This window comes from Limnobaculum parvum (assembly GCF_003096015.2).
In the GTDB taxonomy this organism is placed as follows: Bacteria; Pseudomonadota; Gammaproteobacteria; order Enterobacterales; family Enterobacteriaceae; genus Limnobaculum; species Limnobaculum parvum.
Genome location: NZ_CP029185.2, coordinates 1,899,544 through 1,957,214 on the forward strand (window position 1 = coordinate 1,899,544; position 57,671 = coordinate 1,957,214).

Consider the following 57,671-nt stretch of genomic DNA (forward strand, 5'->3'; position numbering starts at 1 on the left):
ACAAGGCATCACCAGTGATTATTTAGTGATAACCTTGCGGCCACGGTAGTAACCGTCAGCGGTGATGTGGTGACGCAGGTGGGTTTCACCTGAGACTTTATCCACAGATACTGCAGCTGTAGTCAATGCATCATGTGAACGACGCATGCCACGTCTTGAACGGGTACTTTTGTTCTGTTGTACGGCCATCGACCTTACTCCTCGGTTACTTTTGCTTTAAACTGGCTAATACGGCAAATGGATTTGGTTTTTCCGCCTCTGGCGGTAGTTCACCAAAACTCATGTCCGCTTCGGACACTTCACAGTGTTCATATTCATGAACCGGCGCTATCGGTAATGAAAGAATAAGTTCATCTTCAATCACTGCCAGCAAATTGATTTCGCCAAACTCATCGACTTCAATCGGCTCGTAGCCTGCCGGTAATGCTTCTGCCTGCTCATCATTCTTGATCGGGCTGAAACAATACGTTGCGTGAATAGTGTAAGGGAAATTGCCATTACAACGCTGACACATCAAGGTTACGGGAACCGTGGCCTGCCCTGTAATCACAACTAACCGCTGATTATCAATATTAAATGATACTTCAGCTTCAACATCACCATCCACACTTACTACTGACTCTGCTAACCGCAGGGCTTGAGTGCCTGAATAAATACCTGAGTAATCCAGACTTTTCTGAGCCGTACGGAGCGGATCAATAGTTAAGGGTAATTTTACCTTTTGCATAGGGCGCGCATATTAACGTTGTCATGGCTGATAGTCAAAGGAAATGCACGTAAATAACGCGCTTTTAACGATCTCAGCTTTTTAGAATGGGCATAGTTTAAAGCAGCTAGGGCCGTTTCGCTATTGTTTTAATAAAAATTTTATACATCAGATAAATGAATTATTCATTAATTTATAAAAGAAAACAGGTTCTATTATCACCATGTAATAAATTGATAAGCTTTGTCGGTAGGTTAAATTATTTTAATAACCAATAAACAGTGATTAATTAACCGCCATATCCTATTGAAAATAAATCTTCGCCCTATCCTATTATGACGAAGGGATGAATTACCTTTATTATGTTCGTTTCAACACTATCAATGCCTTTATACGATAAATAATATGACAAAACTCATTTTGGCCTCAACATCACCCTATCGTCAGGCTTTATTGGAAAAGCTGGGTATTCCTTTTACCTGCATCGCACCTGAAGTAGATGAAACGCCTAATGCAGGTGAATCTGCTGAATCACTGGTTATCCGGCTAGCCATCAGCAAAGCTGAAGCTGTGGCTAAACATAATCCGGGCTGTTTAGTTATTGGTTCCGATCAGGTATGTGTTTTAGGCCACCAAATCACCGGAAAACCGCTTAATAGAGAAAATGCGATTGCCCAGCTAACTCAAGCCAGTGGACAATCAATTATCTTCTACACCGGACTTTGTTTATATAACAGCCATAATCAAAAGACTGAAGTCATATGCGAGCCTTTTACTGTCTTTTTTCGTCATCTTAGTCAGGAAGAAATCGAAGCCTATGTTGACCAAGAGCAGCCATGGTATTGCGCAGGTAGTTTTAAATCGGAAGGATTAGGTATTACGTTGTTTGAACGATTAGAGGGACGAGATCCCAACAGCCTGATTGGGCTTCCACTCATTGCCCTCAATCATATGCTGATAAAAAACGGATTAAACCCATTAACCAGAAGTAAAGATGCATAGATTATTGAATGATTCGTGACAGCGTCACGAATCATTCAATAATAACAAAATTAGTATTCGCACTTTTGCTGTTTAATATGAATAAAACTCAGACAAAAGTGCGAAATGGCAAGAAGCTTAAGATTTTTGAGCGCGTAATACGGTTAAACAGCGATGAAGCGTTTTATCCATCGGCGCTTCAACTCTCATCGTTTCTCCCGTAGAGGGATGTTCAAAACGCAAGCTAGCCGCATGAAGAAACAGACGATTCAAACCGGTATGCTCAAGCTGCCGATCAAATTCCCGATCGCCATAGCGATCGTCAAAAGCAATAGGATGGCCAGCATGAAGAGTATGAACGCGAATTTGATGGGTTCTTCCAGTGACCGGACTGGCCTTAACCAGTGTGGAAAACTCAAATCGCTCTTCTACTTTAAAGCGGGTTTCTGAAGGTTTTCCTTCGGCATCAACCCGGACTATCCGTTCACCACTTTGCAATACGTTCTTTAATAAAGGTGCCTGTACCACTTTACAATGGGACTGCCACTGACCACGAACCAGCGCTAGATAATCTTTTTGCATGGTTTTCAAACGTAATTGTTCATGCAATACACGCAATGCTGAGCGCTTTTTCGCTACCAGTAAAATTCCGGATGTTTCACGATCTAAACGATGCACCAATTCAAGAAATTTAGCGTCTGGTCGAAGTGCCCTTAAACCTTCGATCACACCAAAACTCAAACCGCTTCCACCGTGAACCGCAGTTCCTGAAGGCTTATTCATGACCAAAATATGATCGTCTTCATACAGAATACAGTGTTCCAGTGCGGCAACTTTATCTAATTTGGCTGAAACGGTGGATTCTTCCCGCTCAGCAACTCGAACAGGTGGAATTCGAATAATATCGCCGTCTTCCAGCTTATATTCAGGCTTGATACGTTTTTTATTTACGCGAACCTCACCTTTACGCAGCACACGATAAATCATGCTTTTTGGCACGCCTTTCAGCATGGTTCTCAAAAAGTTATCAATGCGCTGCCCTGCCGTATCGGCAGTAATGGTGACAGTTTGTACAGTTGGTTGATTTGTTTTCATAACGCTGATTCTACCACGATCATTTTTTGCTAAATATGCCTTATTAACCGGTTTTAATGACTACACTTATCAATAGTGCTATTTGAGCTGAAAAATAAATAAGACACGTGTTGCAAATATGCCTTCATCTTCCGGCATGCAAGCCTCTGTCGGCGTTAACTTTAACACGTTTTTTACATTATTACGTATCTGAGTAAAAGTCACCTTGCCATAATGCGGTTGGCAGTTGATAATGTGGCTGATTTTCTACCCTGACTCGCTTTGAAGTGAGATAACAGGGAAAAATGAAATTTGCAGATAGCTCAAGTAGTGCAGCAATGGCGTAAGACGCATTGAGTATCAGGCAATTAGCGAGCTACAGGTAGTGGCCTGGACAGTATTAAGGGACCCGATTTCCACAGATGTTAGGAACGGCTTTCCCCGATAAAAAGCGCTGTTTTCACAAAGAAAAACAGGCTTACCGAGATAATGCGCCCCTGTGCAGGCGACAACCGTGAGGTTGACGATTTTGCGATTAGACTCGGGGCCGTCGGTTAACACTGTCCATCAGTTCCTCTATGTGTAGACTCAATTGACAATGTAAAAAAATGAGTATTTTTTAATGAAAAGAATGTTGATTAACGCAACTCAACAGGAAGAGTTGCGTGTAGCCTTAGTTGACGGGCAACGTCTGTATGATTTAGATATTGAAAGTCCAGGGCATGAGCAAAAAAAGGCAAATATATATAAAGGTAAGATTACCCGCGTTGAACAAAGCCTTGAAGCCGCATTTGTTGACTACGGTGCAGAACGACACGGTTTCCTCCCTTTTAAAGAAATTTCCCGCGAGTATTTCTCATCTAATTCCGCTTCTCAGGGTCGTCCTAACATTAAGGATGCACTGCATGTCGGGCAGGAAGTGATTGTTCAGGTCGATAAAGAAGAACGTGGAAATAAAGGCGCAGCACTGACAACGTTTATCAGTCTGGCCGGTAGTTATTTAGTTCTGATGCCCAATAACCCACGCGCTGGTGGTATTTCTCGCCGCATTGAGGGTGACGACCGTCAGGAATTGAAAGAAGCACTGGACTCATTAGAAATCCCTAACGGTATGGGTTTAATTGTCCGTACTGCCGGCGTAGGTAAATCAGCCGAAGCGTTACAGTGGGACCTGTCTTTCCGTTTAAAACACTGGGAAGCAATTAAAAAAGCGGCAGAAAGCCGCCCTGCGCCATTCCTGATCCATCAGGAGAGTAATGTTATTGTTCGTGCTTTCCGTGACTATTTACGTCCGGATATTGGTGAGATTCTGATCGACAACATCAAGATCCTCGATCTGGCTAAAGAACATATCGCCGCGTTAGGCCGTCCAGACTTCAGCAGCAAAATCAAACCTTACACCGGTGAAATTCCGCTGTTTAGTCACTATCAAATTGAATCGCAGATTGAATCTGCATTCCAACGCGAAGTACGCCTTCCATCTGGTGGTTCGATCGTTATTGATACCACTGAGGCGTTAACCGCTATCGATATCAACTCCGCCCGTTCTACTCGCGGTGGCGATATTGAAGAAACTGCATTTAATACCAATCTAGAAGCAGCCGATGAAATTGCCCGTCAATTACGTCTACGCGACTTAGGTGGTTTAATCGTTATCGACTTTATTGATATGACCCCGATTCGCCATCAGCGCGAAGTAGAGAATCGCTTACGCGACGCCGTCCGTCAGGACCGTGCCCGTATTCAGATTGGTCGTATCTCGCGTTTTGGCCTGCTGGAAATGTCCCGTCAGCGCCTGAGTCCTTCACTGGGTGAATCCAGCCACCATGTCTGCCCTCGTTGTAACGGTACGGGCACCGTGCGTGATAATGAATCCTTATCTCTGTCTATTCTTCGTCTGATTGAAGAAGAAGCACTGAAAGACAATACCAAAGAAGTTGACGCTATTGTTCCCGTGCAAATTGCCTCTTATCTGTTAAACGAAAAACGTGAATCAGTTAATGCCATTGAACGCCGTTCTGGTGGCAAGGTTCGCGTGGTGGTGGTTCCAAACGATCGAATGGAAACGCCACATTATGAAGTGATTCGTAAGAAACCTGGCGAAGAGAGCAATGTACTGAGTTACATGCTGCCACAGTTACATGAAACCGTAACTGAATCAGAAGAAGAGACCGTACTCGAGCGCAAAATGCCAGAGCAGCCAGCCTTAACCAGCTTCTCTATGCCGACAGAATCTGCTCCGGTTGAAGAGGTAAAAGCACCTGTTGTCGCTACGCCTGTCGCCAGCCAACCCGCAGGCCCGGGTCTGTTCTCTCGTTTTGTTAGCGGATTAAAAAGTCTGTTAGCTCCGGCAGAAACCGTTGCAGCTCCGGTTGAAAAAGCATCGGCTGAAAAATCATCCGGCAACCAACAAGATCGCCGCAACAATCGCCGTAACAACAATCGTAAAGATCGCACTAACGACCGTAGCGACCGTAGCGACCGTAGCGACCGTAATAACGATCGTCAAAACCGTGATAACAGTCAAGAATCACGTCGTAATAACCGTCAAGCTGCGGTAGCACCACAAGAGAATGTTCAGGAAGCGGCTACCGCAACCACCGTAGTTCGTGATGAGAATCGTCGTGAAACTCGTGCAGAACGTCAACGTCGTCGTAATGAAGACAAGCGTCAACAACAGCAACAAGCTGTACAAGCTGTACAAGCAGAGCAGCAGGTTGAAGCCGTTATAGAAAATGATGTTTCTGTAGAGATAGAGGAAGAAAAACCGACTCAGGCGCCAGCACAGCGTCGTCAACGTCGTCAAATGAACCAAAAGGTTCGCGTTGCGACTCAAAACGATCAAGCAGATGAAAATATTGTGCCAGTGGCTGCGGTGAAAACTCATGTTGCTCCGGTAGAAGAAATTAAATTACTACCTCAGCCAGCAGATATCAGTGAAAACTTCGTGGCTCCAGCGCCACTGGCTGATGAAACTGATGGAGATAAAAACGGTTATAACAACGCAACCGATAATAACGGTATGCCGCGTCGTTCTCGCCGTTCCCCTCGTCACCTGCGAGTGAGTGGCCAACGTCGTCGTCGCTATCGTGATGAGAAATATCCAACGGTTTCTCCGATGCCATTAACATTCGCAATGGCTTCACCAGAGATGGCATCAGGTAAAGTTTGTATTAATTATGCAGCGCTGGTAACAGAACAGGTGAAGGTTTTTGAGTCGGTTGAAGCACTGGAAGCTGCTAACTCTCAGCAAACTGCTACAGCATCAGCGGTTACTGCGGTGGTTGAAGCACCAATAGAACCTCAAGTGGTTACATCAGCGCCAATAATTGAAACATTATCGTCTGTTGAGCCGGTGATTGCAGTCGCCTACGTTGCTGAACGTGATGAACAACCTACTCCGGTCACAGAACTGGTTGTCACTCCATCAGTAGAAACCGTATGGCATGTTGAAGCGCCATCACCGATGAATATTGCGCCAATTGAAGCACCAAAACCATTGCAAAGTGAATCAGCACCGGCACCTGAAGCGATTTCAGTGGGTAGTTCATCGGCTCCGGCTGCTTCTCCTGCATTCAGTGCTGAGCCTGAAGCTATCGTTAAAGAAGTGATTCAAGCGGTAGTTGAAGCGCCAGCGGTTGAAGTTATCAATACTGAGCCGGCTGAAAAGAAAGCGGCGAGCGTAGCCAGCTCCCCTGCCTTTAAACCGGTTATGCCTGAATTAGACATCGTTGAAGCAGAGGAAACCCCTTTGATTCCACAAGCTAAATTTGAAGAAGTGCCCGTAGTTCCAGTCGCTAAAGAAATGGCGGCCAAGACTTCAGCAGGTGGTCACGCGGCCACTAACTATGCCAGCGCTCCTGCCGCAAGACCGGCTCCAGTTGATGATTAATCGATTGTAATATAGCGAAAACAAAAAGCCCGCAAAATGCGGGCTTTTTTACCACTTCAAAAAACTAATAGATTTTTGTCATCAAATTAATCGTCAGCGACTCGATTTTACCTTTGGCGAATTGACCAAAGGAGACAAAATGAGACGAATTATTGTGAATATCCAATATTTCTTGTGATGCCCAGCGCTCTACAAATACATAAACCTGTGAATTCTGATTGTCCTGATGCAAATCATATTGCAGACATCCCGCTTCATCTCTGCTGCTATCTACCAGTTTTTTTAGCGCATCCAGTAAGGGAGCCTGAAAATCTGCTTTAATAGTCAATGTTGCAACAATAGTTATTTCGCTCATTTAAGATCCTTAGCCTTTTTTCATGTCATAACAATAAAATTATTTAATTAACCATACCCGACAATTTTTGCCTTTAATTTTTCCATTACGCAACTGTTCGAGGGCAAATCTGGCTTGCTGGCGACGAATAGCCACATAAGCCTGTGTATCAAAGATTGCTATTTTTCCAACATCAGCCGCAGTTAGCCCAGCATCTCCAGTCAATGCGCCGAGTATATCTCCTGGACGAACTTTTGCTTTTCGCCCACCGTCAATGCTCAACGTCAGCATATTCGATACCACTGGCTGAATATCACTATGATTAAAGCGCTCCGACGGTTTCCACTCTAATCGTTCAGAAAGATAGTCTTCAATAGCGTGGGCACGCTGTAGCTCATTCACCGTGCAAAAACTGATGGCCATTCCCTCAGCTCCGGCCCTGCCGGTTCGTCCGATACGGTGAACATAAACCTCTGGATCAAAAGGTAACTCAAAGTTAACCACTAATGGAAGATCCTTAATATCCAATCCTCTGGCAGCCACATCGGTTGCCACCAATACGCGGCAGCTTTGATTGGAGAACTGAACCAGTACACGCTCACGATCCCGCTGTTCTAGATCACCGTGCAGAGCCAATACGCTGCTACCGGTGGCGCTTAATATTTCAGCGATCTCTTGGCAATCCCGTTTAGTGTTAGTAAACACAACGCATGATTCAGGCTGAATGCTGGAAAGAATACTCTGTAGCAGATTAATACGCTGTTGTGCAGGAACTTCAATAAACTGCTGTTCGATATGAATCCGGTCATCTGCCGATTCAATAATAATTCGCTGAGGTGAACGTTGAACTCGCGCACTCATTTTTTCAATATCGACAGGATAAGTAGCAGAAAACAGCAGCGTCTGGCGTTGAGATGGCGTATGGCTAATGATGTCATTCACTTCATCAGAAAAACCCATATCCAGCATTCTATCGGCTTCATCCAGCACCAGAATATTCAGGTCGTTCAGCGTCAGAGTCCCTTTGCGTAAATGGTCCTGAATTCGTCCTGGTGTCCCTACAATTATGTGGGCGGGATGGGCCAGTGAATCGACTTGTGCCCCCATTGGTTGACCACCACACAGCGTCAACACTTTAATATTGGCAATAGCCCGAGCCAAGCGTCGAAGCTCTTTACTGACCTGATCGGCAAGTTCTCGGGTGGGGCAAAGTATTAATGCCTGAGTACGGTAAGCATCAACCTGAATGGCAGATAGCAACCCAATACCAAATGCAGCCGTCTTCCCGCTACCGGTTTTTGCCTGTGCCACCACATCCTTTCCCTGCAAAATAACAGGCAGCGCTGCGGCTTGAATAGGGGTCATTTGTGCATAACCCAGCTCATGAAGGTTATCAATCAGCGCTTTATCCAGCGGCAATTCAGAAAAGGATAGTGTTGTACTCACAGGAGACTCTTTAGCAGAAAGTGAACGGGCTGGTATAGGCCAGACGAGTCGCTGATATTAGCAGATTTTTTGCCTTATTGATGCTTATAACTTTTCCCGGATAAGGCACCTTTAAATGCGGCCTTAAGCTCCCCGGTTTTAAGTCACTCAGAACAATTTTAATTTTTCTTGGGCAATGCAGTTGACACCTTCGAAAAAAACCAGTTTACTAGTACATGAGTTCAATCAATTTATACGGACAACCATCATGATGATATACCCCATTGTACTAACAGGTTGGTGGCGAGACTTCCCTTAGCGGGCGGCTTACTTGCACCATATTGTCATCTGATAAAGCAAATAACCCTAAAGCCCGCAAAATGCGGGCTTTTTTATTGCCTGACCATTGATAGATAACCAACAGAAACTAACTCATACTGGCGTACATCATGCAAACACAGAAACCAACATTGCAATTATTCACCGCAGAGACGCCGTATCGTGACGATCCTACGGCTATTTTCACCCAACTTTGTCATCATCGCCCTTCTACTTTGTTACTGGAATCAGCCGAAGTTGACAGTAAACAAAATTTGAAAAGCCTGTTAGTCATTGATAGCGCATTACGTATTACGGCTAAAGGCCGTCAGGTAACACTCCGAGCGCTGACAGAAAATGGTAATGCACTGTTAGCCTTGCTGGACCAACAGCTACCAAAAGAGGTGAATAACCTTATTAGCCCCGGACAACGAGATCTGGTTTACCCTCTTATTGATGCGATACAGGATGAAGATGCCCGATTGAAGTCCATCTCTGTCTTTGATTCATTACGCCAGTTACTTACTTTGGTTAATGTCCCTCAGGATCAGCGAGAAGCTATGTTCCTTGGCGGCCTGTTTGCCTACGATCTGGTGGCTGGTTTTGAAGATCTCCCTGCGCTGGAAAGCGATCGCCGCTGTCCCGATTTCTGTTTTTATCTGGCAGAAACCCTACTGATTCTCGATCATCAAAATGGCGGTTCTCGTCTTCAGGCTAGCCTGTTTACGCCAAATGAGGTTGAACAACAGCGGCTAAAATCACGTCTGACCGAAATTCAACAACAATTGCGCGCACCGGCTTCACCAGTAACAGCCCCGTCACTCGGCCATATGCAATTAAATTGCGATCGCAGTGATGAAGAGTATGGCGATATTGTCCGTGAGCTACAGCAATCTATTCGCCGCGGTGATATTTTTCAGGTGGTGCCTTCACGTCGTTTCACGCTACCTTGCCCTTCTCCACTGGCGGCTTATCAAACCCTGAAAGAGAACAACCCTAGTCCTTATATGTTTTTTATGCAGGATGAGGCATTCTCGCTATTTGGCGCATCGCCAGAGAGTGCACTGAAGTATGACGCTGACAGTCGCCAAATTGAAATCTATCCTATTGCCGGTACTCGCCCGCGGGGCCGCCGGCCTGATGGCTCGTTGGATAAGGATCTGGATAGTCGCTTTGAACTGGATATGCGTACCGATCATAAAGAACTGGCGGAGCACATCATGTTAGTGGATTTAGCCCGTAACGATCTGGCGCGCATTTGTGAAGCCGGTAGTCGTTATGTGGCCGACTTAACCAAAGTTGACCGTTATTCTTTTGTCATGCATTTAGTTTCGCGGGTGGTTGGGACACTGAGAGGGGATCTCGATGCTCTGCACGCCTATCAAGCCTGTATGAACATGGGCACCTTAAGCGGCGCACCGAAAGTTCGGGCGATGCAGTTGATAGCCCAATACGAAGGTGTTCGTCGCGGCAGCTATGGTGGCGCGGTTGGGTATTTTACCGCCCATGGGGATCTGGATACGTGTATCGTTATTCGTTCCGCCTATGTTGAAGACGGCATTGCTACAATTCAGGCGGGAGCCGGCGTCGTTCTAGATTCGAATCCACAGTCTGAAGCAGATGAAACCCGCAATAAAGCCAGAGCCGTACTACGGGCTATTGCCAGTGCCCATCAGGTTAAGGAGATTTTCTAATGGCTGATATCTTATTGCTCGATAATATTGACTCTTTTACCTACAACTTGGTCGATCAACTTCGGGCCAGCGGTCATCAGGTAACCATTTATCGTAATCAATTGCCTGCCGATCTGATTATTCGACAAATTGAACGAATGAACAATCCGGTACTGATGCTATCGCCAGGCCCGGGCAAACCATCAGAAGCGGGATGTATGCCAGAATTACTTTCCGCACTGCTCGGTAAGTTACCCATTATTGGCATCTGCCTAGGTCATCAAGCCATCGTTGAGGCTTATGGAGGCACCGTTGGTCAAGCCGGCGAAATCCTACATGGCAAATCATCACCCGTTACCCATGACGGCATGGCTATGTTTGAAGGATTACCTTCTCCTTTACCCGTTGCCCGTTACCATTCGCTGGTGGGTACGGACATTCCCCCAGCGCTCACCGTTAACGCACATTTTAATCAGATGGTGATGGCGGTTCGTCACGATCGGCATCGCGTATGTGGTTTTCAGTTCCATCCTGAATCTATTTTAACTGCTCAGGGAGCACGACTGTTAGACCAAACGTTGGCATGGGCCCTATCCTGAAAAATTAACCATATGAAAAACAAAATTAATTTACTCTCTCTTTTGGCAGGGAAAACCGAGTGACTAAGAAAATAAAAATATCTTTTGTTTTCTATATTAAAAATATTGACAGCAATACATAAAACTAGTTTACTAGTACATAGATGCAGTCAATAACTAACACAACTCCATAAAGGTAATATCATGATGACATTAAATGTTTTAGTAAATCGTTGGTGGCGATTCTTCCCTTAGCGGGCGGTTTACTTGCACCAATTTGTCATCTGATAAAGCAAATAGCCAAAAGCCCGCAAAATGCGGGCTTTTTTATGGACGCTTTTCACCACAGATAGGCATCCTGGCAAAGAAACAAATACTCATAAAAACGGCGTACACGAAAATGCAAACACAAGACATGATGCAATCGATTCTTAATAAATTATTCCGTGCCGAATCATTAACTCAGCAGGAAAGCCAGATGCTTTTCAGTAGCATTGCACATGGAGAATTAGAGCCTTCACAATTGGCCGCCGCGCTGATCAGCATGAAAATTCGTGGGGAGACACCGGATGAAATCGCTGGCGCGGCAAACGCATTTTTAGCTGACGCCATGCCCTTCCCGCGTCCAGACTACGATTTTGCCGATATCGTCGGTACCGGTGGTGATGGCACTAACAGCATCAATATTTCAACCGCCAGCGCTTTTGTTGCCGCTTCTTGCGGTATAAAAATCGCCAAGCACGGTAACCGGAGCGTTTCCAGCCGTTCTGGTTCTTCTGACCTGCTGGCCGCACTGGGCATTAAACTGGACTTACCCGCTGACGTTTCTCGTCAGGCGCTAGATGAATTGGGCGTCTGCTTTCTGTTTGCGCCGCAGTATCACTCTGGCTTTCGCCACGCGATGCCGGTACGCCAGCAGTTAAAAACCCGTACGCTGTTTAACGTATTAGGCCCGTTAATTAATCCAGCCCGTCCGAAAAAAGCACTGATTGGTGTTTACAGCCCTGAACTGGTACTCCCTATTGCAAAAACGCTAAAAGCGCTTGGCTATCAACGGGCTGCCGTTGTTCACGGTGGCGGTATGGATGAGGTCGCCGTACATGCGCCAACGCAGGTTGCCGAGCTACGCGATGGTGAAATCGAATGCTATCAGTTAACCAATCAGGACTTTGGCCTGAACCAATATGCACTGTCTGACCTTGAAGGGGGTACCCCAGAAGAAAACCGTGACATTTTGTCTCGCTTGTTACAAGGTAAAGGTGAAATTGCCCATGCGTCTGCTGTAGCGGCGAATGTGGCAGTATTAATGAGATTATTTGGACAAGAAAATCTGCGTATCAACGCGCAACAGGCAATGGATGCAATTAATAGTGGTGCCGCCTTCGATAGAGTGCAGGCACTCGCGGCAAGAGGATAAATGATGCAAGAAACCGTATTAACGCGCATTGTTCGTGATAAGCAGGTCTGGGTCGCAGAACGTCGTCAAAAACAGCCACTGGAAAACTTTCGTCATAAAATTATTCCCAGTGAACGTAGCTTCTACCAGGCGTTAACCCGTGATAACAGCGTTTTTATTCTGGAGTGTAAAAAAGCATCCCCATCAAAAGGGGTGATTCGTCAGAATTTTAATCCGCGAGCTATCGCTGAAAGTTACCGTAATTTTGCCTCCGTGATTTCCGTATTAACCGATGAAAAATATTTTCAGGGCAACTTTGATTATCTGACGCTGGTTAGCAATCAGGTCCATCAGCCGGTGTTGTGCAAAGATTTTATCATTGATGAATATCAGATCTATCTGGCCCGCTTCTACCATGCCGATGCCGTTCTACTGATGCTTTCGGTACTGGATGATGAGCAATATATCGAGCTAGCCGCGGTTGCTCATTCACTCAACATGGGCGTGTTGACGGAAGTTAGCAATGAAAGCGAACTGCAACGTGCCATTGCATTACAAGCCCGTGTCGTAGGTATCAACAATCGGGATTTACGCGATCTCTCTATCGATCTGAATCGCACCCGTACTATGGCACCACAATTACCTGAATCCACCATCGTTATTAGCGAATCGGGGATTAATAACTACCAGCAAGTACGTGAACTCAGCCAGTATGCCGATGGTTTTCTTATCGGTAGCGCACTGATGTCAGAAGAGAATCTGGATCTGGCGATACGCCGTGTTCTTTTTGGTGCCAACAAGGTATGTGGGTTAACTCGTCCAGAAGACGCCGCTGCCGCTTATCATGCCGGTGCGGTATACGGTGGTTTAATCTTTGTTGGTAAATCACCGCGCTATATTGATTTAGTTCAGGCTCAAAAAGTCGCCGCTGCGGCTCCGCTAAAATGGGTTGGCGTTTTTAGTAATGCCAAGGCCGACACCATTTGTCTGGCCGTTGAACGCATTAATCTCTCCGCCGTTCAACTCCACGGTAACGAAAATAGCGACTATATTCATGACTTACGTTCACGTTTGCCAGCCAATTGCCAGATCTGGAAAGCGCAGAGTGTCGATGGTCAGCTACCCGAACTGAATAATCCACAGGTTGATTACTATCTGCTGGATAACGGTGCTGGCGGCACCGGACAATCTTTCGACTGGCAAGTATTACAAGGTCAGGAACTGGGTAATGTGATGGTAGCCGGTGGATTAAGCCCGGGAAATACCGCCACAGCAGCCAGCCTTGGCTGCCAAGGGTTGGATTTTAATTCCGGAGTGGAAAGCCAGCCAGGCCATAAAGACATTACCAAAATTAACGCGGTATTTAACATACTACGCAACTATTAATAATGATAAAAGTGGAAGACTAAGGGATATAACATGACATTACTTAACCCCTATTTCGGCGAGTTTGGCGGGATGTATGTACCTCAAATCCTGATGCCCGCATTACAACAGCTGGAAGAGGCTTTCGTCAGTGCTCAACGAGATCCAGCATTCCATGCTGAATTTCAGGACTTACTGAGAAACTATGCGGGTCGCCCAACGCCGTTAACCTTATGCCGTAATCTGACGGCGGGTAGCAAAACCAAACTGTATCTGAAACGCGAAGATTTACTGCACGGTGGCGCGCATAAAACCAACCAAGTATTAGGCCAGGCGCTGTTAGCAAAACGCATGGGTAAAACCGAAATTATCGCCGAAACTGGCGCAGGTCAGCATGGGGTGGCTGCCGCATTAGCCAGTGCCTTACTGGGCTTAAAATGCCGGGTGTACATGGGGGCTAAAGACGTTGAGCGTCAGTCACCTAACGTTTTCAGAATGCGTCTGATGGGGGCTGAAGTCATTCCGGTTCACAGCGGTTCTTCCACCCTGAAAGATGCTTGCAATGAAGCGCTGCGCGACTGGTCCGGTAATTATGATACCGCTCACTACCTGCTGGGTACGGCGGCGGGTCCTCATCCATTCCCAACTATCGTTCGTGAGTTCCAGAGGATGATTGGCGAAGAAACCAAAGGGCAAATGAAAGAGCGTGAAAATTGCCTGCCGGATGCGGTTATTGCCTGTATTGGTGGGGGTTCTAACGCCATTGGTATGTTTGCCGATTTCATTGAAGAATCCAGCGTCAGACTGATAGGCGTAGAACCTGCCGGGCTGGGTATAGAATCGGGTCAGCACGGTGCGCCATTAAAGCACGGCCGTGTGGGTATCTATTTCGGTATGAAGTCACCCATGATGCAAACCCGTGAAGGCCAGATTGAAGAGTCTTACTCTATTTCTGCCGGTCTCGACTTCCCTTCCGTTGGGCCACAGCATGCTCACCTGAACAGTATTGGTCGTGCAGAATATGTATCGATTACGGATGATGAAGCACTGGATGCCTTTAAGCAGTTATCCCGTCATGAGGGAATTATCCCCGCGTTGGAGTCTTCTCACGCCCTAGCTTATGCCTTGAAGATGGTTGCCGCAGAACCCGAAAAAGAACAAATCCTGGTGGTCAACCTGTCCGGTCGTGGTGATAAAGACATTTTTACAGTTCATGATATTTTAAAAGCGCGGGGAGAAATGTGATGGATCGTTATCAACAATTATTTGAACGTTTGGCAGCCAACAATCAGGGCGCTTTTGTTCCTTTTGTTACGCTGGGGGATCCGAACCCGGAACTCTCTCTGGAAATTATCGATACGCTAATTGCAGCCGGTGCTGATGCTTTAGAGCTGGGTATTCCTTTCTCCGATCCACTGGCTGATGGGCCAACCATCCAAAGCGCTACTTTACGTGCTTTCGCCTCAGGCGTGACGCCGTCTCTTTGCTTTGAATTATTAGCTAAAGTTCGGGCAAAACACCCTGATGTACCCATTGGTTTACTGATGTATGCCAACCTCGTTTTTAGTCGCGGTATTGATGAGTTTTATGCACTGTGTGAAAAAGTGGGCGTAGATTCCGTACTGGTTGCCGATGTTCCACTGGAAGAATCACTGCCATTCCGACTGGCCGCTCAGCGCCATAACATCGCCCCCATTTTTATCTGTCCACCGAATGCGGATGATGAGTTACTGCGCCAAATTGCTACTCATGGACGTGGTTACACCTACCTGCTCTCCCGTGCTGGCGTTACTGGCGCAGAGAACAAAGCCCATCTCCCGCTGGACCATCTGGTTGCAAAACTGAAAGAGTACAACGCGGCACCGCTGATTCAAGGCTTCGGCATATCAGAGCCTTCACAGGTAAAAGCCGCACTCACCAGTGGTGCCTCAGGCGCTATCTCAGGTTCGGCCATTGTGAAGATTATCGAACAAAGCCATCAACAGCCGAAAATTATGCTGGAAAAACTGGCCGAGTTTGTTAAGGGGATGAAAGCGGCGACTAAACGATAAAATAAGATGCCGTATTTTTTCATAGGCCTGTTTTAACAGGCCTATGAAACAAAAATTAATCGTCGCGAGGAGCGGGTGTTGAGGTCGACTTGGCGTGAGCCAACGACAAACAGGTGAAACCTGTTTGAACAGCGCTTGCGCTGGCCCGAAGGGTGAAATACCGCAAGGTGTTTCATCACTGCCCCTAACCCGGCCAAGCCCGACGCATTCCGATGCCGAATACAAACGCCCTTCCGTCCGAGCACCCATGCCAATATAGGTATATAGCTTTTACGGACGGAAAATCCTCTGAAGCTCATTTAAACGCCAAAACAACTACTGTTCCACCACCAGTTTTTCCGGTAACACAAACCTAAACTCACTCCCCCCCCCAACTGACTTTCAATACTCAACTGAGAATGATGGTGATTTAACACATGTTTAACTATCGCCAGCCCCAGACCACTGCCCCCTGTCTGACTGGAACGCGATGGGTCTACACGATAAAAACGTTCCGTTAAATGGGCGATATGCTGTGGTTCAATGCCGGAACCATTATCCTTCACGCTAAACTGTGCTCCACGTGGGGTTAATTTCCAACTGACATAGATATCCGTTCCCGATGGCGTATGAATGATGGCGTTATACACCAAATTAGATATCGCGCTATAAAGCTGTTCCTGATTACCTAACACTTGCAGCTTGGCATCAACATCAAAATAGAGTTGATGTTCGCCGTTACTCAAAATATTGGCTTCACGAGCAAGGTTATCCAACAATACTGGAACATTAATCTTTTCATTTAATGCATAGCGAGGAGCGGCTTCGATGCGTGATAGCGTCAGTAATTGATTCACCAGACTGCTCATGCGTTCGGTTTGTCCCTTCATGCTGGTCAAAGCCTTATGACGAATATCGGGCCTAGTGTCATCATCCCCCAACATTTCGATATAACCCTGTAAAACGGTAAGCGGCGTTTTCAACTCATGGCTCACGTTGGTGAAGAATTTACGGCGAACTTCTTCCAACTGCTTTATTTGTGATACATCACGGGCGGAGATCAGCATATGACCTTCATCGTAGGACATCACCCGAAACTCAATATAACTATCATGATTGAATTGTAGGGTTAGCGGCTCAGCAAATTGTTTGCGTTTAATAAACTCAGCAAATTGCGGATAGCGAATCAAATTGAGAATGTGCTGACCATTGTCTTCCGGCCAGCGAAACCCCAGCATTTGTTGAGCCAGTTTGTTACACCAAAAGATATGCCCACTTTCCGTACTCAGCACCACCGCATCAGGTAGCGATTCGGCACCGCTACGAAATCGTTTAATCAGGGAGGCCAACTCTCGGCGGCGTTGACGATTACGATGCTGCATTTGATACAGGCCGTAGAATAACGGCTCCCAGCTTCCCCGGCCTGACGGAGGCATAATACTGCGATCCAGCCATAACCAGTGAGACAGTTTCAGCAGGTTATAAAAATGCCACAGTAAGGCACAAAGCGCCGAAATCAGCAGTAACTGTGTCAAATGACCAATAAAAATGCTTAACAGCAATGCCGGAAGGCAAAACAGCAACAGCTCAATGACGATTCTCTTCCACGATAGGCGTTCTAGCACAATCGAATCCCTAACCAGTTAACTTAAAAGCGAGTTGAAAAACGATAGCCTGAACCGCGCACAGTTTGTAGCATCTTGTCATAACCGCTGTCCTCAAGGGTTTTCCGCAAGCGACGAATAAATACGTCAACGGTACGATCTTCAACATACACATTCGTTCCCCATACCTGATTAAGTAGCTGTTCGCGACTATAAACACGTTCAGGATGGCTCATAAAGAAATGCAGCAGCTTATATTCTGTTGGCCCCATATCCAGCGGTTTATCGTCTGCCATTACCCGATGCGATGAGGGATCTAACGTTAAGCCATCAAAGACCAAAGCTTCATGCTCGGTCATGGGAGAAGTTCGACGCATCACCGCTTTAATTCGCGCCAGCAGTTCTTTAGGGGAAAACGGCTTGGTCACATAATCATCCGCCCCAGACTCCAGCCCTTGAACCCGATCTTCCTCTTCACCACGGGCGGTTAGCATCACCACCGGAATCGCCTTCATCAGAGGATCGCGCTTCAGATATTTAAGCAATTGAATACCGGAGCCGCCCGGTAGCATCCAGTCCAGTAAGATCAGATCAGGAAAAGGTTCGATAAGTAAAGATTGTGCTGTAGTAAAATCCAGCGCTTCAATGGCCAGATAGCCATGTTGTTCAAGAACAAGAGAAATCATTTCCCGGATAGGTGCTTCATCCTCAACCACCAATATGCGTTTTATCATGCGGGCTCTGCTCTTTGTTGTTTTTTCTCAACACAATGCGAGTTGAATGATTATATACCCTAATAATTTGAGTTGCAGAAACGTCAATAACTTAGTCAATCTCTCAGCAACCCAAAGTACGATAGATTATAGTGCGTTAGCATTATGCTACAGATATATGACACTTTTATTACGTTAACAACGCTTTCTGTTAATTGATGCGTCCACTAAGGTAGTCCTGACCCTCTCTGCTGCGTATAATCCCTAATGACCATAGCGCACCACATGGCTATTTTTTGACTGAGAGGATTCATGCGCATAATTCACACTTCTGACTGGCATCTTGGACAATACTTTTTTACCAAAAGCCGTGCGGCTGAACATGTAGAATTTTTGCGCTGGTTAACTGACAAAGTCACCGAACACCAAGTTGATGCGATTATTGTCGCGGGTGATGTTTTCGATACCACCTCTCCTCCCAGCTATGCCCGTGAATTATATAATCAATTTATTGTAGGATTGCAGCCAACCGGTTGCCAACTGGTGGTATTAGGGGGAAATCATGACTCGGTTGCCATGCTGAATGAATCCAGAGAACTGCTGACCTATCTTAATACTCAGGTGATAGCCAGTGTAGCTCAACAGCCTGAACAACAGCTTATCGTTCTGAATAACTCACAGGGTGAGCCTGGTGCATTGGTGTGCGCTATTCCGTTTATTCGTGCCAAGGATGTTCTGTCCAGCCAAGCGGGTCAGTCAGGGAGCGAAAAACAGCAAGCCTTGTTGGAGGCTATCAGTCAGCACTATCAACAGATATACCAACTGGCAAAGGAAAAGCAGCAACAGTACGCCAAACCTTTACCGATTATTGTTACCGGACACTTAACTACGGTTGGCGCATCCACCTCCGACTCCGTTCGTGATATCTATATCGGTACGCTAGATGCTTTCCCGGCGCAGGCATTTCCCCCTGCCGACTACATTGCTTTAGGCCATATTCACCGACCACAAAAAGTAGCCAAATCAGAATATATTCGCTATTCAGGTTCCCCCATCCCCTTGAGTTTTGATGAAACCGGTCAAGAAAAAAGTGTGGTGCTGGTAGAGTTTACCGCTCAGACAGCGCCGCAGATTACATTACTTACCGTGCCGCAATTTCAGCCAATGCGCTTAATTAAAGGTGATATTGAGGAAATAAAATCTGCGTTGGAAGGTTTTCGACATCATCAGGAACAGAAAACCATCTGGCTAGATATTGAGGTGGATTCCCGTCTTTACCTGAATGATATTCAACGACAAATACAGCAAATAGCCGAGCAATTGCCGGTTGAGGTGATATTACTGCGCCGCAGTAAAGCCCTAACTCAGCAGGCCATTCAACGTCAGGAAAAAGAGACGCTGTCAGAACTTACGGTAACCGAAGTCTTCGAACGCAGGCTGGTGCTCGATGACGACGATGATCAACGTACCCATCAGCAACATCAACGAGTACGTCAGTTATTCCATACATTGGTAGAAGAAATGGCCGAACAATCTGAGCACCCGGTTGATAAAGGAGCCGTCTGATGCGTATTCTTAGCCTGCGGCTTAAAAACATTAACTCGCTGAAAGACGAGTGGAAAATCGATTTCACTCAAGAACCCTTTTGCGATAATGGTCTGTTTGCCATTACTGGCGCGACCGGTGCCGGTAAAACCACCCTGTTGGATGCTATTTGCCTAGCGCTTTACCATAAAACACCGCGCCTAATCGTGACGCCAACCCAGAATGAACTGATGACTCACCACACCGCTGAATCGCTGGCTGAAGTTGAGTTTGAAGTTCAGGGGGTTGGCTATCGCGCTTTCTGGAGCCAGCGCCGGGCGAAAGACGCGCCGGATGGCAACCTGCAATCCCCTAAAGTTGAGCTGGCCTATATTCACGATGGCAAAATTATTACCGATAAAATACGCGATAAGCTCGAACTTACGGCCCAGATCACCGGTTTAGACTTTAGCCGTTTCACCAAATCCATGATGCTATCGCAGGGCGAGTTCGCCGCATTCCTTAATGCAGACCCCAATGAGCGTGCAGAACTACTGGAAGAGCTTACCGGTACTGAGATTTATGGTCATATTTCTGAACAAGTTTTCCTGTCCCATAAAGAGGCGAAAAACCAGCTGGATACCCTGCATACCCTATTGGGTAGCGTACAATTGCTGTCCGAAGAACAAACTCAAGTGCTAAACCAACAGTCACAGCAACTGCAATTGCAGGAAAAATTGCAGACTCAGCAAACTGAGCGCCTGCTGGCGGATAAGCAATGGTTGGAAAAACGAGAAGAATACCAGCGCCAAGAATCACAGTGCCAGCACCAGTTCAATCTGGCCCAACAGAATTGGCAACAGCAACAACCTCAACTGGAAAAATTACAGCGTAGCGAACCGGCAGAGAAGCTGCGTCCTCTACATAGCAACCTGATACGTTTGCATCAGGAGCGTCAAGATAACCAGCAGGAAATAACCCGCATCACTCAGGCCGAAATCGAACTCAAGCAGCAGCTATCCGTTGCCTTGAGAACGCGTGAACAGGCGGAACAACAGCACGAATCACAGCTGAAACAGCATGAGTTAACCCGCACCCTGATTAACGCTCAAGTCATACCGCTGGATTTACAGATTGGAAATAGAACCAGCCAATTAACTCAGTTGGAATCAACGCGAACCCATCTCATCCTGCAACGGCAACAACAGCAAACCGAGCATGGAGCCAACCTCCAACAACAACGCCAACTACTCAGCCGTCAGCAGGCCCTGAATGACTATTTTCAACATCATCCACACCATCAATACTGGGGAGAGAACCTTCTCCTGTGGCAACAGCAATTAAGCCAGCTAACCCGCATTAATAACGATTTACAGAACGCACAACAATTAGCAGATCTTAAGCAAAAAGAGATTGATGAACTCAATCAACAGTTAAATGAAGTGACATTGTCACAAGAGCGTCATCTTAAGCAACTACAACAATTACAGCAAAGCTTTGACAAGAATGATGGGGCCTTCCAGCAACTGCGAACTCAGCACGATCTGAATGGGTTAAAACAACAGCAGCATAACCTTGCCCAAACCAGAGATCGGCAGCAGTCGCTCACCCTGCTGTTTCATCGCTATCAGCAGGTCACTAAACAGTATCAGGTACGGTCAACTCAACTAAATGAACTCTCGGTGGTCATTAAACAGCTCGATGAGGAGCGATTAACCAAACGTCAGCAGTATAGTGATAAAAAAATACATCTGGCTGACTTAGAAAAACGGGCTGAACAAGAGCTGATCATTCTCCGATTTGAACAGGAACGCGCCCTGTTACACCCCGGTTCTCCCTGCCCGTTGTGTGGTTCGACTCAGCATCCATTAGTGGGTGAGAATACCTCATTGAATACATCGGATACCCAACAGCGCCTGACCCAATTAAAAATCGAATTCCAGCAGTTACACGATGCCGGTATTGAGTTAAAAAGTAAGGTTGCACTACACGGCGAGCAACAAAACCAGCTCACTAAAGAGATGAATAACCTGAGCCTTGAGCAAGACGATATCAATCAGCAGTGGCAGCAACACGGTAAAGGGCTGGATGTCACGCTCTCCCTTACTGAGAAAAAACAGTTCGATGATTATCTGGAAAGCGTGCGCCAACAAGAGCAACAGTTACAACAACAGATAAACCTACTTGAGCAAGCCGAGCAGCAATGGCTACAAGAAAAAGATCTACTCAATAAACAGCAGAATGCGACTCAGGAAGCCCAACAACGGGTGACACTACTGGCACAAAACCTGTTAAACAAAACTCAGCAACAGCAACAGTCTGAGCAGGGCCGATTGTCACTACAGCAAGATTATCAAATGCAGTCAGAGCAGTTGCAAACTGCCTTGGCCCACTATGAACTGATGCTACCACCACCAGAGCAGTATGACAGTTGGTATAGCACACGTAAAAGTGAATGGCAGCAGTGGCAAAACCACCTCAACGACCAAAAAGTATTGGAACAGCAATTAATCACCCTGAATACCCCGATAGCCGCTCTAGCGGCTCGAATAGAGAGTCTGAATTCACAGGCGGCAGAAAATCAAACTCAACTTACCGCTTGCCAACAGGAGTTAGAGCAGCTCAAGCAGCAGCGTCATCAACTATTCGGCGATCGGCAAACGGATGCGACAATGTTGCAACTTCAGCAACAGCAGCACACTTTAGAACTGGCGGTAACCGACAGCAGAAACACTTGGCAACAGCTTAACGATCGACTAACGGCCCTCAATGGTCAGCTTTCCACCCTGCTATCTCAACAGCAGCAGCTAGAGCAAAAAACCGACAGTGCGGAACACCAATTTACCGCCGCGTTACAGCAAAGTGCTTTCCACCATCAAGCTGAGTTTCTTGACGCCCTGTTATCTCCGGAATTGCACCTCCAGCTCAGTGAACTTAAAGAGATGCTCTCCAACGCGCTGCATCAGGCACAAGCTCTGTTTAATGAAGCCAATAAACAACGACAACGGCATGTGGCCCAGCGGCCAGAATCGCTAACCGAAGAGAGTAATATTCCGCACCTCAGCTTACAGCTCGCTCAATTAACTGAAGAGAGTAAAGCTAACGGTATTCGTCAGGGCGAAATTCGCCAACAGTTAGAAAACGACCGACAAAACCGCACCAATCAGCAGTCAGTGGTGGAGCGTATTGCACTGCATCAACAGCAGGTTGATGATTGGGCCTATCTCAATAATCTGATCGGCTCCAGCGATGGTGCAAAGTTCCGTAAATTTGCTCAGGGCCTCACGCTGGATCATTTAGTCTACTTGGCCAATCAACAGCTAAATCGGCTACATGGCCGTTATCTGCTACAGCGTAAAGAGAGCGGTGCTCTTGAACTACAGGTTGTCGATACCTGGCAGGCAGATAACCTGCGGGATACCCGAACACTATCCGGTGGGGAAAGTTTTCTGGTCAGCTTGGCATTGGCGCTGGCGTTATCCGATTTGGTCAGCCATAAAACCAGCATTGACTCTTTGTTTCTTGATGAGGGTTTCGGCACTTTAGACGCCGAAACGCTGGATATCGCCCTCGACGCACTCGATAACCTAAACGCCAGTGGAAAAATCATTGGGGTTATCAGCCATATCGATGCCATGAAAGAACGAATCCCGGTGCAAATTCGAGTCCGTAAAGTGAATGGATTGGGTATCAGTAAATTGGATGATCGGTTCAAGAAATAGCATTATCCAATTATTTCATAAGTTTCGTTAGCCAAAATCACAGCAAGACACTTTGCGATTGGTTATGATGACGGCTATGTTTATACAGAGCTTTGCTCTTTTTAATGGAAATAACTATGTTGTGGTTTAAGAATTTAATGATTTATCGCCTCAGTCGCGAAACCCATCTATCTGCCGATGAGATGGAAAAGCAGCTGAAGCCATTAACATTTACCCCTTGTGGCAGTCAGGATATGGCAAAAACAGGCTGGGTTTCTCCTCTAGGGCCAAGCAGTGATGCCTTAGTTCATGCGTCAGATAATCAGATTCTGATTGTTGCCCGCAAGGAAGAGAAAATTCTACCCTCTCCAGTGATTAAGCAGGCCTTACAGGCAAAAATTGAACAGTTGGAAGCCGAACAACATAGAAAACTAAAAAAGACTGAAAAAGATGCGTTAAAAGACGAGGTGCTGCACAGTCTGTTACCCCGTGCGTTTAGCCGCTTTAATCAAACCAGTCTGTGGATTGATACGGTCAACGGTTTAGTTATTGTTGACGCCGCCAGTGCTAAACGCGCTGAAGACACGCTGGCTCTGCTGCGTAAAAGTTTAGGTTCATTGCCGGTAGTACCTTTAACGCTGGAAAGCCCAATTGAACTTACACTCACCGAGTGGGTTCGTTCTGGTAATGCCCCCGCAGGATTTGTACTGCAAGATGAAGCTGAACTGAAAGCTATTCTTGAGGGGGGCGGCGTCATTCGTTGCAAGGCTCAGGAACTGGTCAGCGATGAAATTGCGGTACATATTGAGGCAGGCAAACTGGTCACCAAGCTGGCGCTAGAATGGCGTGAACGCATCCAATTTGTGATTGCCGATGACGGCAGTCTAAAACGAATCAAATTTACTGAAACCATTCGCGATCAAAATCAAGATATTGATAAAGAAGATTATGCTGCGCGTTTTGACGCAGATTTCACCCTGATGACCGGCGAAGTTGCCCAGCTAATTCAAGAGTTAATTGAAGCGTTGGGCGGTGAGCATAGCGAATAATGCGGTAAAAAAAACAAAAGATAATACGAATAGAGATGGATTATCATCTCTATTTATATGATAAATAAAAATTTACTGCTCTGAGTGCAAAAAAACCACACTTTAGGTAACACTATTATTTCCCTACAATCTGGTTAGTTAATGTGTAAAATACACAAAATTACAGATAAAACACCATTGAAAAATAAGTACCCGGAGGGAACGTTTGCATAACTATATTATTAATGACCGAGTGATGTTTAATACTTTTACGGGTGGGTTAAGCCGACTTGACGAGCCCCAGAAATTGAGCGCCCTCAGTAGTAATGCTAAACGATTATTTTTGCGTCTGATTGATGGTGGTTACCAGATTGTTCCTTTTGAACAACTGACTAATGAAATTCAAGAAATTGAAAATGTGACTAACACCGCCGAGTCAATCGTATCGGAACTCAGTGGTATTACTCAGGCTTTTCATCAATTAGGTGAGTTTGAACCCATCCTAACCACTTACTCGTATGGCGTGCAGCTATCTACTGATGTAGAGCTAAAAGTTATCGCCAGCGACCGAACCTTCAATGATGACAGTAAAGAAAAACCTTATATCGCCAAAAAATCATTGATCGCTTCTACCACGATCGGCGATAAAAATATCGCTTCTCCGGCACCTCAGCCAAAAAGTCGTTTTAATTGGTACTACAGCCGAATTGCGCTGGTTGCTGCCCTGTTTATTTTCCTGTTCTATTTTGCTTTTGGTTTATTCACCAGTAAACCGAGTTATTTTGCTGACTACCATCATCAGGAAACCTATCAGCAGTGTGATATTTTCATTCACAACCAAAAACCGACCGATTTAGCGAATTTGAAAAATCGATTAGATGAGTTCTCTGTCGCCTGCGATAAACCTAAACGTGTCTATTTCAGTCTCCCCGCCGATGACCGCCGGGAATCAATTCAGGCTTGCGATAGGGATCCCGATAGCGCTAATGCCTCTTGCTCCAATTTCTATGTGGTAAAAGTGAAATGAACAATATCAAACTTTCTGTCATCGCCACTCTGATCGTGACGACCCTATTGGCGGTCGGCCTGTATCTATTTTATGTCAGTAACAACAATAAGTTCACCTGTTCAGCAAACACCACCTACTTATTTGAAAAAGCCAATAAAGAAAAAGAAGCGCTACTCACATCCGAAATGAGATTTCATTTTGATGCTAATGGCAAAGGTTACAACGTCATTATGGGTAATTTAAGTGTCGATGGCAGCAATTACACCATCAATCGCAAAGTACAGTTTGATTACACGCATAACAAGACCAACAATTATATTCTGAGTACCACTCACGTTTCTTTAGAAGCGAGTGACAATTTACCTAAAACACTGGGGGAGCGTTATCTCTACCGTTTTAGCACTGAGCAAAATGAATCAACTCATTTGGTCATTATCCATATGAATAGTGGAAAGCGTCTGTTCTCCAGCGGAACCTTGCCCTACTTCTTATGTGAATAACGCTTTACATGACTAAATAGCTGGATTCTGACTCTCGTTTTTTATTACATAAAACAGACATCCAGCTTACGCTTCATTACCGAACTTCCACATTTCCTTCATCATTCTTTTCTCTGAACAGGTTATACTAATAAAATCACAGTATTTTCAACTAATTCAGGGTAATAGCTCCACCATTGAGCTGTTTAAGTGAGCTTCTAACTATGACACTGCAATTCAAGCGTTTATTACGCCCACTGCCGCTCATCACTATCGCGATTGTTGCTACCGGAGTCTGGCTATTTTGGCATAGCAGTAATACGGTTCGGGTGCCCGGAGTAACGAAGTCATCCCAACCCACCGGCGGTGGACGGCACAATATGCCGCTACCGCCGGTGCAGATTGCCACTGCAAGTGTGCAGAATATTCCTCGCTATCTGAGTGGACTAGGTACGGTGACCGCTGCCAATACGGTTACGGTGCGTAACCGGGTGGATGGTCAAATCATGGCAATACACTTCACCGAAGGCCAAGACGTCAATGCGGGAGATCTGCTGGTTGAAATCGATCCGCGCCCTTATCAAGTACAGTTAACTCAGGCGGAAGGCCAACGGCTAAATATCCAAGCCACCTTAAGCAATGCCAAGCGTGATTTAGCCCGTTATCAAAAGCTGATTAAAACCAATATGGTTTCACAACAACAGTTGGATACACAGCAAGCGCTGGTTAGGCAAAGTGAAGGTAGCCTAAAATCCGCGCAAGGCGCGGTTGACAGTGCTAATTTGCAATTAACGTACAGTAAAGTCACCGCGCCTATTTCGGGTCGAGTGGGTCTAAAGCTGGTTGATGTGGGTAACTATGTTTCCAGCGGTGACAGTACCGGATTGGTCGTCATTACCCAAACGCATCCTATTGATGTGCTGTTTGCATTGCCAGAGACCGATCTGCATGCCATTTTACCCGCCTATAATCAGGGTAAATCACTGCCGGTTGAAGCTTGGGATCGCGGAAACAAGCAGTTAATATCCACAGGAGCGTTGCTCAGTCTAGATAACCAGATTGATGCCACCACTGGCACCATCAAATTAAAAGCTCGCTTTACCAATCAGGACAATCTGCTGTTTCCAAATCAATTTGTTAACGCCAAGATAAAGGTCGATACGATAGATAACGCCATCGTTATTCCTGCGGCGGCCATTCAAACCGGCAATAATGAAAACTTTGTCTGGATGATTAATGACGAAAATAAAGTCAGTAAACAGCCCGTTACCGTTGGATTTCGCAGTGGAGAGAGTGTGGTCGTTACCCAAGGTGTTGAGGCAGGGAAACGCGTCGTTACCGATGGCGTTGACCGTCTGAAACAGGACATGCAGGTTGAAGTAGTAACACCGCAATCCCTATCGGCCCCCAATGCTAAAAGCCCTCGCCAGCCACAGGATGCAAAATGAGTGAGCGCTCTGAACACGCGTCTAACAAAATAGTTTCAGGCGGAGGCCCATCCCGCCAATTTATTTTGCGCCCGGTGGCCACCACGCTACTCATGATCGCCCTGCTGTTGGCGGGAATACTGGGCTATAAATCTCTGCCGGTTTCGGCACTGCCGGAAGTAGACTACCCAACGATTCAAGTGGTCACGCTTTATCCCGGTGCCAGTCCCGACGTTACCACTTCTGCGATTACTGCTCCGCTAGAACAACAATTGGGGCAGATGTCCGGACTGAAGCAGATGTCATCTCAAAGCTCCGGTGGTGCCTCAGTTATTACCCTACAGTTTCAACTCGATCTGGATTTGGACGTTGCAGAGCAGGAAGTTCAGGCCGCGATTAATGCGGCAACCAACCTGCTGCCTAACGATCTACCCTATCCCCCCATTTACAACAAGGTCAATCCTGCCGATGCTCCCATTCTAACTTTGGCAGTCACTTCCGACGGCTTACCCATGAGCCAAGTGCGGGATATGATAGAAACCCGAGTAGCACAGAAGATTTCTCAGGTTTCCGGCGTTGGTTTGGTTAGCTTATCCGGGGGGGAACGCCCTGCGGTACGAGTTATCCTCAATCCTCAAGCAGTCGCCGCCTATGGTCTGGATAGTGAAACAGTACGTACTGCCATCACCGGTGCTAACGTCAATACGGCTAAAGGTAACCTCGATGGCCCGACTCGTTCCGCAACCCTGTCAGCCAATGACCAGATGAAGTCATTACAAGATTATCGCCAACTGATTGTGTTCTATAAAGACGGTGCGCCGGTTCGCCTACAAGATATTGCACGTATTGAGGAAGGTGCAGAAAATACCCAGTTGGCCGCTTGGGCCAATCAGAAACAAGCCATTATTTTAAATATTCAACGTCAGCCTGGTGCTAATGTTATTACCGCCGCCGATGAGGTTCGTACCGTCTTGCCCCAACTGATCGAGAGCCTGCCCGCGTCGGTAAAAGTACAAATACTCACCGATCGTACCGTCACCATTCGAACTTCAATTAACGATGTACAGTTTGAACTGTTGCTGGCAGTGATACTGGTGGTGATGGTGATCTATCTTTTCTTGCGTAATGTTCCCGCAACCATCATTCCCAGTGTTGCGGTACCGCTGTCATTAATAGGTACCTTTGCCGCAATGTATTTTCTCGGCTTCTCCATCAATAACCTGACATTAATGGCAATGATTATCGCCGCAGGTTTTGTGGTGGATGACGCGATTGTGGTGATAGAAAACATCTCCCGTTATATCGAACAGGGGGAAAAACCGTTAAACGCGGCGCTAAAAGGTGCGGGTGAAATTGGTTTCACCATTATCTCTCTGACCATCTCGCTGGTGGCGGTATTAATCCCGCTCCTGTTTATGGGCGATGTGGTTGGTCGCTTATTCCATGAATTTGCACTTACCCTGACCATTGCGATTTTGATTTCTGGCGTGGTTTCGCTAACCCTCACCCCAATGATGTGTGCCCGACTGTTAAGCCACGCGTCTCTGCGTAAACAAAATCGTTTCTCTCTGGCCTGTGAGCGTTTTTTTGAACAGATTATCGCCGGTTATGGACGCTATTTGACCATCGCCTTAAAGCATCACTGGGCCACGCTGTCCGTCGCAGTGGGGACACTGGGCCTGACCGTCTTACTCTATCTGTTTATTCCCAAAGGCTTCTTTCCATTACAGGACAACGGTCTGATTCAGGGAACATTAGAAGCGCCGCAATCTATCTCATTCTCAGCAATGTCTGAACGCCAGCAGGCCGTGACCAAAATCCTGCTGCAAGACCCCGCGGTAGAGAGTGTCTCTTCATTTATTGGTGTTGATGGCAGTAATGCCACCCTAAACAATGGGCGACTGCAAATTAATTTGAAGCCGTTAAACCAACGCGATGACCGCGCACCTAAAATTATTGAACGCTTACATCACAGTGTACAAGCCTTGCCGGGGATTACCCTCTATCTGCAACCGGTACAGGACTTAACCATTGAGGATCGGATAAGCCGCACTCAGTATCAGTTCACGTTGCAAACGATGTCATTAGACCAACTCACGCTGTGGGTGCCTAAATTACTCGATCGCCTGAAACAATTGCCGGAACTGGCCGATGTGAGCAGCGACTGGCAGGATCAGGGATTAGTGGCTTATGTTAATGTGAACCGTGATGAGGCCAGCCGTTTAGGTATTAATATGAGCAGCATTGATAATGCGCTGTATAACGCCTTCGGTCAGCGACTGATCTCCACTATTTACACTCAGGCTAATCAGTATCGGGTGGTATTGGAACAGCAGGTTGATAACCAACGGGTGCTTAACGCTTTTGATGATATCTACCTGAAAAATGGCAGCGGTCAGTCAATTCGCTTAACCAATATTGCCACCATTGAGCAGCGGGTTGGGCCACTGTCGGTTAACCGTATCGCTCAATTCCCTTCAGCCACCGTTTCGTTTAACTTACCGGCTGGAGTATCGCTGGGTGAAGCCACTAAAGCCATTACTCAGGCCGAACAGGAACTGAATTTTCCGACCGATATCACCACCCAATTTCAGGGCGCAACGCTAGCTTTTCAGGCCTCACTGAGCAGTACACTATGGCTAATTCTGGCGGCGATCGTCACAATGTATATTGTGCTCGGCGTATTGTATGAGAGCTTTATTCATCCGGTAACTATTCTTTCCACCTTACCCAGTGCCGGTGTTGGTGCCTTACTGGCACTGATGCTCTCTGGTCAGGAGCTGGATATTATCGCCATTATCGGCATCATCCTGCTTATTGGTATTGTGAAGAAGAATGCCATCATGATGATCGACTTTGCGCTGGCGGCGGAACGTGAGCAGGGAAAAAACCCTTATGATGCAATTTATCAAGCCTGTTTGCTGCGTTTTCGCCCTATTCTGATGACCACAATGGCAGCTTTGTTGGGTGCTTTACCGCTAATGTTCAGCACCGGTATTGGTGCTGAGTTACGCCACCCGCTGGGAATATGTATGGTGGGAGGCCTGTTAGTCAGTCAAGTGCTCACCCTGTTTACCACGCCGGTTATCTATTTGATGTTTGACCGTTTGAGTAAGCGTAAACCGGTTATCACTCAACCAACTGAAACCACTCAGGACGGTGTGTGATATGAAGTTCTATGCCCTGTTTATTAACCGTCCGGTAGCCACCATTTTGCTGACGCTGGGCATTATTCTCAGCGGTATTCTTGGCTTTAAATTACTGCCCGTCTCTCCCTTGCCCAAAATTGATTTTCCGGTGATTTCCGTCAGTGCTTCACTGCCGGGCGCATCACCGGAGACCATGGCATCGTCCATTGCAACCCCGCTGGAACGCTCGTTAGGTGCCATTGCCGGTGTTAATGAAATGACATCAACCAGCTCACTGGGCAGTACCCGCATTATTCTGCAATTTGATATGGATCGGGATATCAATGGCGCCGCCCGTGATGTGCAGGCGGCCATCAACGCAGCGCACAATTTGCTTCCCAGCGGTATGCCTTCCAGACCCACCTACCGAAAAGCCAACCCTTCCGATGCCCCCATAATGATCCTGACGTTAACTTCTGACGTTTACAGTCAGGGAGAGCTTTACGATTACGCATCGACTCAATTGGCACAGAAGCTCTCTCAACTGGAGGGGGTTGGTGATGTTTCCGTTGGCGGTAGCTCTCTACCCGCTGTGCGGGTACAGCTTAACCCTCAGGCGCTGTTCAATCAGGGGGTTTCGTTAGACGATGTCCGAACCGCGATTAGCCGGGCCAACGTTCGCAAACCGCAGGGATTTTTGAAAGCCAATGCACAAAACTGGCAGGTTCAAACCAACGATGAGATTAAAACAGCCGACCAATATAAACCGATTATTATTCATTACAATAATCAGTCTGCGGTCAGATTACAGGATGTAGCCACCGTCACCGACTCGGTACAAGACATTCGTAATGCCGGTATGGCGAATGGTATTCCCGCCATTTTGATTATGATTCGACGTTCCGCTGATGCCAACATTATCGATACGGTAGACCGCATTCGTGCAGAAATACCTGAACTGCAATCTTATATCCCTGCCTCGATTAATCTCGCGATTGCTCAGGATCGCTCACCCACGATTCGCGCCTCGTTGTTTGAGGTTGAACGCGCCCTGACTATCGCCGTTGCGCTAGTGATTCTGGTGGTATTCCTGTTTCTGCGTTCTGGGCGGGCGACGCTAATCCCGGCGGTTGCCGTACCGGTTTCGCTGATTGGTACCTGTGCCGCCATGTATATGCTCGGTTTTAGTCTGAATAACCTGTCGCTGATGGCCTTGACCATTGCCACGGGCTTTGTAGTCGATGATGCCATTGTGGTGCTGGAGAACATTGCTCGCCATATTGAAGCAGGGCTTAAACCTTTTGATGCCGCACTGAAAGGGGTAAACGAAGTCGGTTTTACCGTTCTCTCGATGAGCCTTTCTCTGGTAGCGGTTTTTATTCCATTGCTGTTTATGAGTGGCTTGCCCGGACGTTTATTCAGCGAGTTTGCTATTTCACTGTCGGTGGCGATTGGGATCTCATTGGTGATTTCTCTTACCCTAACGCCGATGATGTGCGCCCGGTTGCTACAAGCCAGAAAACAGGAACGGCCTCGTTCTTCACAAGGGTTTGGCCGCATCATTCTTGCCCTTCAACAAGGCTATGCCCGTAGTCTTAACTGGACGTTAGATCACTCGCGACTGGTGTTCGTCATCTTTCTTAGCACCATTGTGCTGAACGTCTGGCTGTATGTGAATGTCCCCAAGACCTTCTTTCCTGAACAGGATACCGGTCGACTGATGGGGTTTGTACAGGCAGACCAGAGCATCTCTTTTCAGTCGATGAAAAAGAAGATGGAAGTGCTGATGAAAATCGTCAGTAGCGATCAGGATGTGGATAACGTTACCGGTTTTACCGGCGGTTCACGTACCAATAGCGGCTCCATGTTTATCTCACTCAAGCCGCTGACAGAGCGCAAAGACACAGCCCAACAAGTGATTAATCGTCTAAGGGGCAAACTCTCTCAAGAACCAGGGGCCAGCCTGTTTTTGATGGCTGTGCAAGATGTCAGAGCCGGCGGGCGTCAGTCGAACGCTGGTTATCAATATGCTTTGCTGTCTGACGATCTCAGCATTCTACGTCAATGGGAACCAAAAATTCGGGCGGCATTTGCCACCCTACCTGAACTGACGGATGTTAACTCCGACCAACAGGATAAAGGGGCCGAAATTGCCATCACCTATAACCGAGAAACCATGTCGCGATTAGGGATTGATGTTTCCGCTGCCAACGCCCTGCTCAATAATGCGTTTGGGCAGCGACAAATTTCTACCATCTATCAACCGTTGAACCAATATAAAGTGGTCATGGAAGTTGCGCCTGAGTTTGCTCAAGACCAAAGCGCTCTAGATAAGATGTTTGTCATCAATCAGGATGGCAAACCTATTCCCCTTTCCTACTTTGCCCAGTGGACCCCGGCAAATGCGCCATTATCCGTCAACCACCAAGGCCTTTCCGCCGCGTCTACCGTTTCGTTTAATCTGGCGGAGGGATATTCCTTATCCGAGGCCACCGCAGCTATTGAACGAACCATGACCGCATTAGGCGTTCCCAATACAGTCAGAGGATCTTTTGCCGGTACTGCTCAGGTCTTTCAGGAAATGCTGCAATCACAGATTTTCCTGATTATTGCAGCCATCATGACTGTGTATATCGTACTGGGTGTCCTGTATGAGAGTTATATTCATCCTCTGACCATTTTATCCACCCTGCCATCTGCCGGGGTTGGCGCTATACTGGCTTTAGAACTGTTTGATACCCCATTCAGCCTGATCGCTCTCATCGGCGTTATGCTGTTAATTGGGTTGGTCAAGAAGAACGCCATCATGATGGTGGATTTTGCTCTTACGGCAGAAAGGCAAGGTAACTTGACGCCTCGCGAAGCTATCTTTCAGGCCTGCCTGCTGCGTTTTCGACCGATTATGATGACCACTCTGGCAGCTATTTTTGGTGCTATTCCTCTGGTACTTGGCAGCGGCGACGGAGCGGAATTGCGACAGCCTCTGGGTATCACTATTGTTGGCGGGTTGATAATGAGTCAACTATTAACCCTGTATACTACGCCGGTGATTTATCTCTACTTTGATCGCCTAAGGCTTTGGTATAAAAACCGTCATCCGTCACTGATAACCCCCACTAACCACCTGAGTCTGCCCGGAGGAACCGACACAAAATGAAAAAGAGTCACGTTAATGTGCGTTGGCAACTGTGGATTGTGGCTCTGGGTTTCTTTATGCAGTCGCTGGACACCACCATTCTGAATACGGCCTTGCCTTCTATGGCAGTTAGTCTCAATGAAAGCCCGCTTCAGATGCAATCCGTCATTGTTGCCTATATTCTTACTGTCGCCGTAGGGCTACCCGCCAGCGGCTGGTTAGCGGACCGTATCGGCGTTAAGCCGGTATTTCTATCCGCTATTGTTCTTTTCACCTTCGGTTCTCTGCTTTGCGCTCAGTCAGAAAGCTTACAAGAGCTGATTCGCGCGCGGGTAATACAAGGGATTGGTGGAGCCATGATGGTGCCCGTAGGTCGATTAACCGTGATGAAAATCGTTCCTCGCGAACAGTATATGGCGGCCATGACCTTTGTTACCTTACCCGGGCAGGTTGGCCCATTGATGGGGCCCGCGCTGGGCGGTTTTCTAGTGGAGTACGCCAGTTGGCACTGGATTTTTCTGATTAATATTCCGGTCGGTATTATTGGCGTATTGGCAATCCTGATGATTATGCCTAACTATAAAATGCCGCCGCGCCCCTTCGATGTGGTTGGTTTTATTTTGTTGGCAATTGGTATGGCCACCATTACCCTTTCGCTGGATGGTCACTCTGGTTTAGGCCTGACTCCAACGGCCATTTTGTTTCTATGTACCAGCGGCGTTGCCGCTCTTGGGCTTTATTGGCTACACGCTCGCCGGGCTAAAGCGCCGCTGTTCAATTTGGCTATGTTTAAAATCCCAACCTTTGCGCTAGGGCTGACTGGCAGTTTATTCGCTCGTATTGGTGGCGGGATGCTACCGTTTATGACGCCATTATTTTTACAGGTGGGTTTAGGTTTTTCCCCATTCCACGCTGGTTTGATGATGATTCCCATGATCATTGGCAGCATGAGCATTAAACGTCTGGTGGTGCAAATTGTTAACCGCTATGGCTATCGGGTTGTTCTTAGCATCGCGACCTTAGCCTTACCGGTCATTACGCTGTTGATCCCAATCGCTGGCTTGTTGGGATGGTATGTGCTGATTCCGTTTCTGTTATTTATGCTCGGGGTAACTAATGCGGTACGTTTTTCCACTATGAACACCCTGACGCTGAAAGATTTGCCCGATGAACTCGCCAGCAGCGGTAACAGCCTGCTGTCAATGGTTATGCAGTTATCCATGAGCCTAGGCGTCAGTATTGCAGGGATTCTGTTGGGTATCTTCTCAATGCATCATGTTGCCGTTGGTAGCCCTGACGTTCAACAGGCATTCTTATATACCTATTTGTGTATTGGGTTAATTATGCTGATTCCGACGGCAATTTTTGCTCGGGTTCCCAAAGACAGTGCTAAAAACGTCTTGTTGGGTTCGGGTAACCGTCGAGATAAATCCGATAACTAACGGAAATTAAATCTAATGAAATTGGGGATCACCGGAAAGCTATTCTTTGCCATTTTAGCCACCTGCATGCTGGTACTCATTACCATGCACTGGGGCGTTCGCCTGAGTTTTGAACGGGGTTTTACCGATTATATCCGCTCCGGTAACGAACAACGTTTAAGTTTGCTAGGCAATGCGCTGGCAGAACGCTATCGCCATGAGGGTAACTGGCAATTTCTCCAGCGCAATGAAAAAATCATTTATCAGCTATTGCCCTCGATTGAACAAAGCCATGATGAGAATGACGAACAGACGTTACCGCCTCAAGGGTGGCGAGTCCCTTTCTGGATCTTTGATACTCAGAACCATATGCTTGCAGGATCCTCCCACCCGGTTCCACGTCAGGCTACCCGTAAAGCCATCACGCTGGATGGGAAAACCATCGGCTGGATTGTTGGTATGCCGAGCGAAAAATTAACCCGCAGTGCCGATATAAATTTTGCTAAACAACAAAATCGCACCAGTTGGATGTTGATTGGCCTTTCAACCCTACTGGCCGCCATTGCCACGCTGCTGGTTTCCCGCAGCCTGTTATCTCGCGTAAAACACTTGGTTACCGGTACCCACCAACTGGCAGCCGGAGACTTTTCCGCTCGGGTTCTGGTCACCAGTAAAGATGAACTGGGAATGTTGGCCAATGACTTTAACCAACTGGCCAACACGCTAGAAAAAAACGAACGTATGCGACAGGCCTTTATTGCCGATGTCTCCCACGAGTTACGAACGCCGTTAGCCGTATTGCAGGGAGAATTGGAAGCGCTAGAGGACGGGGTCCGCCAACTCACCGCGACCTCCTTACATTCGCTGCAGGCTGAAGTGCGATCCCTGACCAAATTAGTCAATGATTTACATCAGCTTTCATTATCCGATTTAGGGGCTCTAACGTATAAAAAGAGCAATCTCGATCTGATCGCATTACTGGAACAGGCTATCGCGGCCTATCAAAGTCGCTTTACCCATAAGGGATTAGCCATTGAAACCGATCTACCACAAAGTGCCGTCGTTTTTGGCGATCCCGACCGGCTATCACAGCTGTTTCATAATTTGTTAGAAAACAGTCTGCGTTATACCGATGCCACTTACGCCGATACGCAGGGACGGCTACGTATCTCGGTCACCATCACTAAAGCATCAATACTGTTACACTGGCACGATTCTGCGCCTGGTGTTACTGATGAACAGTTAAGTCAGATTTTTGAGCGTTTTTATCGTACTGAAGTTTCACGCAACCGCGCCAACGGCGGCTCTGGATTAGGCCTCTCCATCTGCTGGAATATTGTTGATGCTCACGGCGGAGAAATTAGCGCCAACCATTCTGCTTTAGGCGGACTAGAAATTCAGTTACTCTTACCGCTGGTAACAGAAATGGTATCCCCATAACCATGACAGAAAGCGCCCTATTATCCGGCAATGATTTGCCGCCCGTATTGATTGTAGAAGATGAGCCTAAGCTGGGTCAGTTGTTAATTGATTATCTTCAGGCCGCCGGGTATCGCACCCATTTGATTACTCAAGGCCAAGAAGTCATTGATTGGGTGAAACAATACGCTCCTTCGCTGATCCTGTTAGATTTGATGTTACCCGGCGTTGATGGCATCACACTGTGTCGTGAAATTCGTACTTTCTCTGATGTGCCGGTGGTGATAGTAACGGCAAAGACTGAAGAGATCGATCGTCTATCCGGACTGGAAATCGGTGCGGATGACTACATCTGTAAGCCCTATAGCCCACGGGAAGTGGTGGCTCGGGTTAAAACTATTTTAAGACGTTGCTATCTGCCGGTCAGAGAATTACCCTCTGTGGAATTGGGTTTACAGTTGGATGATTCACAGTTTCAGATTCGATATAACAATACCAGCCTTGATTTGACCGCCGCCGAATTTCGGTTGCTAAAAACCCTGTCGACCCATCCGGGCCAGGTGCTGACCAGAGAATCGCTGTTGGATAACCTTTACGACGACTACCGTGTGGTAACCGATCGAACCGTGGACAGTCATATCAAGAATTTACGCCGTAAACTGGAAGCCTTAGCGCCAGAAAAAGTATTTATCCGCTCGGTATACGGGTTAGGCTACCGTTGGGAAGAGTAAGTAAACAGGTATTTATGCTTTTCTGAGTAGTGATGGAAAATACAACAGGAGTTGTCAGGTTAATGAATTTAGTTATTAAGCGTTCCCTTTTCGTTCTAATTATTCACACCTTATTGGTCTCTGTTGTCCATGCAGAGACAGCTAAGGACTGCGTAGTGGGTAAAGAGACCGTTATTAATAATCATCTGGCTCTGCTCAACATGCCAGAATTTAATCATGCCCGTGAAGTGGAAACCGTCACCGAAAGCGACAATACCCACTCAGCCTTTTACTATAAATTTAACTACGACCGCTGCGGCCAGTTGACCGATATGTATGCCCAAATAACGCGCAATGAACTGCGCTTTCGCATTGATTCCAGCTACGATATCCGTAGAAATCAACAGGGCTGGAGAAATAGTTACAACGTCACTCTATTTGGTATGAATAAACTGTTTTATGCCCGGGAAGGTGCGATTGATTATCATACTGATGATAAAGGGCTAATCGTCAGCTCAACGGATAATTACCTTTCCGGCAGTGATGATAAAAAAGCAGAAAACGGTGTAACCAACGGCATCTATAAAACTGACGATAAATTCCGTATGGCTTATAGCTTATTGAGCGGTAGTGACGAAACTGTCAACGGCGAATACCGTTTCTTCTTTCAGCCGGACAATAAGCCCTTCGCCTTGATCGGCCCGACAATGAGCATTAGTTACCTGTATGACAGCCAGCAACGTGCCAGCGGCATGATAGAAATTACCGTTTCCCCCTACTATCTTGGCAATAAAAAAACCGACTGTCTGGAATGGAATGAGCGTAATGACTGCACTAAATCCATTAGCAAGGAGCTAGAGCTGTTTCCAACCTATGTGGTAGACCGAACAACGGTGTTGCGATCGACTTATACTTACTGGTGACGAGTAAATCGGTACCAATGAACATTCCGGTCGTATAAACGACATTGCATATATTGGCATTGCACTCGGCCGGAAGACCATCGGTACTCAGTGATGAAGCTCATCAGACGAGCCTGCCTACGGTAACCTCACCTTTCGATTAACTATTTCAGTCATAAAACTTCACTATCGAACTGTACCCACGAGCAGTAAATCTTAAAACACGTCTTGTTTCACGCCTGCCGTTGCCATTCATCTCAACCAGGTCTACAATTCCGGCCCTGGGATTTTCCCAAGGCTGTACCCTTAGGGTGCGGCTCTGACTTGTGATCAGACTAAGAGACTAACAACATGTTTAAACCGGAATTACTTTCTCCGGCCGGTACGCTGAAAAATATGCGTTACGCCTTTGCCTATGGCGCAGATGCAGTTTATGCCGGTCAGCCTCGTTACAGCCTGCGGGTGCGTAACAACGAATTCAATCACCAGAATCTGGCTTTAGGCATTAATGAAGCCCATGCCCTTGGTAAAAAGTTTTATGTGGTGGTTAATATCGCCCCCCATAACTCCAAACTCAAAACTTTTATTCGCGATCTGGCCCCCGTCGTCGAAATGGGCCCGGATGCCTTAATTATGTCCGATCCAGGGCTGATTATGATGGTACGTGAAGCGTTTCCTGATATTGATATTCACCTTTCCGTACAGGCCAACGCCGTAAACTGGGCAACGGTGAAATTCTGGAAACAGATGGGGCTGACCCGCGTCATTCTCTCCCGCGAATTATCGCTGGAAGAGATTGAAGAAATTCGCCAGCAAGTACCAGACATTGAACTGGAAACCTTTGTACACGGTGCTTTATGCATGGCCTATTCTGGCCGTTGCCTGCTTTCAGGTTATATTAATAAGCGCGATCCTAACCAAGGCACTTGCACTAACGCCTGTCGCTGGGAGTATAAAATGGAAGAAGGTAAAGAGGATGACACCGGCAACATTGTGCATATTCATGAACCCATTCCAGTAAAAAACGTTGACCCAACCTTGGGTGCCGGTGCCCCTACCGATAAAGTGTTTATGATTGAAGAAGCGCTGCGTCCTGGCGAGTATATGAGCGCCTTTGAAGATGAACACGGCACTTATATTATGAATTCTAAAGATCTGCGAGCCGTTCAACACGTGGAGCGGTTAACTCAGTTAGGCGTTCATTCATTAAAAATTGAAGGCCGCACCAAATCGTTCTACTACTGTGCACGTACCGCTCAGGTTTATCGTCGAGCCATCGATGATGCCGTTGCAGGTAAACCATTCGATGACTCACTAATGACAACGTTAGAATCATTAGCCCATCGCGGATATACCGAAGGTTTTTTACGCCGCCATGTACATGATGAACATCAAAATTATGACTACGGCTATTCTATTTCTGACAGCCAGCAGTTTGTTGGGGAGTTTACCGGCGAGCGTCGTAATGGTTTAGCGGCAGTTGATGTAAAAAATAAATTTTCCGTTGGCGACAGCGTCGAGATGATGACCCCAAGAGGCAATATCCATTTCACCATTGAATCAATGGAAACCAACAAGGGGCAACCAACTGAAGTCGCTCCGGGTAACGGACATGTCGTTTATCTGCCTGTTCCAGAAGATATTAACCTGGAATACGCTTTGCTGATGCGAAATTTAGCCGGAAGCAACAACACACGAAACCCGCACAGTGCATAAAATTTATTTTTTTCCACTGACGGCGTTAAAAATCACACGCTTTAATTTAAATTATTAGAAATAGATCACATCTATTAGTAAATAAAAGGACTACTATCTCAGTCCTAAAGATTAATAACTAGACGAGTTCCTATTATCTCTTTAATAGAAACCACCTCCTTACCAGTCCAATCTCCCTTGGGCTGGTTTCTTTTTTTCTAGGGTTTGTCTAATTCCGTTCCCATTCTTTTCGCTATTTTAACCGTGCATTATACGACTATCGTCTGGTGCCAGCTCTCTATCGGTCATACCATAGTCTCGAATAATTCCGGCAATCTTTAGCCGATAATCGTTAAAAATCGTCGCTCGACCTTTAGCCTGTGCTTGTCGGTGCAACGCTAATTGTCTCCATTGCTGAACGGCCTGTTCATCGCGCCAAAATGAAAGAGACAACACCTTGCCCGGTTCAGACAAGCTTTCAAACCGCTCAATAGAAATAAAACCATCTATTTCACTCAACAAAGGCTTTAACTCAGCGGCTAAATCCAGATAGGCTTGCTTATGCCCCGGTTTTATCTGTACTTCAAAGATGACTGCAATCATTGTTTCCTTCCTTACTCATTTCAAATAAAAACGCATTTTAATGTAAACAATGGGTAAAAATACTATCACTCAGCATGGAATCGCTATACTGCTTTTATCTTCTCTCATTTAATACTTTCAGGAGGGGCAATGGTTGCCTCAGCCAACGCATTTATTATATTAAATGGGTAAAGGAGCAAACACTCCAGAAGTTCGGGATGCTATCACGCAGCTCGGAGAACAAGGAAACCAACTCGAAGTTAGGGTTACCTGAGAGTATGGCGACACTGTTCATTATGTGAGGGCAAGAATAAGGGGCACATATTGCGCCCCTTCAAATCGTAAAAATAATGCGTTTAGTTCTGCATTAAAAGTGGTCAGTAAACTATCGATATTTAGCTACGGAGCACATAAATCTTTTGGATAACGATTAATTCGCTTCAGCCAAATCCTTTGGCATATTGCTTTGCATGTTATGCCAGATAACGCCGCTGGCTTTACCATACTGACGCACACACTCCATTACTTGGTCATGTAACCTGTCGCGACACAATTCAGCAAGACGTTGATAGAAGCTCATAGCTAACTGACGTGCTTCCGGATTGGAAAAATAGTAACGACCAACGCGAATATAGAGCCCTTTGATACCATTAAGAATCAGGCCATAAATCGGATTCCCTGAGGCAAAAGCTAAACCACGGAAAATATTATAATCCAACTCGGTAAAGCGCTCTGGACGGTCTTCTGGGCTATTCGCCTGCGCTAAAACTTCCTGAGCTTTTTCCGGATGTTGACGAACCGCTGCGCGAATAAATATTGCGGCAATATTAGTTCTGACGGCCAGAAGATTATCAATTAATTGAGGAACACTATCGTGATCTAAACGCACCAGCGTTTCCAACAGGCTCAGGCTGGAAGTTTCCCAGAAATTATTTACTTTAGTTGGTTTACCGTGCTGTATGGTCAACCAACCATCTCTGGCCAAACGCTGCAATACTTCACGCAATGTGGTACGAGTTACGCCAATAAGTTCGGAGAGTTCACGTTCTGCGGGCAAAATAGTCCCCGGAGGAAACCGGTTGTTCCAAATGCTCTCAATTAAATACTCTTCCGCAAATCCTGCCGGACTCTGCGCTTTGATCACCATAAAAGTGCTATTCCATTAAGATACAAAAATAAAAACGACTTGTTGCATTATACCAGAAGCCCACAGCCGGATATAGCATCCCAAAATATCTAATAGAGTAAACTGTGGTTTAGATTGCAAAAATAGGCTAATTTTAGTGTAAAAAATTACTTAATCATTTTAAATCAATCAGGAAAAAAGAAATCCTTGGCTAAGATAGAAAATCTTAACCATAAATGTCATATGAAAGATGGCATAGAAATAAAACTAGTTTAAACTACCGCTATCGGCGATCGCTCATGCATATTAAAGTGAATTAATCATGTTATGTTATTTAAATAGCTGTTCTAAAGGACGAAGTTCCTGGTTCTTGCTGGCTCTGATTGTTATTGTACTTGAGTTAATTGCCCTCTATTTCCAACACGTAATGCTATTGAGACCTTGTGTGCTCTGCATTTACGAGCGTTGTGCGCTATTTGGCATCTTAGGCGCAGCCCTGATTGGTATGTTGGCACCCTCCTCTACGCTGATACGTTTTCTGGCTATTATTGTCTGGTTATACAGCTCTATCGAAGGCCTATTGTTGACATGGAAACACACCGTGATTCAACTTTACCCTTCTCCAGCAAACACCTGCGATGTTCTGGTTAACTTTCCGACTTGGTTACCGTTGGATAAGTGGTTACCTGAAGTATTCGTGGCTAACGGTGATTGTAGTGAAAAACAGTGGTCATTCCTTTCATTGGAAATGCCCCAGTGGTTACTGATTATTTTTGCTATCAGTTTGGCTATTGTCACTCTAGTGATTATTGCTCAGTTCGTTAAACCAAAAAGACGCTTTTTCTATAACAACCCACTCTGATATTTTTATCAGAAGATTAATAACAAAAAAGCGCAGATCATGGCGCTTTTTTGTTATTTTCAAAATGTAACTAACGTAAAAAAACCTCGCACGGCGAGGTCCTAAATAATTATTGTTTAGTCTGCCAGCTTAGCTGATACGCAACCGGTACTGCTACATTCACGCTCACGTTCTTTAAGGAAAGTAATACGCTCATTCATCATGTTGTTGGCACAGCTTAAGTTGACAAAGTATCCGCTATCTTTCTCTTCACTACAGCTCGTATCCCGTTGCTTGATCCAATTTAGCTGGCTTGTCTTCAACGTACTCTTTTGTTCTGCGCTCAGTAGCTTCACCACTCGAGAATATTGCTGATTCAGATCGCGGTCTAACTGAGAAAACTCTGTACTACTACAATAAACCTGATCGAAGGCGTTACGCGGTGTCGCACAACCCGCAGCGAGTGCATTGGCCGATATCATCACGGTTAAGGCTACAAGAATTCGACACATACTAAACTCCTTTATGGTTAATTTACTGCTTCATTTTATACAGTTACATTGGTTTTTATAAGCAGACAATCACTATCAGAAACAATATGTCAGATAATTTAGACTTAATAAAAAACCCTCCGAAGAGGGTTAATCAAAAAATAGATGAAATTTATCTTATAAATCAATTAATCATCTAGCCCAGTCTGGCTTATTCAAAATGTGGTCCTGCCAGTCAATCACTTCACTTTCCGGTACCGCAATATTCCGTACTGAAATTCTGGCGGCATGCATGGCAGATTTAGAACCGGCTAACAGCGGGTGCCATTCAGGCAATGGTTTATCTTCGGCTATCAGACGATAGGCGCAAGTTGGTGGTAACCATTCAAAAGTGGGTAAATTGTCCCGAGTCAGTTTGATACAATCTTCTTCCAGTTCGAAACGACGATCGTAATTACGACACTGGCAGCTTTTAATATTAAGCTGGTTACAGGCGACGTTAGTGAAATAAATTTCATCTGTATCTTCGTCAATCAGTTTATTCAGACAGCATTGGCCACATCCGTCACACAACGACTCCCATTCGTCATCGGTCATCTCGGGCAGCGTCTTTTGCTGCCAAAAAAAGGATTGGCTCATGATGATATTCCAGCATTATTAAACAAGGGTAAATCCAAAAATAAACGCCTGTAACTGTTGGCTACAGGCGTCTGTTCTAGACGATATGAAAAGATTATAACACGCGGCTGGTAATTTCTTTACCATTAAGCGCAACGGTGAAGTTATCACCATGTGCAATCGGACCAACACCTGAAGGTGTACCAGTTAATACAATATCGCCAGGACGTAGCGTAAAAAAGCGGCTCATGTAAGAAATCAGCGGCAGAATCGGCGTAATCATCTCTCGAGTATTCCCATTCTGGCGAACCTGACCATTAATCGACAACAAAAGTGAAGCCTGCTGAGCATCACCAAACTGCCCTACCGGAATAAAACCAGAAATAGGACAAGCATTATCAAATGCTTTGGCCTTTTCCCACGGCTCACCGGCCTTTTTACACTCTGCCTGCAAATCACGTAGGGTTAAATCAATAGCAATGCCGTATCCTACAATGGCGTTAGCAACCCGCCCTTCATCCGCATTTTTCAACGGTAGACCAATCAGTACCGCCAGTTCTACTTCATAATGAACCGAGCCAAATCCGTCCGGTATTACGATTGGCTGAGTAATGTCACATAACGCCGTTTCAGGCTTAATGAACAGTAGCGGCTGTTGAGGAGTGTTATCCCCCATCTCTTTGATATGGTCTGAATAATTTTTGCCAACGCAGACGACTTTACTCACAGGCAACTCTAATAGGTCACCCTGCCAATCTCGATGTTGATACATATGATTGCTACTCCTTCATTAAGCTATGTCTGATTTTATCGATGCAGATATTTATCATTGTTTTCAACCTAACATCATGCCAGGCCATTTGATGTTATCCGAATGTTATCATTACATCGGTCACAAAAACTTAGATTAAACGCTTAGTTTTGTACAACTTTATCTGCCAAAGTACCGATACTGATCGCAAAGTAAGTAGAACGGTTCCAATGCATAATAGTCCGGAAATTGTTAAATACCATAAATGTTCTCCCCTGTGCATCATCAGGCTGGATAATCCAGGCCCGCTGATTTCCGGCCACTTTATGTGAAAGCACAATTCCCTGTTTCTGCCATTCGGCTACCGTCTTCGCTTTAGCATCTTCCAGCCCGATGACTTCATCAGTCAGCCCTTTTGTTACTTTTACCTCTAGCCCCCAACTCTCGTTAGCGTTCCAGCCTTCAGTGGCTAGGTAATTGGCGGTTGAGGCAAAAACATCATCTAGGTTATTCCAGATATCAATACGCCCATCACCGTTACCATCCAGACCATATTTAAGGAATGAGGTTGGCATAAACTGACATTGCCCCATTGCTCCAGCCCATGAGCCTGTAAATTGATCAACCGAAATATGACCTTGTTGTAAGATTTGCAGCGCAGCAATCAACTGCTGAGTAAAAAACGCTTCACGACGTCCTTCAAAAGCCAATGTTGCCAAGGCGGAAATAATATCTTCTTTCCCCTGACGTTTGCCAAACGAACTCTCCATCCCCCATAGAGCCACAATATAGCTGGCCGGTACGCCAGATCGTTTGCTAGCCCTATTTAACTTGGTTTTATTGGCCTGATACATTTGACGCGCGCGCTCTACTTTCCAATTTGGTAATACTTGCTGCAAATAATCATCAAGTGTGATCTTCTTTTCCAACTGATTTTTATCTGAATCAATCACACGACTCAAAAAATAGACATTAGCAAACGCCTGATCGATAGTTTGCTGATTGATACCTTCACTTAACGCTCTGGCCTTTAATTTTTCCACATAAGTAGGAAATTGTGATTCATTATAAGTAGCGCTCTGTTTCGTTGTTGGAGTACTGCCTGAAGCGTTACTGATGGCGGGTTGAGCTTGAAGGTTTTTGCCGCTGAATCCGGCGAGTAGCGCAATACCTGTCAACCAGGCAATCATTGATAATTTCACTATCATCATCCCAAATTATTCTTATACAAATTGCATAAATAAATCTATTGTTACAACGCGACTAAAGCACCAAACGACATCAGAACATTTTTTCTTGAAATTAAAAGCGGTTTAATCGTCAAAATCATCAGGTGTCTTTAGTAAGCTTTCTACTGGAGGCGGGACCTGTAAATAGAATCCCTGTTCAGCCAAATTGTGTTTCACTCGTTCAATATCTGCTGTGGCTAATTTATGCCGTTTATCCAAATCAAGAACCATAACAAACACAGGCTTACCGAAACTATTCATTAACGCTTCAGGAATTTTGGAAAAATCATCCTGCTGTTCAATATAAAGATAGGTCTGATCGCGTTTATTACTACGATAAATTGCACACAACATTGTTATTTCGCTCTAATTAATTGACTCAGTGACTTGCCTAGATATGCAGCTAACTATAACATGCAGCTATGCGTTCGTGTATTTTACAATATTGAACATTAAAACAGTGCTCTGGCTACAATAGCGGGAGCCAAAAACTGAGTCAGCATAGATGTCACAATCGCCAGTTGAGTTAAAAGGCAGTAGTTTTACTCTGTCTGTTGTTCATTTGAATCATTCAGAACCTAACATCATTCGAGAAGCTTTAACCGAGAAGGTAAAGCAAGCTCCCGCTTTTTTGCAGAATGCGCCCGTGGTTTTGAACGTTGCCGCACTCACACCTGATGCTGATTGGTTGCAGGTGCAACGTGCCGTGACGGATGCAGGCTTACGTGTTGTTGGTGTGAGTGGGTTTCATAGTGATGAACAAAAGCGATCTATCCAATCTGCGGGTCTACCGCTGCTGACAGAAGGCAAGGCAAGTAGAGTAACCAAAGTTGCAACACCACCACCACCGCCGCCGCCAAAAACTCGAATCATTAGTACCCCTGTCCGTACCGGGCAGCAAATTTACGCTCGCGGCTGCGATCTTGTGGTTATCAGTTCCGTGAGTTCAGGCGCAGAGCTGATTGCCGATGGCAATATTCATGTCTACGGTATGATGCGTGGTCGTGCGCTGGCCGGTGCCGGTGGCGACACCAGCAGCCAAGTTTTTTGTACTCATCTTGCAGCTGAATTAGTCTCTGTTGCCGGAGAATATTGGCTAAGTGACCGAATTCCATCTACATTTTATGAGCGCAGCGCCAGACTATTTTTACAAGATAATATCTTAACTATTGAATCATTTAATTAAGCCTTATTTACAAGGAACACCTTATGGCACGAATTATTGTTGTTACTTCCGGTAAGGGGGGCGTTGGTAAAACCACCTCCAGCGCTGCCATTGCTACTGGTTTAGCACAAAAAGGAAACAAAACTGTCGTTATCGATTTTGATATCGGGCTGCGTAATCTCGATTTAATCATGGGGTGTGAACGCCGCGTAGTGTATGACTTTGTTAACGTCATTCAGGGTGATGCCACGCTTAATCAGGCGCTAATCAAAGATAAACGTACAGAAAACCTCTATATTCTGCCAGCGTCTCAAACTCGCGACAAAGATGCATTAACTAAAGAAGGCGTAGAAAAGGTACTCGCAGACCTCGGTGAGATGGAATTCGATTTTATCGTTTGTGACTCTCCGGCCGGTATCGAAAGCGGAGCCCTGATGGCGCTGTATTTCGCAGATGAAGCGATTATCACCACTAACCCGGAAGTTTCTTCAGTACGTGACTCCGACCGTATTCTCGGTATTCTGGCATCAAAATCTCGTCGTGCTGAAAATGGCGAAGAGCCAATTAAAGAACATTTGCTGGTCACTCGTTATAACCCCGGCCGCGTTAACCGCGGTGATATGTTAAGCGTTGAAGATGTGTTGGAGATCCTGCGTATCCCTCTGCTGGGTGTTATTCCTGAAAGTCCATCAGTGTTACGTGCTTCCAATCAGGGTGAACCAGTTATCCTCGATACCGAATCTGACGCAGGTTTAGCTTATGCAGATACCGTTGAGCGTTTGTTGGGTGCAGAAATACCATTCCGTTTTCTGACTGAAGAGAAAAAAGGTCTGTTAAAACGACTGTTCGGAGGGGCATAAGTCATGGCATTGTTAGATTTTTTCCTGTCCCGTAATAAGCCAACCGCCAATATCGCCAAAGAGCGTCTGCAAATTATCGTTGCAGAACGTCGTCGCGGCGATAACGAGCCGCACTACTTACCGCAATTGAAGCGCGACCTGCTTGAGGTTATCTGTAAGTATGTGCAAATTGACCCGGAAATGGTTACCGTTCAATTAGAGCAAAAAGGGGATGATATCTCCGTACTGGAGCTTAACGTGACACTACCGGAACATGATGACGTGAAACGTTAAGCGTGTCCTATAGGGGCATAAAATGAGAAAAACCGCCTTGAAAGGCGGTTCTCTATTTCAACCGTCGCCGCAATTCCTACATAAAAACACGGGCTTCCTGCTCAAGCAATTCAGCTAAACGTTCACGCATTAACTGCCCTCGCCATCCTTGCATCAATTCAGGCTGCTCACTGATATCTTGCTGCCAGAAAAACTTCAGTAGCTGGTTAATCTGACGACGTGATGCTAGGAGTTCAACGTTTAATCCGCTTTCGCCAGAAATGGTCTGGATCAGCGATTTGATATCTTTAAACACTTTCTTATATCCAGCGTGATCCACAATACGCGATATTTTTTCCGGTAATGCTTCTTCCGGCAATTGCTGACCTTCTACAACTAGGCGCAGCATGGTTCTACCGTGATAACGGATTTCCGGCCCGCTTAACCCTAACGGTTCCAGTTCCCCCATCGATGAAGGTTGGTACCGCGCCATTTGCCACAGGTTCTCTTCTCTGACAACAAAGTTAACCGCCATGTCGCGATCGCGAGCATAATTTAAACGCCAAGCCGCTAACCGCTTCAAACAACCCAACTGACGGTGATTTAACTGCCAAGCGTTATTGATATCGATATAGGCCTCTTCTGGAGCAAGCTGTTCACAGCGGCGCTTGCTCATCATGGCGCACTCATTTTTAGCAGCATCCAGCCATTTTAGCTGTTCAGTCTCTTGCAGAATCACATCCGCTATTGGCAACAGGTAGAAAACATCCGCCGCGGCATAAATGCACTGTCTTTCGGTCAGTGGACGAGCCAGCCAATCGGTTCTGGATTCACTTTTATCCAGTTCAATATCCAGATATTCCGCAACCAGTGCCGCAAACCCTGTAGAAAGTGAACGTTGATTGAATGCCGCCAGTATTTGGGTATCGATCATGGGTTCTGGCAGTACGCCAAACTCATGGAGAAAGACTTCCAGATCTTCACTACAAGCATGAAGAAACTTAATGACATTTGGATTAATCAATAGCGCGCGAAACGGTTCCCACTGTTGAATATTCAGTGGATCGATCAAAACAACCTGCTCACCATCATAAAGTTGAATCAATCCTAACTGAGGGTAATAGGTGCGGGTTCGAACAAATTCAGTATCCAATGCAATGCGTGAAGCCTGACTGGCACGTTCGCAAACCTGCTGTAATTCGACATCAGTTGTTATCAGTTGATAATCCAAAACATAATCTCTTGTTTGTTAGTTTCTGGCATAAATAACGCCGGATTTCCGGCGTTATTTATGCCTCATTACACGCCGGTTACACTTGACGACCCGCTTGCTGTTTAATAGCTTCATCACGCAAATCTTTACGTAGTATCTTACCCACATTAGATTTAGGCAGCTCGTCACGAAATTCAACGATTCTCGGAATTTTATAGCCGGTTAATCCACTGCGGCAATGGGCTAAAAGCTCATCCTTAGTCAGGCTAGGATCTCTTTTAACCACATAAATTTTCACGGTTTCTCCGGAAACTTCATTCGGTACGCCAATGGCAGCCACTTCCAGAACTTTAGCGTGACTGGCGACCACTTCTTCAATTTCATTCGGATAAACGTTAAATCCAGAAACCAGAATCATATCTTTTTTGCGATCGACGATCTTCATAAAGCCTTGCTCGTCCATCACCACAATATCACCGGTTGCCAACCACCCGTCTTTTATGACTTCGTTGGTCGCTTCAGGACGATTCCAGTAGCCTCTCATTACCTGCGGGCCTTTTACCCAAAGCTCACCGGGCTGCCCTTCAGGTACATCAATACCCCGATCGTCAACCAGCCGGATTTCCGTAGATGATACCGGTAGACCGATGCTGCCACTGTATTGCTGTAAGTCATAAGGATTACCCGCGACTAATGGCGAGCACTCCGTCAGGCCATAGCCTTCCAACAGATGGGTTCCGGTCAACTGTTGCCAACGATCGGCAACGCTTCGCTGAACCGACATGCCACCACCAACGGTGATATGCAGATGGCTAAAGTCTAACTCACGGAAATCTTCATCATTGATCAGCGCATTAAATAGAGTATTCACGCCGGTCAGTGCCGAGAATGGGTAGCGGGAAAGCTCTTTCACCATGCCTTTTAAGTCTCGCGGATTGGTGATTAGCAGGTTACATCCCCCCACTTCAAGAAACAGCAGGCAGTTTACGGTTAACGCAAAAATATGATAGAGCGGCAGCGCCGTTACCACCAGTTCCTGACCCACGACCAGCAGAGGGATATAGGCGGCACGCGCTTGCTCCATATTGGCCAAGAGATTCTTATGGGTCAACATTGCCCCTTTGGCCACGCCAGTTGTGCCACCGGTATATTGCAGCAGAGCCAAATCATCAGGTGATAATCGTGGCTTAATATATTGCTGGTGACGCCCCTTATGTAAAGCACTGCGAAATGATACGGCTCCAGGCAGGTTGTATTTTGGCACCAGTTTTTTAATGTACTTAACCACAAAGTTGACCAGAGAACGCTTACCAACGGAGAGCTGATCTCCCAAACCACTGAGAATCACGTGTTCAATTGGCGTCTGTTTAACTACTTTTTCCAGCGTATGGGCAAAGTTTGACACAATCACAATCGCTTTTGCGCCACAGTCATTTAGCTGATGTTCCAGTTCTCTTGGGGTATACAGTGGATTCACATTAACCACCACCAAACCCGCACGCAGAATACCAAACAGTACGATAGGATATTGCAACAGGTTCGGCATCATTACCGCTACCCTGTCACCTTTTTTCAACCCCAGTGAATTTTGCAGGTAAGCGGCAAAAGCCCGGCTACGTTTCTCTAATCGACGGAAGGTCATTACCTTTCCCTGATTAATATAAGCAGGCTGATCGGCAAAACGATTTACCGCATTTTCAAACATATCCGCCAGTGATGAGTAGCGTAGGGGATCTATCTCTGCCGGAACATCTTTGGGATAACGGGATAACCATACCTTATTCAATGAAATACTCCTGTATCTGGCATTTTGCCTTCGTTCTGTCGTTATTCCTCAGACAGAACAAGACTCATTACAGTGAACCTAACCGTTAAGAGCTCTATGGTTACCATAGACGAATATTCTATTACTACTGTAATATCAAAAAATCACATTCTCTGACAAAACTATATGGGGAAAATAACGGTGGTTGCCGTTTATTCTCGACCCGGTAGTTTTTTCCAAGTCACTTCATTACGTAAATAGACTGGCTCTGCCGATTCTACCGTCTGAACTTCGCCTTTTTTCCAGCAGGAAATGGCTAAAGGCAGCATATCTTCTGCCTGCGGCAACGACATCTTGCCGTTACGAACGATCACATCGGTTTCATCAGCCATATCGGGATAGGTTTCCCATCCCGTACCCGCGATAGCCCATTCACCATGACTTGATATTAACTGTTCTTTTACCTGCTGAGGTGACAAGACCTGCTCAGTATTTACCAAACGCCACTCCCCTTGTGCAGAGCGTTGATATTGACCCCAGTAGACTTCCCCCATTCTGGCGTCGATAGCGGTCAGAACCTGCGTCATGCCGGTCATACGATAAGCACCCTGAGCCAGAGTATTTAAGGTTGAAATACCAATCATGGGTAAGTCGGCGCCTAAGGCCAGCCCCTGAGCAATACCAATACCAATGCGTACACCGGTAAAACTCCCCGGACCGCGACCAAAAGCCAGCGCATCCATATGGGCCAGAGTTAACCCAGTTTCAGCTAAGATCTGCTGAACCATAGGTAAAATACGTTGGGTATGTTCACGAGGACACAGTTCGTACAAAGCATGAACTTTACCGTCATTCCAAATGGCGACGGAGCACGCTTCTGTGGCTGCATCAAGCGCAAGAATTCGCGTTGACATTGAAAACCTCAGACGGGATTACAGATAAAAATAATCCGCCAATTATACCATATTGATGCTGGTAATTATTCGTTACGTGAGCAGTTTTATTTATCATCAGGCGTTGATCGTTGATGAAGAAATTCAATCGCTTTCGTTAAATCACGCGTTCTGGGAGCCGGTGGCAAGCTGTTAAGAAAAATAGCGCCATAAGGACGCATCACTAATCGATTATCACAAATGACAATAACACCACGATCGTCAGTATCGCGGATTAGGCGTCCTACGCCCTGCTTCAGCGTGATAACCGCATCTGGAAGCTGAACATCATTAAAAGGATCGCCTCCGCGCAGTCGGCAATCTTCAATACGCGCCTTAAGCAGCGGGTCATCTGGTGAGGTAAAAGGTAGTTTATCGATAATAACACAGGAGAGCGCATCACCGCGAACGTCTACCCCTTCCCAAAAACTGTTGGTTGCCACCAGTAATGCATTGCCGGACTCAACAAATTGAGAAAGTAGTTTACCTTTACTGGTTTCCCCCTGCATCAGTACCGGCAAGGTCATGCTCTCACGGAAAGCTTCCGTTAAATCACGCATCATTTGATGTGAGGTGCATAAAAAGAAGCAGCGACCATCGTTAGCTTCAATAAGTGGTTGCAGCATTGAAGCCAGTTGCTTAGCACCACCGTACTGGTTAGGCGATGGCAGAAAGCGCGGCACGCACAGCAATGCCTGAGTTTCATAATCAAACGGGCTGGCGAGAATTAAGGTTTCGGCTTTTTCCAATCCTAAACGCTGATTGAAGTGATCCAGTGAATCATTCACCGAAAGGGTTGCTGACGTAAAAATCCAACTCCCTTTCTTTTCGTCCATCAAATCACGGAATTTATCCGATACGGAAAGCGGCGTCAGGGCCAGCACAAAATGGCGGGCACCACATTCATACCAATAACTATAGCCGGGAATAGAGACATCTTTCAGACGATCGAGACGTGAACGATACTGCGTTGCTCTTTCAAAGGCGGCATCCAGCAAGGCCGAGCGGCCTAATGCCATTTTTATTACGTCATAACACAGGGTCAGCGCATCATCCACTAACAGCAGCGCCCGTTGAATAGTTTGTTGCTCCAACACATCCCGCAGATTACCTCTGAAACCGGGTTCCCCCAGTGCCAGACGAAAATCTTGAGTACTCTGAGTTAAGCGATCGGCACTCTTTTGCAACTGTGCCATATCCCTCACTTCAGTACGGTAAGCAATAATAATATCTTTCGCCAAATCCAATAGCTGACGGCTGGTAACCTGCTGACCAAAATATTGGCTGGCAATATCCGGCAATTGATGGGCCTCATCGAAAATCATGACATCGGCATTAGGGATCAACTCGGCAAAACCGGTCTCTTTCACCACAATATCAGCTAAAAACAGGTGATGGTTCACCACCACCAGATCCGCATCCATTGCCCGACGCCGAGCCTTGACGACGAAGCACTCTTTATAATAGGGACAATCACTACCTAGGCAGTTGTCATTGGTACTGGTAACCAGAGGCCAGATATAGCTATCTTCAGCTACCTGAGTACAAGTACTTACGTCACCATCTATAGTGCTGGATGACCAACGGCGCAAACTCACCAGATCGTTAAGGGTCGAATTAGTCAGTTCTCCCCCGGTCATTGACTGCTGTTCCATCCGCTCAAGGCATAAGTAATTAGAACGCCCTTTCAATAGCGCTAGCTTACCGGTAAATTCCAGTGCAGTAGCTACTGTCGGCAGATCGCGCGCGAACAGTTGGTCTTGCAAGGCTTTTGAACCCGTTGAAATGATAACCTTGCGTTTAGAGCGTATTGCTGGTACCAAATAAGCATAGGTTTTCCCTGTACCGGTACCTGCCTCTACCACCAGTTCCTGTTTTTTCTTGATTGCCTGAGTGATAGCTTTGGCCATTACGCGCTGCGGTTCACGCGGTTTAAAACCTTTAATTGCCTGAGCTAATGCACCTTTAGGTGCGAAATCATCTGCCAAGTATGTGTATCCGTTGGATTAAGCTTGAATGAGTCTGACCGCCAGCATGGAGCAGATACGGTAAAGAAGTGGCTTATTATGCCTGTCCTGACCTGTCACCACCACCCTGTTCGCTCATATAACATGAAATTGGTCGATATTCAGCGCGCTGGTTTTCACTACCACCGTTTATCTAATCCACATTTGTAGAAATGGGTTTATGATTGATCCGACAGGGGAATTGAACCGCAATAGTGGTTATCCTAACCTTAAGCGATTAATATGAAATCACCATGATATATTCAGGAGCAATACGCCATGACAATTAAACGAATTAACCCTACCGATCGCTGGTCTGATGCCGTGATTTATAACAATACGATTTACTATACCAGCGTACCTGACAATTTGGATGCAGATGTCACCGCCCAAACGGCTAACGTACTTGCTGATATCGATGTCATGCTCAATCAGTTAGGTTCCAGTAAAGAACGCATTCTGGATGTCACCATCTTTTTATCCGATAGGGTCGATTTTGCATCCATGAATGCCGCGTGGGATGCTTGGGTTTCTGACGGCAATGCCCCTGTACGTTGCACTGTTGAAGCGGCGCTGATGAAACCACAATATAAAGTGGAAATTAAGATTGTTGCCGCTTGCTAAGTATCAGACTCTGACAGTCAGCTCAAATTTTCGGCGTTGATTGCAATAAATTAGAGGCACTCATCTTGGTGCCTCTAATTTATTTAAACATTGTCATGGTAAACCAAGTCGCCGTAATCGCCCTTCAGTACATAGGCGATGGATAAATCCATTTCCTTTAGCGATTGGATAGGCGAACTCAATTTAACCTTTGGCGTGCGCTACGGCTTCACGAGCCAGTTCAGTGATACGGTTAAAATCACCTTTAGCAATAACATCAGCCGGAACCAACCACGAACCACCCACGCACAACACGCTTGGCAATGCCAGATAATCACGACAGTTGTTCAGGGTAATGCCACCGGTAGGACAGAAACGAACAGAAGAGATAGCACTACAAATCGCCTGAAGGGCTTTTACGCCGCCGTTAGCTTCTGCCGGGAAGAATTTAAACTCACGTAAACCGTAATCCATACCCAACATTAGTTCAGAAACGCTACTGATTCCCGGAATTAAAGGCATATTGCCTTCAACCGCCGCCTGCAACAACGGTTCGGTCAGCCCCGGACTGATAGCGAATTGACCGCCTGCAGCGGCAACGTCTGCCAGTTGCTGAGGATTCAACACCGTACCCGCTCCAATAATGGCCTCAGGTACTTCTTTGGCAATAGCACGAATCGCATCCATCGCACATGGAGTACGCAGGGTAACTTCCAGTACGCGAACACCACCGGCAACTAATGCTTTAGCCAAAGGAACAGCATCTTTCAGTTCCTTGATAACAATAACAGGAACGACCGGTCCATCAGATAGGATACTTTCAGCGCTTACTTTCCAGTTTTTCATCTAGTGAGAACTCCATGTGGCTAGTCAAATACCTGACTCAGCCAGGCACGTCGCAGCCGTTAACATAAACGTGCAACTGACTCGCCACACGCAGGATTATTTAAATATTTATGCAGACCAAAATACATCTACCGGCGTCTGGGTTTGGTGTATGACCGCACGAACAGGCATTTCATTAACGTTATCCCCTTCCTGTGCCTGATGGTAAACCACTCGCTTATTCTCCCCCACCAGATGCAGGAAAATATGGCGACTGTTTAATAGCGCAGGTAGCGTCAGCGTTAATCGGTCTAACGGTGCTGTTAATGGGGTCATTCCCATGCACAGATGTTTAGACTTCATATCCAGTGCCGGAAATAAATTTTCGGCCCCAGGAAATAATGATGCCGTGTGTCCATCATCACCCATACCCAGAATCACTACATCAAAAGGCATTGCTATCTCTTTCAGCGATTTTTCTATCCCAGATGCGCCTTCAAATGGTGTGAGGCTCTCATTCTTTAATGAGACAAAATGTGCCGTGGCAGCGTGTTCCTGCAATAAGTTTTCACGTACCAACTTTTCATTGCTGGAATCGTCACTGCGGTCCACCCAACGTTCATCAGCCAAAGTAATTGTGACTTTTTCCCATGCCAATGGCTGCTGACTGAGTAATTTAAATAAACCTAACGGGGTTTTGCCGCCGGAGACTACAAGACTCGCTTTTCCCTTAGTATCAATTCCTTTTTGCAACTCAGATACCACCTGTTGCGCTAAGCGGCGATTTAAATCATCCGTTGATGGAAAGTTCGTTAAGTTTGCCATGGTAGTTACCTTCATTAACAATCGTTATCGCCATCCCATACTAACCGAGCGGGATGGCACCGTTTTGTCTTATTTATTCAAATTCGCTCCATGAGCGACCATCACGGGTGATCATAGCAACGGAGGCGACGGGCCCCCAAGTACCTGCCTGATAAGGTTTTGGTGGTTCATTATCCGCAGCCCAGGCATTCATAATGGAATCTACCCATTTCCACGCCTCTTCTACCTCATCACGACGAACAAACAGTGCTTGAATACCACGCATGGTTTCCAACAATAAACGCTCATAGGCATCAGCGACATGCTGTTCATGGAAGGTATCAGAGAAACTCAGATCCAGTTTCGTAGTTTGCAAGCGGTGCTTATGTTCCAGACCCGGTACTTTATTCAAGATCTGTACATCAACCCCTTCATCTGGCTGAAGACGAATGGTTAAGGTGTTTGGTGGTAATGTCTGGTAAGAATCCCGGAACAGATTAATTGGCAGATTCTTAAAGTAGATAACAACTTCAGAACATTTGGATGGTAAACGTTTACCGGTTCTTAAATAGAACGGTACGCCGGCCCAACGCCAGTTATCAATATCGACCCGTAGAGACACAAAAGTTTCGGTGTTGCTGCGCTTGTTAGCACCTTCTTCATCCAGATAGCCCGGCACTTTTTGCCCCTGAACAAACCCAGCGGTATACTGGCCTCTGACAGTGGCTTCACGAATATTGGTATGGTCAATGCGGCGCAGAGAACGCAGCACTTTAACTTTTTCATCACGAATACGGTCGGCGCTTAAATCCACCGGAGGGGACATCGCAATCATGGTTAGAATCTGTAACAGGTGATTTTGCACCATATCACGCATCTGTCCTGCTTTATCAAAATAACCCCAGCGCCCTTCAATGCCTACCTCTTCTGAAACGGTAATCTGGACGTGATCAATGGCGGTATTATCCCACTTTGCAGCAAATAGCGAGTTAGCAAAACGCAGAGCTAACAGATTCAGCACCGTCTCTTTGCCTAAATAATGGTCGATACGGTAAACCTGAGATTCATCAAAATACTCAGCAACCTGATCGTTAATTTCCTGGGAAGATTTCAAATCATTGCCCAGCGGTTTTTCCATCACCACACGGCTGGGAAATTTATTTAGTCCAGCTTCACCTAAGCCACGGCAAATTGCGCCAAACGTATTGGGCGGCATAGCAAAATAGTTAATGGTGACTCTGTTGGTTTGATCGAGCATCTGACCCAGTTGGCTAAATGCCGGAATGTCATTAACATCCAAATTGCAGAAGTCTAAACGTGCGCTTAATCGCTTCCAAACCTCTGGATCGATCTCCTCTTTCATGAAGGTGGTCAGCGCTTTTTCGATAACCTCAGTATACGCAGCCTTATCCCAGTCAGCACGGCCAACACCTAAAATACGCGTATCAGGATGAATGTGGCACGCTTTTTCCAGTTGATAAAGTGATGGTAATAGCTTGCGGCGAGCTAAATCACCTTTAGCGCCAAAAATAACTAAATCACAGGCTTGAGCTATCGAATCATCTACCATAACTATCTCCTCAATTAAGCCGTAAAAAATGTAAGTGTACGACTTAAGAAATCTTGTAATTTTATTACATAAGTAATGTACCTCTTTATCTGACTAACGTAAATAGGCGGATAAAAAAGTAAAACCCAGTAGTAACCCCTTGTGAAGATAAGGTATAACCCATTAAATATAAAAAATATTTAGCTATACCTTTACTCTTTCCGTGCTTTTAGAGTGTCAAAATCAGATGTGAGTCAAATATTCTGAAAAAAAATTACAAAACGATGCTTTATTACTGCACGATCTGATATCAAGTAGTATATTTCCACAGATCAGAGATTGATTTCTCCTTTGAATGTAATAGGCAAACGCAGCGGGATATAAATATGCT

At 46.1% G+C, this 57,671-nt stretch carries 46 protein-coding genes, 3 pseudogenes and 2 other annotated features (2 of these 51 only partly in view); of the genes and pseudogenes, 27 read left to right on the top strand and 22 right to left on the bottom strand.

Annotation, left to right across the window (positions count from 1 at the left end):
• The 3 genes in view from plsX to yceD are tightly spaced (at most 16 nt apart) and all read right to left on the bottom strand, a layout consistent with a single transcriptional unit that may run on beyond the window.
• On the bottom strand, positions 1–4 hold the 5' end (the start) of the coding sequence (gene plsX, locus HYN51_RS07780) for a phosphate acyltransferase PlsX (protein ID WP_108899504.1). 1,025 nt of this gene lie to the left of the window's left edge; the window shows 4 of its 1,029 coding nt (coding positions 1–4); it begins with the start codon at positions 2–4; its stop codon lies beyond the left edge, outside the window.
• 14 nt (positions 5–18) lie between these two features.
• Entirely contained in the window at positions 19–189 is a 171-nt protein-coding gene (rpmF, locus tag HYN51_RS07785) for a 50S ribosomal protein L32 (protein WP_108899505.1), read from the bottom strand.
• A 16-nt stretch (positions 190–205) separates the two neighbouring features.
• Entirely contained in the window at positions 206–727 is a 522-nt protein-coding gene (gene yceD / locus HYN51_RS07790) for a 23S rRNA accumulation protein YceD (protein WP_108899506.1), read from the bottom strand.
• A 384-nt stretch (positions 728–1,111) separates the two neighbouring features.
• On the opposite strand from yceD, the gene HYN51_RS07795 reads away from it, so the two are divergent.
• Positions 1,112–1,708 carry a Maf family protein gene (locus HYN51_RS07795; protein ID WP_108899507.1) on the top strand — a complete coding sequence of 199 codons (597 nt, stop codon included), beginning with the start codon at positions 1,112–1,114 and terminating at the stop codon, positions 1,706–1,708.
• A 117-nt stretch (positions 1,709–1,825) separates the two neighbouring features.
• Here HYN51_RS07795 and rluC read toward each other — a convergent pair whose 3' ends face one another.
• Positions 1,826–2,782 (bottom strand): 23S rRNA pseudouridine(955/2504/2580) synthase RluC, encoded by a 957-nt coding sequence (rluC, locus tag HYN51_RS07800; RefSeq protein ID WP_108899508.1) that lies wholly within the window; start codon positions 2,780–2,782, stop codon positions 1,826–1,828.
• Positions 2,783–3,383: 601 nt separating this feature from the next.
• On the opposite strand from rluC, the gene rne reads away from it, so the two are divergent.
• A complete protein-coding gene (rne, locus tag HYN51_RS07805) occupies positions 3,384–6,653 on the top strand; it encodes a ribonuclease E (RefSeq protein ID WP_108899509.1) in 3,270 nt (1,089 codons plus the stop codon).
• Positions 6,654–6,717: 64 nt separating this feature from the next.
• Here rne and HYN51_RS07810 read toward each other — a convergent pair whose 3' ends face one another.
• Complete coding sequence (locus HYN51_RS07810) at positions 6,718–7,008, bottom strand: putative quinol monooxygenase (protein ID WP_108899510.1); 291 nt, start codon at positions 7,006–7,008, stop codon at positions 6,718–6,720.
• Positions 7,009–7,047: 39 nt separating this feature from the next.
• Complete coding sequence (dbpA, locus tag HYN51_RS07815; protein WP_108899511.1) at positions 7,048–8,433, bottom strand: ATP-dependent RNA helicase DbpA; 1,386 nt, start codon at positions 8,431–8,433, stop codon at positions 7,048–7,050.
• 271 nt (positions 8,434–8,704) lie between these two features.
• Positions 8,705–8,808 (top strand) — a sequence feature (Trp leader region).
• 53 nt (positions 8,809–8,861) lie between these two features.
• Here dbpA and HYN51_RS07820 point away from each other — a divergent pair.
• The 6 genes and pseudogenes from HYN51_RS07820 (at position 8,862) to trpA (ending at position 15,793) form a co-directional block, all read left to right on the top strand.
• The gene (locus HYN51_RS07820; protein WP_108899512.1) at positions 8,862–10,424 is read left to right on the top strand and encodes an anthranilate synthase component 1; all 1,563 of its coding nucleotides are present in this window, start codon (positions 8,862–8,864) and stop codon (positions 10,422–10,424) included.
• A pseudogene (locus tag HYN51_RS07825) lies at positions 10,424–10,993 on the top strand (glutamine amidotransferase-related protein); the annotation flags it as partial. The gene HYN51_RS07820 and the pseudogene HYN51_RS07825, both read left to right, overlap by 1 nt.
• A gap of 216 nt (positions 10,994–11,209) precedes the next feature.
• Positions 11,210–11,312 (top strand) — a sequence feature (Trp leader region).
• Between the two features lie 90 nt (positions 11,313–11,402).
• A pseudogene (gene trpD, locus HYN51_RS07830) lies at positions 11,403–12,398 on the top strand (anthranilate phosphoribosyltransferase); the annotation flags it as partial.
• Positions 12,399–12,401: 3 nt separating this feature from the next.
• Entirely contained in the window at positions 12,402–13,763 is a 1,362-nt protein-coding gene (trpCF, locus tag HYN51_RS07835; protein WP_108899514.1) for a bifunctional indole-3-glycerol-phosphate synthase TrpC/phosphoribosylanthranilate isomerase TrpF, read from the top strand.
• Positions 13,764–13,796: 33 nt separating this feature from the next.
• Positions 13,797–14,987, top strand: a complete 1,191-nt coding sequence (gene trpB / locus HYN51_RS07840) for a tryptophan synthase subunit beta (protein WP_108899515.1) — start codon at positions 13,797–13,799, stop codon at positions 14,985–14,987.
• A complete protein-coding gene (gene trpA, locus HYN51_RS07845; RefSeq protein ID WP_108899516.1) occupies positions 14,987–15,793 on the top strand; it encodes a tryptophan synthase subunit alpha in 807 nt (268 codons plus the stop codon). Before trpB ends, trpA begins: the two co-directional genes overlap by 1 nt.
• Positions 15,794–16,108: 315 nt before the next feature.
• Here trpA and phoR read toward each other — a convergent pair.
• Positions 16,109–17,397, bottom strand: a pseudogene (phoR, locus tag HYN51_RS07850) (phosphate regulon sensor histidine kinase PhoR).
• A gap of 23 nt (positions 17,398–17,420) precedes the next feature.
• Positions 17,421–18,110, bottom strand: a complete 690-nt coding sequence (phoB, locus tag HYN51_RS07855) for a phosphate regulon transcriptional regulator PhoB (RefSeq protein ID WP_108899518.1) — start codon at positions 18,108–18,110, stop codon at positions 17,421–17,423.
• Between the two features lie 291 nt (positions 18,111–18,401).
• Here phoB and sbcD point away from each other — a divergent pair, with 291 nt between their 5' ends.
• The 13 genes from sbcD (at position 18,402) to trhP (ending at position 39,689) form a co-directional block, all read left to right on the top strand.
• Positions 18,402–19,655, top strand: coding sequence for an exonuclease subunit SbcD (gene sbcD, locus HYN51_RS07860; RefSeq protein WP_108899519.1), 1,254 nt, complete (start codon positions 18,402–18,404; stop codon positions 19,653–19,655).
• Positions 19,655–23,335 (top strand): AAA family ATPase, encoded by a 3,681-nt coding sequence (locus HYN51_RS07865; protein ID WP_108899520.1) that lies wholly within the window; start codon positions 19,655–19,657, stop codon positions 23,333–23,335. The genes sbcD and HYN51_RS07865 overlap by 1 nt, the downstream gene beginning before the upstream one ends.
• A 116-nt stretch (positions 23,336–23,451) precedes the next feature.
• Positions 23,452–24,363, top strand: a complete 912-nt coding sequence (gene rdgC, locus HYN51_RS07870) for a recombination-associated protein RdgC (protein WP_108899521.1) — start codon at positions 23,452–23,454, stop codon at positions 24,361–24,363.
• Positions 24,364–24,568: 205 nt separating this feature from the next.
• Positions 24,569–25,369: a hypothetical protein gene (locus tag HYN51_RS07875; RefSeq protein ID WP_108899522.1), complete on the top strand. Its 801-nt coding sequence runs from the start codon at positions 24,569–24,571 to the stop codon at positions 25,367–25,369.
• Positions 25,366–25,851 carry a hypothetical protein gene (locus HYN51_RS07880; RefSeq protein WP_108899523.1) on the top strand — a complete coding sequence of 162 codons (486 nt, stop codon included), beginning with the start codon at positions 25,366–25,368 and terminating at the stop codon, positions 25,849–25,851. Before HYN51_RS07875 ends, HYN51_RS07880 begins: the two co-directional genes overlap by 4 nt.
• Before the next feature lie 203 nt (positions 25,852–26,054).
• On the top strand, positions 26,055–27,278 hold the full coding sequence (locus HYN51_RS07885; RefSeq protein WP_108899524.1) for an MdtA/MuxA family multidrug efflux RND transporter periplasmic adaptor subunit: 1,224 nt from the start codon (positions 26,055–26,057) through the stop codon (positions 27,276–27,278).
• Positions 27,275–30,424 carry an MdtB/MuxB family multidrug efflux RND transporter permease subunit gene (locus HYN51_RS07890; RefSeq protein WP_108899525.1) on the top strand — a complete coding sequence of 1,050 codons (3,150 nt, stop codon included), beginning with the start codon at positions 27,275–27,277 and terminating at the stop codon, positions 30,422–30,424. The genes HYN51_RS07885 and HYN51_RS07890 overlap by 4 nt, the downstream gene beginning before the upstream one ends.
• Before the next feature lies 1 nt (position 30,425).
• A complete protein-coding gene (mdtC, locus tag HYN51_RS07895) occupies positions 30,426–33,542 on the top strand; it encodes a multidrug efflux RND transporter permease subunit MdtC (protein WP_108899526.1) in 3,117 nt (1,038 codons plus the stop codon).
• Positions 33,539–34,963, top strand: a complete 1,425-nt coding sequence (gene mdtD / locus HYN51_RS07900; protein ID WP_108899527.1) for a multidrug transporter subunit MdtD — start codon at positions 33,539–33,541, stop codon at positions 34,961–34,963. The genes mdtC and mdtD overlap by 4 nt, the downstream gene beginning before the upstream one ends.
• 15 nt (positions 34,964–34,978) lie before the next feature.
• Positions 34,979–36,382: an envelope stress sensor histidine kinase BaeS gene (baeS, locus tag HYN51_RS07905; RefSeq protein ID WP_108899528.1), complete on the top strand. Its 1,404-nt coding sequence runs from the start codon at positions 34,979–34,981 to the stop codon at positions 36,380–36,382.
• A 2-nt stretch (positions 36,383–36,384) separates the two neighbouring features.
• Positions 36,385–37,092, top strand: coding sequence for an envelope stress response regulator BaeR (gene baeR / locus HYN51_RS07910; protein ID WP_108899529.1), 708 nt, complete (start codon positions 36,385–36,387; stop codon positions 37,090–37,092).
• 62 nt (positions 37,093–37,154) lie between these two features.
• The gene (locus tag HYN51_RS07915) at positions 37,155–37,994 is read left to right on the top strand and encodes a hypothetical protein (protein ID WP_108899530.1); all 840 of its coding nucleotides are present in this window, start codon (positions 37,155–37,157) and stop codon (positions 37,992–37,994) included.
• A gap of 330 nt (positions 37,995–38,324) precedes the next feature.
• Positions 38,325–39,689 carry a prephenate-dependent tRNA uridine(34) hydroxylase TrhP gene (gene trhP / locus HYN51_RS07920; protein WP_108899531.1) on the top strand — a complete coding sequence of 455 codons (1,365 nt, stop codon included), beginning with the start codon at positions 38,325–38,327 and terminating at the stop codon, positions 39,687–39,689.
• A gap of 237 nt (positions 39,690–39,926) precedes the next feature.
• Here the strand turns inward: trhP and HYN51_RS07925 are convergent, their stop codons facing one another.
• Together HYN51_RS07925 and fadR are read right to left on the bottom strand one after the other, a co-directional pair.
• A complete protein-coding gene (locus HYN51_RS07925) occupies positions 39,927–40,271 on the bottom strand; it encodes an antibiotic biosynthesis monooxygenase family protein (protein WP_108899532.1) in 345 nt (114 codons plus the stop codon).
• Between the two features lie 409 nt (positions 40,272–40,680).
• The gene (gene fadR, locus HYN51_RS07930; protein ID WP_108899533.1) at positions 40,681–41,397 is read right to left on the bottom strand and encodes a fatty acid metabolism transcriptional regulator FadR; all 717 of its coding nucleotides are present in this window, start codon (positions 41,395–41,397) and stop codon (positions 40,681–40,683) included.
• Between the two features lie 301 nt (positions 41,398–41,698).
• Between fadR and dsbB the strand changes: the two genes are divergently transcribed.
• Positions 41,699–42,238, top strand: a complete 540-nt coding sequence (gene dsbB, locus HYN51_RS07935; RefSeq protein WP_108899534.1) for a disulfide bond formation protein DsbB — start codon at positions 41,699–41,701, stop codon at positions 42,236–42,238.
• A gap of 116 nt (positions 42,239–42,354) precedes the next feature.
• On the opposite strand, the gene HYN51_RS07940 is transcribed toward dsbB, so the two are convergent.
• The 5 genes from HYN51_RS07940 to HYN51_RS07960 all read right to left on the bottom strand — a co-directional run bounded on the left by HYN51_RS07940 (position 42,355) and on the right by HYN51_RS07960 (position 45,660).
• The gene (locus HYN51_RS07940) at positions 42,355–42,729 is read right to left on the bottom strand and encodes a lysozyme inhibitor LprI family protein (protein WP_108899535.1); all 375 of its coding nucleotides are present in this window, start codon (positions 42,727–42,729) and stop codon (positions 42,355–42,357) included.
• A gap of 171 nt (positions 42,730–42,900) precedes the next feature.
• Positions 42,901–43,347 carry a YcgN family cysteine cluster protein gene (locus HYN51_RS07945; protein WP_108899536.1) on the bottom strand — a complete coding sequence of 149 codons (447 nt, stop codon included), beginning with the start codon at positions 43,345–43,347 and terminating at the stop codon, positions 42,901–42,903.
• A gap of 94 nt (positions 43,348–43,441) precedes the next feature.
• Positions 43,442–44,098: a fumarylacetoacetate hydrolase family protein gene (locus HYN51_RS07950; protein ID WP_108899537.1), complete on the bottom strand. Its 657-nt coding sequence runs from the start codon at positions 44,096–44,098 to the stop codon at positions 43,442–43,444.
• A 143-nt stretch (positions 44,099–44,241) separates the two neighbouring features.
• On the bottom strand, positions 44,242–45,279 hold the full coding sequence (locus HYN51_RS07955) for a lytic murein transglycosylase (protein WP_230513955.1): 1,038 nt from the start codon (positions 45,277–45,279) through the stop codon (positions 44,242–44,244).
• A 111-nt stretch (positions 45,280–45,390) separates the two neighbouring features.
• Complete coding sequence (locus tag HYN51_RS07960) at positions 45,391–45,660, bottom strand: YcgL domain-containing protein (RefSeq protein WP_108899539.1); 270 nt, start codon at positions 45,658–45,660, stop codon at positions 45,391–45,393.
• Between the two features lie 151 nt (positions 45,661–45,811).
• Between HYN51_RS07960 and minC the strand changes: the two genes are divergently transcribed.
• Genes minC through minE form a run of 3 tightly spaced genes read left to right on the top strand, consistent with a single transcriptional unit; the run spans position 45,812 to position 47,604 of the window.
• Positions 45,812–46,492 carry a septum site-determining protein MinC gene (gene minC / locus HYN51_RS07965; protein ID WP_108899540.1) on the top strand — a complete coding sequence of 227 codons (681 nt, stop codon included), beginning with the start codon at positions 45,812–45,814 and terminating at the stop codon, positions 46,490–46,492.
• Between the two features lie 23 nt (positions 46,493–46,515).
• Complete coding sequence (minD, locus tag HYN51_RS07970; protein WP_108899541.1) at positions 46,516–47,331, top strand: septum site-determining protein MinD; 816 nt, start codon at positions 46,516–46,518, stop codon at positions 47,329–47,331.
• Between the two features lie 3 nt (positions 47,332–47,334).
• On the top strand, positions 47,335–47,604 hold the full coding sequence (gene minE, locus HYN51_RS07975; protein ID WP_108899542.1) for a cell division topological specificity factor MinE: 270 nt from the start codon (positions 47,335–47,337) through the stop codon (positions 47,602–47,604).
• A gap of 76 nt (positions 47,605–47,680) precedes the next feature.
• Here minE and rnd read toward each other — a convergent pair whose 3' ends face one another.
• The 4 genes from rnd to HYN51_RS07995 form a co-directional block, all read right to left on the bottom strand.
• Complete coding sequence (gene rnd / locus HYN51_RS07980) at positions 47,681–48,814, bottom strand: ribonuclease D (protein WP_108899543.1); 1,134 nt, start codon at positions 48,812–48,814, stop codon at positions 47,681–47,683.
• 79 nt (positions 48,815–48,893) lie between these two features.
• The gene (gene fadD / locus HYN51_RS07985) at positions 48,894–50,582 is read right to left on the bottom strand and encodes a long-chain-fatty-acid--CoA ligase FadD (RefSeq protein ID WP_108899544.1); all 1,689 of its coding nucleotides are present in this window, start codon (positions 50,580–50,582) and stop codon (positions 48,894–48,896) included.
• Between the two features lie 191 nt (positions 50,583–50,773).
• Positions 50,774–51,475, bottom strand: a complete 702-nt coding sequence (gene tsaB, locus HYN51_RS07990) for a tRNA (adenosine(37)-N6)-threonylcarbamoyltransferase complex dimerization subunit type 1 TsaB (RefSeq protein ID WP_108899545.1) — start codon at positions 51,473–51,475, stop codon at positions 50,774–50,776.
• 86 nt (positions 51,476–51,561) lie between these two features.
• Entirely contained in the window at positions 51,562–53,481 is a 1,920-nt protein-coding gene (locus tag HYN51_RS07995; protein WP_108899546.1) for an ATP-dependent DNA helicase, read from the bottom strand.
• A gap of 297 nt (positions 53,482–53,778) precedes the next feature.
• Here HYN51_RS07995 and HYN51_RS08000 point away from each other — a divergent pair, with 297 nt between their 5' ends.
• On the top strand, positions 53,779–54,123 hold the full coding sequence (locus tag HYN51_RS08000) for a RidA family protein (protein WP_108899547.1): 345 nt from the start codon (positions 53,779–53,781) through the stop codon (positions 54,121–54,123).
• 183 nt (positions 54,124–54,306) lie between these two features.
• Here the strand turns inward: HYN51_RS08000 and HYN51_RS08005 are convergent, their stop codons facing one another.
• The 3 genes from HYN51_RS08005 to zwf form a co-directional block, all read right to left on the bottom strand.
• Positions 54,307–54,948 (bottom strand): bifunctional 4-hydroxy-2-oxoglutarate aldolase/2-dehydro-3-deoxy-phosphogluconate aldolase, encoded by a 642-nt coding sequence (locus tag HYN51_RS08005; RefSeq protein WP_108899548.1) that lies wholly within the window; start codon positions 54,946–54,948, stop codon positions 54,307–54,309.
• A gap of 108 nt (positions 54,949–55,056) precedes the next feature.
• On the bottom strand, positions 55,057–55,752 hold the full coding sequence (gene pgl, locus HYN51_RS08010; RefSeq protein ID WP_108899549.1) for a 6-phosphogluconolactonase: 696 nt from the start codon (positions 55,750–55,752) through the stop codon (positions 55,057–55,059).
• A 73-nt stretch (positions 55,753–55,825) separates the two neighbouring features.
• Positions 55,826–57,301 carry a glucose-6-phosphate dehydrogenase gene (gene zwf / locus HYN51_RS08015; protein WP_108899550.1) on the bottom strand — a complete coding sequence of 492 codons (1,476 nt, stop codon included), beginning with the start codon at positions 57,299–57,301 and terminating at the stop codon, positions 55,826–55,828.
• A gap of 359 nt (positions 57,302–57,660) precedes the next feature.
• On the opposite strand from zwf, the gene HYN51_RS08020 reads away from it, so the two are divergent.
• On the top strand, positions 57,661–57,671 hold the 5' end (the start) of the coding sequence (locus HYN51_RS08020) for a MurR/RpiR family transcriptional regulator (protein ID WP_192878477.1). The gene runs 835 nt beyond the window's last position; 11 of the gene's 846 nt are visible here — the first part of the coding sequence; its start codon is at positions 57,661–57,663; its stop codon lies beyond the right edge, outside the window.

Bases quoted from the DNA above. Each gene is read 5' to 3' on its own strand.
- HYN51_RS07945 (WP_108899536.1), bottom strand. From the start codon at position 43,347: ATGAGCCAATCCTTTTTTTGGCAGCAAAAGACGCTGCCCGAGATGACC.
- tsaB (WP_108899545.1), bottom strand. From the start codon at position 51,475: ATGTCAACGCGAATTCTTGCGCTTGATGCAGCCACAGAAGCGTGCTCC.
- mdtD (WP_108899527.1), top strand. From the start codon at position 33,539: ATGAAAAAGAGTCACGTTAATGTGCGTTGGCAACTGTGGATTGTGGCT.
- zwf (WP_108899550.1), bottom strand. From the start codon at position 57,301: ATGGTAGATGATTCGATAGCTCAAGCCTGTGATTTAGTTATTTTTGGC.
- rdgC (WP_108899521.1), top strand. From the start codon at position 23,452: ATGTTGTGGTTTAAGAATTTAATGATTTATCGCCTCAGTCGCGAAACC.
- dsbB (WP_108899534.1), top strand. From the start codon at position 41,699: ATGTTATGTTATTTAAATAGCTGTTCTAAAGGACGAAGTTCCTGGTTC.
- baeS (WP_108899528.1), top strand. From the start codon at position 34,979: ATGAAATTGGGGATCACCGGAAAGCTATTCTTTGCCATTTTAGCCACC.
- HYN51_RS08000 (WP_108899547.1), top strand. From the start codon at position 53,779: ATGACAATTAAACGAATTAACCCTACCGATCGCTGGTCTGATGCCGTG.
- HYN51_RS07950 (WP_108899537.1), bottom strand. From the start codon at position 44,098: ATGTATCAACATCGAGATTGGCAGGGTGACCTATTAGAGTTGCCTGTG.
- minE (WP_108899542.1), top strand. From the start codon at position 47,335: ATGGCATTGTTAGATTTTTTCCTGTCCCGTAATAAGCCAACCGCCAAT.
- HYN51_RS07915 (WP_108899530.1), top strand. From the start codon at position 37,155: ATGAATTTAGTTATTAAGCGTTCCCTTTTCGTTCTAATTATTCACACC.
- HYN51_RS07880 (WP_108899523.1), top strand. From the start codon at position 25,366: ATGAACAATATCAAACTTTCTGTCATCGCCACTCTGATCGTGACGACC.
- HYN51_RS07865 (WP_108899520.1), top strand. From the start codon at position 19,655: ATGCGTATTCTTAGCCTGCGGCTTAAAAACATTAACTCGCTGAAAGAC.
- minD (WP_108899541.1), top strand. From the start codon at position 46,516: ATGGCACGAATTATTGTTGTTACTTCCGGTAAGGGGGGCGTTGGTAAA.
- baeR (WP_108899529.1), top strand. From the start codon at position 36,385: ATGACAGAAAGCGCCCTATTATCCGGCAATGATTTGCCGCCCGTATTG.
- trpB (WP_108899515.1), top strand. From the start codon at position 13,797: ATGACATTACTTAACCCCTATTTCGGCGAGTTTGGCGGGATGTATGTA.
- trhP (WP_108899531.1), top strand. From the start codon at position 38,325: ATGTTTAAACCGGAATTACTTTCTCCGGCCGGTACGCTGAAAAATATG.
- rpmF (WP_108899505.1), bottom strand. From the start codon at position 189: ATGGCCGTACAACAGAACAAAAGTACCCGTTCAAGACGTGGCATGCGT.
- phoB (WP_108899518.1), bottom strand. From the start codon at position 18,110: ATGATAAAACGCATATTGGTGGTTGAGGATGAAGCACCTATCCGGGAA.
- HYN51_RS07940 (WP_108899535.1), bottom strand. From the start codon at position 42,729: ATGTGTCGAATTCTTGTAGCCTTAACCGTGATGATATCGGCCAATGCA.
- fadR (WP_108899533.1), bottom strand. From the start codon at position 41,397: ATGGTGATCAAAGCGCAGAGTCCGGCAGGATTTGCGGAAGAGTATTTA.
- trpCF (WP_108899514.1), top strand. From the start codon at position 12,402: ATGCAAGAAACCGTATTAACGCGCATTGTTCGTGATAAGCAGGTCTGG.
- mdtC (WP_108899526.1), top strand. From the start codon at position 30,426: ATGAAGTTCTATGCCCTGTTTATTAACCGTCCGGTAGCCACCATTTTG.
- rluC (WP_108899508.1), bottom strand. From the start codon at position 2,782: ATGAAAACAAATCAACCAACTGTACAAACTGTCACCATTACTGCCGAT.
- HYN51_RS08005 (WP_108899548.1), bottom strand. From the start codon at position 54,948: ATGAAAAACTGGAAAGTAAGCGCTGAAAGTATCCTATCTGATGGACCG.
- yceD (WP_108899506.1), bottom strand. From the start codon at position 727: ATGCAAAAGGTAAAATTACCCTTAACTATTGATCCGCTCCGTACGGCT.
- HYN51_RS07885 (WP_108899524.1), top strand. From the start codon at position 26,055: ATGACACTGCAATTCAAGCGTTTATTACGCCCACTGCCGCTCATCACT.
- trpA (WP_108899516.1), top strand. From the start codon at position 14,987: ATGGATCGTTATCAACAATTATTTGAACGTTTGGCAGCCAACAATCAG.
- HYN51_RS07960 (WP_108899539.1), bottom strand. From the start codon at position 45,660: ATGTTGTGTGCAATTTATCGTAGTAATAAACGCGATCAGACCTATCTT.
- minC (WP_108899540.1), top strand. From the start codon at position 45,812: ATGTCACAATCGCCAGTTGAGTTAAAAGGCAGTAGTTTTACTCTGTCT.
- pgl (WP_108899549.1), bottom strand. From the start codon at position 55,752: ATGGCAAACTTAACGAACTTTCCATCAACGGATGATTTAAATCGCCGC.
- HYN51_RS07890 (WP_108899525.1), top strand. From the start codon at position 27,275: ATGAGTGAGCGCTCTGAACACGCGTCTAACAAAATAGTTTCAGGCGGA.
- HYN51_RS07820 (WP_108899512.1), top strand. From the start codon at position 8,862: ATGCAAACACAGAAACCAACATTGCAATTATTCACCGCAGAGACGCCG.
- HYN51_RS07795 (WP_108899507.1), top strand. From the start codon at position 1,112: ATGACAAAACTCATTTTGGCCTCAACATCACCCTATCGTCAGGCTTTA.
- rne (WP_108899509.1), top strand. From the start codon at position 3,384: ATGAAAAGAATGTTGATTAACGCAACTCAACAGGAAGAGTTGCGTGTA.
- HYN51_RS07810 (WP_108899510.1), bottom strand. From the start codon at position 7,008: ATGAGCGAAATAACTATTGTTGCAACATTGACTATTAAAGCAGATTTT.
- HYN51_RS07925 (WP_108899532.1), bottom strand. From the start codon at position 40,271: ATGATTGCAGTCATCTTTGAAGTACAGATAAAACCGGGGCATAAGCAA.
- sbcD (WP_108899519.1), top strand. From the start codon at position 18,402: ATGCGCATAATTCACACTTCTGACTGGCATCTTGGACAATACTTTTTT.